The organism is Acinetobacter bohemicus ANC 3994 (genome assembly GCF_000367925.1).
In the GTDB taxonomy this organism is placed as follows: Bacteria; Pseudomonadota; Gammaproteobacteria; order Pseudomonadales; family Moraxellaceae; genus Acinetobacter; species Acinetobacter bohemicus.
Genome location: NZ_KB849164.1, coordinates 1,144,898 through 1,202,568 on the forward strand (window position 1 = coordinate 1,144,898; position 57,671 = coordinate 1,202,568).

The 57,671-nt window shown below is 35.1% G+C and carries 53 protein-coding genes and 2 pseudogenes (1 of these 55 cut by a window edge); 23 read left to right on the forward strand and 32 right to left on the reverse strand.

Going from position 1 to position 57,671, the window contains the following annotated elements; all coding sequences use genetic code 11:
* Both F994_RS05280 and pcaD read left to right on the forward strand, forming a co-directional pair.
* On the forward strand, window positions 1-720 hold a 720-nt coding region (locus tag F994_RS05280; RefSeq protein ID WP_004649116.1), incomplete at its 5' end, for an acetyl-CoA C-acyltransferase.
* Between the two features lie 76 nt (window positions 721-796).
* Window positions 797-1,573: a 3-oxoadipate enol-lactonase gene (gene pcaD / locus F994_RS05285; protein WP_004649117.1), complete on the forward strand. Its 777-nt coding sequence runs from the start codon at window positions 797-799 to the stop codon at window positions 1,571-1,573.
* Between the two features lie 706 nt (window positions 1,574-2,279).
* Here the strand turns inward: pcaD and F994_RS05290 are convergent.
* A complete protein-coding gene (locus tag F994_RS05290) occupies window positions 2,280-2,897 on the reverse strand; it encodes a TetR/AcrR family transcriptional regulator (protein ID WP_004649118.1) in 618 nt (205 codons plus the stop codon).
* A 132-nt stretch (window positions 2,898-3,029) separates the two neighbouring features.
* Between F994_RS05290 and F994_RS05295 the strand changes: the two genes are divergently transcribed.
* The 3 genes from F994_RS05295 to F994_RS05305 all read left to right on the forward strand — a co-directional run bounded on the left by F994_RS05295 (window position 3,030) and on the right by F994_RS05305 (window position 6,637).
* Window positions 3,030-3,869: an enoyl-CoA hydratase-related protein gene (locus F994_RS05295; RefSeq protein WP_004649119.1), complete on the forward strand. Its 840-nt coding sequence runs from the start codon at window positions 3,030-3,032 to the stop codon at window positions 3,867-3,869.
* 82 nt (window positions 3,870-3,951) lie between these two features.
* Window positions 3,952-5,478, forward strand: coding sequence for a phytoene desaturase family protein (locus tag F994_RS05300; protein ID WP_004649120.1), 1,527 nt, complete (start codon window positions 3,952-3,954; stop codon window positions 5,476-5,478).
* The gene (locus F994_RS05305; RefSeq protein ID WP_004649122.1) at window positions 5,471-6,637 is read left to right on the forward strand and encodes an FAD-binding oxidoreductase; all 1,167 of its coding nucleotides are present in this window, start codon (window positions 5,471-5,473) and stop codon (window positions 6,635-6,637) included. The genes F994_RS05300 and F994_RS05305 overlap by 8 nt, the downstream gene beginning before the upstream one ends.
* A 130-nt stretch (window positions 6,638-6,767) precedes the next feature.
* Here F994_RS05305 and F994_RS05310 read toward each other — a convergent pair whose 3' ends face one another.
* Window positions 6,768-7,937 (reverse strand): thiolase family protein, encoded by a 1,170-nt coding sequence (locus F994_RS05310; protein ID WP_004649123.1) that lies wholly within the window; start codon window positions 7,935-7,937, stop codon window positions 6,768-6,770.
* Between the two features lie 480 nt (window positions 7,938-8,417).
* Between F994_RS05310 and F994_RS05315 the strand changes: the two genes are divergently transcribed.
* Window positions 8,418-9,026: a TetR/AcrR family transcriptional regulator gene (locus tag F994_RS05315; RefSeq protein ID WP_004649124.1), complete on the forward strand. Its 609-nt coding sequence runs from the start codon at window positions 8,418-8,420 to the stop codon at window positions 9,024-9,026.
* A 110-nt stretch (window positions 9,027-9,136) separates the two neighbouring features.
* Here F994_RS05315 and F994_RS05320 read toward each other — a convergent pair whose 3' ends face one another.
* Both F994_RS05320 and cysK read right to left on the reverse strand, forming a co-directional pair.
* On the reverse strand, window positions 9,137-10,072 hold the full coding sequence (locus F994_RS05320) for a LysR family transcriptional regulator (protein ID WP_004649125.1): 936 nt from the start codon (window positions 10,070-10,072) through the stop codon (window positions 9,137-9,139).
* Between the two features lie 362 nt (window positions 10,073-10,434).
* Window positions 10,435-11,433 (reverse strand): cysteine synthase A, encoded by a 999-nt coding sequence (gene cysK / locus F994_RS05325; RefSeq protein ID WP_004649126.1) that lies wholly within the window; start codon window positions 11,431-11,433, stop codon window positions 10,435-10,437.
* Window positions 11,434-11,699: 266 nt separating this feature from the next.
* Here cysK and plsB point away from each other — a divergent pair, with 266 nt between their 5' ends.
* The 7 genes from plsB to F994_RS05360 all read left to right on the forward strand — a co-directional run bounded on the left by plsB (window position 11,700) and on the right by F994_RS05360 (window position 20,832).
* The gene (gene plsB, locus F994_RS05330; RefSeq protein WP_004649127.1) at window positions 11,700-14,198 is read left to right on the forward strand and encodes a glycerol-3-phosphate 1-O-acyltransferase PlsB; all 2,499 of its coding nucleotides are present in this window, start codon (window positions 11,700-11,702) and stop codon (window positions 14,196-14,198) included.
* A gap of 189 nt (window positions 14,199-14,387) precedes the next feature.
* The gene (locus F994_RS05335) at window positions 14,388-14,705 is read left to right on the forward strand and encodes an ArsR/SmtB family transcription factor (RefSeq protein ID WP_004649128.1); all 318 of its coding nucleotides are present in this window, start codon (window positions 14,388-14,390) and stop codon (window positions 14,703-14,705) included.
* A gap of 101 nt (window positions 14,706-14,806) precedes the next feature.
* The gene (locus tag F994_RS05340; RefSeq protein ID WP_004649129.1) at window positions 14,807-16,534 is read left to right on the forward strand and encodes a SulP family inorganic anion transporter; all 1,728 of its coding nucleotides are present in this window, start codon (window positions 14,807-14,809) and stop codon (window positions 16,532-16,534) included.
* A gap of 366 nt (window positions 16,535-16,900) precedes the next feature.
* Window positions 16,901-18,094 carry a serine/threonine transporter SstT gene (gene sstT, locus F994_RS05345; protein WP_004649130.1) on the forward strand — a complete coding sequence of 398 codons (1,194 nt, stop codon included), beginning with the start codon at window positions 16,901-16,903 and terminating at the stop codon, window positions 18,092-18,094.
* A 32-nt stretch (window positions 18,095-18,126) separates the two neighbouring features.
* Complete coding sequence (locus tag F994_RS05350) at window positions 18,127-18,801, forward strand: YoaK family protein (RefSeq protein WP_004649132.1); 675 nt, start codon at window positions 18,127-18,129, stop codon at window positions 18,799-18,801.
* A 14-nt stretch (window positions 18,802-18,815) separates the two neighbouring features.
* Window positions 18,816-19,352 carry a DUF2058 domain-containing protein gene (locus tag F994_RS05355; protein ID WP_004649133.1) on the forward strand — a complete coding sequence of 179 codons (537 nt, stop codon included), beginning with the start codon at window positions 18,816-18,818 and terminating at the stop codon, window positions 19,350-19,352.
* A gap of 208 nt (window positions 19,353-19,560) precedes the next feature.
* On the forward strand, window positions 19,561-20,832 hold the full coding sequence (locus F994_RS05360; RefSeq protein WP_004649134.1) for a mechanosensitive ion channel family protein: 1,272 nt from the start codon (window positions 19,561-19,563) through the stop codon (window positions 20,830-20,832).
* A 380-nt stretch (window positions 20,833-21,212) separates the two neighbouring features.
* Here the strand turns inward: F994_RS05360 and F994_RS05365 are convergent, their stop codons facing one another.
* From F994_RS05365 to F994_RS05385, 5 genes are all read right to left on the reverse strand, one after another.
* The gene (locus tag F994_RS05365; RefSeq protein ID WP_004649135.1) at window positions 21,213-21,524 is read right to left on the reverse strand and encodes a hypothetical protein; all 312 of its coding nucleotides are present in this window, start codon (window positions 21,522-21,524) and stop codon (window positions 21,213-21,215) included.
* 307 nt (window positions 21,525-21,831) lie between these two features.
* Window positions 21,832-22,104 carry a hypothetical protein gene (locus tag F994_RS05370; protein WP_004649136.1) on the reverse strand — a complete coding sequence of 91 codons (273 nt, stop codon included), beginning with the start codon at window positions 22,102-22,104 and terminating at the stop codon, window positions 21,832-21,834.
* Window positions 22,105-22,521: 417 nt separating this feature from the next.
* Window positions 22,522-23,568 carry a linear amide C-N hydrolase gene (locus F994_RS05375; protein ID WP_004649137.1) on the reverse strand — a complete coding sequence of 349 codons (1,047 nt, stop codon included), beginning with the start codon at window positions 23,566-23,568 and terminating at the stop codon, window positions 22,522-22,524.
* Window positions 23,569-23,976: 408 nt separating this feature from the next.
* The gene (locus tag F994_RS05380; protein WP_004649138.1) at window positions 23,977-24,156 is read right to left on the reverse strand and encodes a hypothetical protein; all 180 of its coding nucleotides are present in this window, start codon (window positions 24,154-24,156) and stop codon (window positions 23,977-23,979) included.
* A 218-nt stretch (window positions 24,157-24,374) separates the two neighbouring features.
* Window positions 24,375-25,076 carry a DUF1003 domain-containing protein gene (locus F994_RS05385; RefSeq protein WP_004649139.1) on the reverse strand — a complete coding sequence of 234 codons (702 nt, stop codon included), beginning with the start codon at window positions 25,074-25,076 and terminating at the stop codon, window positions 24,375-24,377.
* Between the two features lie 447 nt (window positions 25,077-25,523).
* Between F994_RS05385 and F994_RS05390 the strand changes: the two genes are divergently transcribed.
* Window positions 25,524-27,077 (forward strand): sensor domain-containing diguanylate cyclase, encoded by a 1,554-nt coding sequence (locus tag F994_RS05390; RefSeq protein WP_004649140.1) that lies wholly within the window; start codon window positions 25,524-25,526, stop codon window positions 27,075-27,077.
* Between the two features lie 367 nt (window positions 27,078-27,444).
* Here the strand turns inward: F994_RS05390 and F994_RS05395 are convergent, their stop codons facing one another.
* The gene (locus F994_RS05395) at window positions 27,445-27,717 is read right to left on the reverse strand and encodes a hypothetical protein (RefSeq protein WP_004649142.1); all 273 of its coding nucleotides are present in this window, start codon (window positions 27,715-27,717) and stop codon (window positions 27,445-27,447) included.
* A 1,064-nt stretch (window positions 27,718-28,781) separates the two neighbouring features.
* Window positions 28,782-28,988 (reverse strand): hypothetical protein, encoded by a 207-nt coding sequence (locus F994_RS05400; RefSeq protein WP_004649143.1) that lies wholly within the window; start codon window positions 28,986-28,988, stop codon window positions 28,782-28,784.
* Between the two features lie 768 nt (window positions 28,989-29,756).
* Here F994_RS05400 and F994_RS05405 point away from each other — a divergent pair.
* Complete coding sequence (locus tag F994_RS05405; RefSeq protein WP_004649144.1) at window positions 29,757-30,077, forward strand: hypothetical protein; 321 nt, start codon at window positions 29,757-29,759, stop codon at window positions 30,075-30,077.
* Between the two features lie 84 nt (window positions 30,078-30,161).
* Complete coding sequence (locus tag F994_RS05410) at window positions 30,162-30,587, forward strand: hypothetical protein (protein WP_004649145.1); 426 nt, start codon at window positions 30,162-30,164, stop codon at window positions 30,585-30,587.
* On the opposite strand, the gene F994_RS05415 is transcribed toward F994_RS05410, so the two are convergent.
* The 4 genes from F994_RS05415 to F994_RS05430 form a co-directional block, all read right to left on the reverse strand.
* Entirely contained in the window at window positions 30,584-31,936 is a 1,353-nt protein-coding gene (locus F994_RS05415; RefSeq protein WP_004649146.1) for a PQQ-dependent sugar dehydrogenase, read from the reverse strand. The genes F994_RS05410 and F994_RS05415 overlap by 4 nt on opposite strands.
* Before the next feature lie 322 nt (window positions 31,937-32,258).
* Window positions 32,259-32,861: a hypothetical protein gene (locus tag F994_RS05420; protein WP_004649147.1), complete on the reverse strand. Its 603-nt coding sequence runs from the start codon at window positions 32,859-32,861 to the stop codon at window positions 32,259-32,261.
* Window positions 32,862-32,959: 98 nt separating this feature from the next.
* Window positions 32,960-34,138 (reverse strand): CsgG/HfaB family protein, encoded by a 1,179-nt coding sequence (locus F994_RS05425; RefSeq protein ID WP_034696567.1) that lies wholly within the window; start codon window positions 34,136-34,138, stop codon window positions 32,960-32,962.
* On the reverse strand, window positions 34,132-34,512 hold the full coding sequence (locus F994_RS05430; protein ID WP_004649150.1) for a hypothetical protein: 381 nt from the start codon (window positions 34,510-34,512) through the stop codon (window positions 34,132-34,134). Before F994_RS05430 ends, F994_RS05425 begins: the two co-directional genes overlap by 7 nt.
* 790 nt (window positions 34,513-35,302) lie before the next feature.
* Between F994_RS05430 and F994_RS05435 the strand changes: the two genes are divergently transcribed.
* The 3 genes from F994_RS05435 to F994_RS05445 all read left to right on the forward strand — a co-directional run bounded on the left by F994_RS05435 (window position 35,303) and on the right by F994_RS05445 (window position 39,028).
* On the forward strand, window positions 35,303-35,896 hold the full coding sequence (locus F994_RS05435; protein WP_004649151.1) for a LysE family translocator: 594 nt from the start codon (window positions 35,303-35,305) through the stop codon (window positions 35,894-35,896).
* 360 nt (window positions 35,897-36,256) lie between these two features.
* A complete protein-coding gene (locus F994_RS05440; RefSeq protein ID WP_004649152.1) occupies window positions 36,257-36,742 on the forward strand; it encodes a DUF2867 domain-containing protein in 486 nt (161 codons plus the stop codon).
* Window positions 36,743-37,408: 666 nt separating this feature from the next.
* Window positions 37,409-39,028, forward strand: coding sequence for an oleate hydratase (locus F994_RS05445; RefSeq protein ID WP_004649153.1), 1,620 nt, complete (start codon window positions 37,409-37,411; stop codon window positions 39,026-39,028).
* 250 nt (window positions 39,029-39,278) lie between these two features.
* Here the strand turns inward: F994_RS05445 and F994_RS05450 are convergent, their stop codons facing one another.
* From F994_RS05450 to F994_RS05460, 3 genes are all read right to left on the reverse strand, one after another.
* Window positions 39,279-39,983: a transglutaminase-like domain-containing protein gene (locus tag F994_RS05450; protein ID WP_004649154.1), complete on the reverse strand. Its 705-nt coding sequence runs from the start codon at window positions 39,981-39,983 to the stop codon at window positions 39,279-39,281.
* Between the two features lie 368 nt (window positions 39,984-40,351).
* Window positions 40,352-41,212 (reverse strand): Vmh family MBL fold metallo-hydrolase, encoded by an 861-nt coding sequence (locus F994_RS05455; protein WP_004649155.1) that lies wholly within the window; start codon window positions 41,210-41,212, stop codon window positions 40,352-40,354.
* 25 nt (window positions 41,213-41,237) lie between these two features.
* Window positions 41,238-41,894, reverse strand: coding sequence for a DsbA family protein (locus F994_RS05460; protein ID WP_004649156.1), 657 nt, complete (start codon window positions 41,892-41,894; stop codon window positions 41,238-41,240).
* 140 nt (window positions 41,895-42,034) lie between these two features.
* Here F994_RS05460 and F994_RS05465 point away from each other — a divergent pair, with 140 nt between their 5' ends.
* Complete coding sequence (locus F994_RS05465; RefSeq protein WP_004649157.1) at window positions 42,035-42,376, forward strand: winged helix-turn-helix transcriptional regulator; 342 nt, start codon at window positions 42,035-42,037, stop codon at window positions 42,374-42,376.
* Between the two features lie 592 nt (window positions 42,377-42,968).
* Here F994_RS05465 and F994_RS05470 read toward each other — a convergent pair.
* On the reverse strand, window positions 42,969-44,384 hold the full coding sequence (locus tag F994_RS05470) for an aspartate ammonia-lyase (RefSeq protein ID WP_004649158.1): 1,416 nt from the start codon (window positions 44,382-44,384) through the stop codon (window positions 42,969-42,971).
* A gap of 134 nt (window positions 44,385-44,518) precedes the next feature.
* On the opposite strand from F994_RS05470, the gene F994_RS05475 reads away from it, so the two are divergent.
* A complete protein-coding gene (locus F994_RS05475) occupies window positions 44,519-45,409 on the forward strand; it encodes a LysR substrate-binding domain-containing protein (RefSeq protein WP_004649159.1) in 891 nt (296 codons plus the stop codon).
* Between the two features lie 327 nt (window positions 45,410-45,736).
* Here F994_RS05475 and F994_RS05480 read toward each other — a convergent pair whose 3' ends face one another.
* From F994_RS05480 to F994_RS05495, 4 genes are all read right to left on the reverse strand, one after another.
* Window positions 45,737-47,035, reverse strand: a complete 1,299-nt coding sequence (locus tag F994_RS05480; RefSeq protein ID WP_004649161.1) for a dicarboxylate/amino acid:cation symporter — start codon at window positions 47,033-47,035, stop codon at window positions 45,737-45,739.
* 666 nt (window positions 47,036-47,701) lie between these two features.
* On the reverse strand, window positions 47,702-48,136 hold the full coding sequence (locus F994_RS05485; protein ID WP_034696681.1) for an I78 family peptidase inhibitor: 435 nt from the start codon (window positions 48,134-48,136) through the stop codon (window positions 47,702-47,704).
* A 178-nt stretch (window positions 48,137-48,314) separates the two neighbouring features.
* On the reverse strand, window positions 48,315-48,506 hold the full coding sequence (locus F994_RS05490; RefSeq protein ID WP_004649163.1) for a hypothetical protein: 192 nt from the start codon (window positions 48,504-48,506) through the stop codon (window positions 48,315-48,317).
* 679 nt (window positions 48,507-49,185) lie between these two features.
* Entirely contained in the window at window positions 49,186-49,653 is a 468-nt protein-coding gene (locus F994_RS05495) for a hypothetical protein (RefSeq protein ID WP_004649164.1), read from the reverse strand.
* 140 nt (window positions 49,654-49,793) lie between these two features.
* On the opposite strand from F994_RS05495, the pseudogene F994_RS17755 reads away from it, so the two are divergent.
* A pseudogene (locus tag F994_RS17755) lies at window positions 49,794-50,056 on the forward strand (IS982 family transposase); the annotation flags it as partial.
* Between the two features lie 13 nt (window positions 50,057-50,069).
* Here F994_RS17755 and F994_RS17760 read toward each other — a convergent pair.
* From F994_RS17760 to F994_RS05505, 4 genes are all read right to left on the reverse strand, one after another.
* A complete protein-coding gene (locus F994_RS17760; protein WP_228128027.1) occupies window positions 50,070-50,198 on the reverse strand; it encodes a hypothetical protein in 129 nt (42 codons plus the stop codon).
* Window positions 50,199-50,682: 484 nt separating this feature from the next.
* A complete protein-coding gene (locus F994_RS05500) occupies window positions 50,683-50,910 on the reverse strand; it encodes a hypothetical protein (RefSeq protein ID WP_004649165.1) in 228 nt (75 codons plus the stop codon).
* Between the two features lie 470 nt (window positions 50,911-51,380).
* Window positions 51,381-51,539 (reverse strand): hypothetical protein, encoded by a 159-nt coding sequence (locus F994_RS17555; protein ID WP_004649167.1) that lies wholly within the window; start codon window positions 51,537-51,539, stop codon window positions 51,381-51,383.
* 221 nt (window positions 51,540-51,760) lie between these two features.
* A complete protein-coding gene (locus tag F994_RS05505; RefSeq protein WP_004649168.1) occupies window positions 51,761-52,219 on the reverse strand; it encodes a DUF2147 domain-containing protein in 459 nt (152 codons plus the stop codon).
* Between the two features lie 901 nt (window positions 52,220-53,120).
* Here F994_RS05505 and F994_RS05510 point away from each other — a divergent pair.
* A complete protein-coding gene (locus F994_RS05510; protein ID WP_004649169.1) occupies window positions 53,121-54,056 on the forward strand; it encodes a sensor domain-containing diguanylate cyclase in 936 nt (311 codons plus the stop codon).
* Window positions 54,057-54,196: 140 nt separating this feature from the next.
* Here F994_RS05510 and F994_RS17765 read toward each other — a convergent pair.
* The 5 genes and pseudogenes from F994_RS17765 to F994_RS05530 all read right to left on the reverse strand — a co-directional run.
* Window positions 54,197-54,286: pseudogene (locus tag F994_RS17765) on the reverse strand (IS982 family transposase); the annotation flags it as partial.
* Between the two features lie 1,053 nt (window positions 54,287-55,339).
* Window positions 55,340-55,768: an MAPEG family protein gene (locus F994_RS05515; RefSeq protein ID WP_004649171.1), complete on the reverse strand. Its 429-nt coding sequence runs from the start codon at window positions 55,766-55,768 to the stop codon at window positions 55,340-55,342.
* 470 nt (window positions 55,769-56,238) lie between these two features.
* Window positions 56,239-57,036, reverse strand: a complete 798-nt coding sequence (locus F994_RS05520; RefSeq protein WP_004649172.1) for an SDR family NAD(P)-dependent oxidoreductase — start codon at window positions 57,034-57,036, stop codon at window positions 56,239-56,241.
* Between the two features lie 86 nt (window positions 57,037-57,122).
* Window positions 57,123-57,494, reverse strand: coding sequence for a MerR family transcriptional regulator (locus tag F994_RS05525; RefSeq protein WP_004649173.1), 372 nt, complete (start codon window positions 57,492-57,494; stop codon window positions 57,123-57,125).
* 65 nt (window positions 57,495-57,559) lie between these two features.
* Window positions 57,560-57,671, reverse strand: partial view of a MerR family DNA-binding protein gene (locus tag F994_RS05530; protein WP_004649174.1) — the end only. The gene runs 302 nt beyond the window's last position; the window shows 112 of its 414 coding nt (coding positions 303-414); the start codon falls outside the window, past its right edge — the gene reads right to left on this strand; it ends in the stop codon at window positions 57,560-57,562.

Here is a 57,671-nt window from a genome sequence, read left to right on the forward strand (position 1 = left end):
ACCATGCCGCAAACTGCTGAAAATGTGGCAGCACAGTTCAATGTTAACCGTGCCGATCAAGATCAGTTTGCGCTTACTAGCCAACAACGCACCGCAGATGCCCAAGCACGTGGTTTCTTCGAACAAGAAATCATTCCGGTCACTATTCCGCAGCGTAAAGGCGAGCCTGTGGTCATCGCTCAGGATGAACATCCACGTGCCACCACGCTTGAAGCCTTAACCAAGCTAAAACCTGTGGTAAAAGCTGACGGTACGGTAACGGCGGGTAATGCCTCAGGGATTAATGATGGTGCAGCAGCGCTACTGATTGCATCGGATGATGCGATTGTACAATACGGTTTAAAAGCCCGTGCCAAAATTATTGGCGCAACCACAGTCGGGGTTGAACCGCGCATTATGGGCTTCGGTCCTGCACCTGCAATCAAAAAACTCTTAGCTCAAACCGGTTTAACCCTTGAGCAAATGGATGTGATTGAACTCAATGAAGCCTTTGCAGCTCAAGCGTTGGCTGTCACACGTGACCTAGGTCTTGCTGATGGTTCAGACAAAGTCAATCCAAATGGGGGTGCGATTGCTTTGGGTCATCCACTCGGTGCATCGGGTGCACGTTTGGTCACCACAGCACTGAACCAACTTGAAGCCACAGGCGGAACATACGCTTTGTGTTCAATGTGTATTGGTGTCGGGCAAGGCATCGCGCTCATTATTCAACGGGTTTAACACATCATAACTATATTAAGATATTTCCCCTCCCTTTTTAAAGGGTGAGAAGTATTGCTTCGCAAGGAGGAATTTTATGCCAACATTTATTTCAAATGATGCAACCATCAATTACGCAACTTTTGGTGATGCAAATAAACCTGCGGTTATTTTTTCAAATTCGCTCGGGACTAATTATGGGATGTGGCAACAGCAATTTAATCATTTTAAAAATGATTACTTTGTTATTTGCTATGACACGCGTGGTCATGGTGCATCTACTGCACCTCAAGGGCCTTATAGCATCGAGCAATTAGGGCAAGATGTTATCCATTTATTGGATCACTTAAATATTAATAAGGCTACATTCTGTGGAATTTCCATGGGTGGTCTAACAGGTCAATGGCTCGCTATCCATCAACCTGAACGTTTTAACCATGTGATTGTCTGCAATACCGCTGCTAAGATTGGTCAAGAACAAGCTTGGCTAGATCGTGCAACTTTGGTTCGTGAGCAGGGCCTCAGCCCGATTGCCGCGACTGCAGCATCACGTTGGTTTACCGATCCCTTTATCCAAAGCCAAGCAACAATTGTGGAAACGCTGAGTAACGACCTCGCAGCTAGCAGCGCAGAAGGTTATGCAAATTGTTGTGAAGCTTTGGCTAAAGCGGACCTGCGTGAACAACTCAAAGACATCACTGTTCCAGTCTTGATTGTTGCGGGTATGCAAGACCCTGTAACTACGGTGACAGATGGTCAATTTATGTTGGATCGTATTCCGAATGCTCAAATGTTTGAAATTAATGCCTCGCATATTTCAAACATTGAATGTCCAAATGAGTTTAATCAAGCAGTTCAACGCTTTATTGCTTAACATAAAAATCAAATGCTTAAGCCTCACTTATTTGTAGTAATACTTTTCACTTAAGAGTAATTCAATGATTACTCATTTAAAAATCTCCCCTAACCCCTCTTTGAAAAAGAGGGGAACTATCTAGAATTTAAAATAATTTTATATTCTTGAAACTCCCTCCTTTGAAAAAGGATGAGAAACACTGTTTCGCAAGGGGAGGATTTAAAAATGCTTCAGTGAACAGGATTGCACTTATCTGTGGTAATGCTGATCAGTTAAGCTGTTTGGTAATAGACTCCTTAACTTTTTAATTCTTTACAACGGAGTCTTATATTTTTAAATCAAATACTTGGAACTCATCTATTACTTTGGATAAGCCCAAATGAGAAACTCAAAATATATTTTGAGTTCGCAAGAAAGGCATCTTGCGGCGCAGTGCGCCTCACCGCAAAACTCGTCAAATCCCTTTTATTAATTAATAAATCGCAGAAACTATACTTTTCCAAAGTAGTCTTGCCTCGAACAGTTGCGGATGACATTTCCGTGTATCGAATAACATCATGAATTTAAAAAATAAAATGCCAGTCAATTTCTTAACTGACTGGCATTACACTTATTTGTGGGGCTTTTGCATTATCACTATTCAAAAGTCACAGTGCTTAATATACAAAAACAAAACCTTGTGAATCCGACACCATGAATTTCATTATTAGAAAAGGTGACTAATTTAAGTATTCATATGAACTTTAACCAATTGATTAAAGCCCAATAATGCTTTTTCAATCACAGCATCTTTTGAAATTTGTTCAGATACTTCAAAAACATTGTGAATAATCAAAGATGCTAAACCATGTGCAAAAGACCATGCCGCTAAAGCAGCTGATCGCACTTCTTTAGATTGAATATCTTGCCCCAAAACATCAGCCACGCATTGTTCTACCACAGCATAGGCTTGCTTACGTGCTGTTAGTAGCTTGCCATTCATTTCACTGTGCGCCAACTGTGAACCAAACATCAGTTGATACATTGCAGGATGATCAAACGCAAATAACATGTAAGTCCTGCTCAAAATCTGCATTTTATTTTGATTTTCAACATTGACCTGACATTGAACCAATACTTTTTCGAGTTGATTGAACCCTTCTGCTGCCAAGTGACTAATTAGTTCATCTTTATTGGCAAAGTGATGATAAACAGCCGTTGCACTCACGCCTAGCTGTTCCGCAATTGCTCGAATTGACAATTTATCCGGCCCCACTTCTTCAAGCATTTTCTTTGCTTGATCAATAAGTTGAGACTCAAGATTACCGACATGGTAATGCTTCCGATTCGCTATTTTGCTCATGAGTTATATATTTCAAATCATTTTTTCTTCATGCATTTATCCTAGCATAAATTTAAAAATGCTGCTTGCTGCATCTTTACAGTGTTAAGATTTAGCAGTAGAGTAATTTTTAAACATCACACGGATAAAATAATGACTCAAATTTATGAATGTTTTCAGATCACAGTGGCCGATCAAATCGCCCATTTACAACTCTCTCGACCAGAAAAAGCCAATAGCTTAAATCTTTCATTTTGGAGAGAATTTCCACAAGCGATTCAACAGTTAAATAAAACTGGGCAAATTCGAGCACTGATCATTTCGGGTCAAGGCAAAGTCTTTTGCGGTGGTTTAGATTTAGACATGTTTAGCAATCAAATTGAATTTCATGCAGCCAATGCCATCGATCGTGAAGGAACTATGCAGAGCCTTGGCTTAATGCAGGAAACTTTGACCTGCCTTGAAAAGGTGCGGTTTCCTGTGATTGCTGCAGTGCATGGCAGTTGTGTCGGTGCTGGCTTTGATTTAATTGCTGCGTGTGATTTTTGTTTTGTTTCCAATCAAGCCAAATTTCGAATCGAAGAAACCAATATCGGTATGATGGCGGATATCGGCGTTTTACAACGCTTGCCGCATCAAATTCCTTTTAATGTTGCACGTTACTTGGCTTTAACTGGAGATACTTTAACTGCGGAAGATGCTTATCGCTTAGGTTTAGCAGTTAAAGTTTTAGAAACACCAGAAGCTTTATTGGAACATGCTTTTGCAGTGGCTAAAAATATTGCTTCAAAACCACCGATTGCAATTCAAGGCATTAAACGAAGCTTGATTTACAGTCGTGATCATTCAGTTACCCAAGCCTTAGACCATACGGTGATGCTGCAATCTGCCATATTAAACGGACAAGATATTTTAAAAATGGTGCAAAGCCGTATGTCTGGTCAAACTGCACAATTTGATGACTTAAAACCGATTCATTTTGCTGAAGCATAGTATTTGATTTAAATCTTTAAAAAACCGTAACGCAATCATATTTTTTTAACCAAATCTTAACACTGATAAGTTGGAGATCAAGATGCAAACATTTGATGTCGTGGTGATTGGATCAGGAAATGCTGGACTCACAGCAGCCGTCACTGCACAAAAAGCAGGTAAAAAGACCTTATTGGTCGAACGCCATAATATTCCTGGTGGATGTGCCACCTCTTTTGTTCGAGGCGATTTTGAATTTGAAGTTGCACTACATCAGCTCAGTGGTCTAGGCACAGAACAAAGCCCTTTTATCATGCGACATATCTTTGAACAACTTGGTGTAATGGATAAAGTTGAGTTTGTTCAGGAACATGCGTTATACCGCTTAGCCATTCCAAATCAAATTGATATTACCCTGCCTGCAAGTTGGTCAGGCATCCGTAAAATACTACAAGAGCACTTTCCTTTAGAAAGTGAAAATATCGATCAATTTATGCTGGCATGTGAAAAAGTTTCTGTTGAAAGTTTTACTACATTGCCACAAGCGCAAAAAAATAACAGTACCGAACTTCTAGAGCAGTTCTGCCCTTATTTTAAGCGCTACGGTTTACGAACAGCACATGATGTTTTGAATGAATTTTTTACTGATCAAACGCTGATTAGTATTGTCGCAGCCTATTGGTTTTATTCAGGTGTACCACCTAAAGAACTCTTGTTTTCAGATCTCGCCGTCATGATTTATGCCTACGCTATTTTTAAACCTTGGCATATCAAAGGTGGTTCACAAGCCATGTCCAATGCGCTGCTTGAATCCTTTTTAGAATCAGGGGGTGAAGTCCGATTTAATTGCAGTGTCGATAAAATCATAACAGAGCATCAAGCAGTCAAGTCGGTCAAACTTGAAGATGGCTCTGAAATTCAGTGCAAAGCCGTTATTTCTAATGCCAGTCCAATTTTGGTTTTTAATGAAATGTTGGATCAACCTTCACCATTACAAGTACAACAAGATTTTAAGTCGCGTCGTATGGGGACTTCTGCATTTGTGATTTATTTGGGTCTAGATTGTACTCCTGAACAACTCAATATCAATGCACCATCCACCTTCATTTCGTCCACCATGGATTGGTCTGAAACCTATGCCAACATGCAAAGTTTTGACAGTCCAATTTCAGGCATGCTGACGTGTTATAACTTTGATGATCCTGATGCAGCACCACAAGGCAAAAGCCAAGTCGTACTTGTCTGTTTGCAATATGCAGATGTTTGGGAAAAAGTAAAAGCTGAGGATTATGCAAAAACCAAATACCGCTTTGCAGATGAGTTGATCAATTTAATTGAGCAGGTTTATCCTAATCTTCGTCAGCATATTCAAGAAGTTGAAGTTGCAACACCGCTGACTATGATGCGCTATTTAAATACGCCAGGCGGTGCAATTTATGGATTTAGACAAACCCCAGAAGATTCCAGTTTAATTCGAGAACGCTTAAATCACATACAAGGACTTTATTTTGCAGGTGCGTGGACATCGATGGGCGGTTTCCAACCCACCTATATGGCAGGTGTAGCCACGGCAAAAGCCGCTGCTCAACAGCTCGATAAAAGATCAGAACAGGAGTTCAGTTATGTCTAATATTCAAGTCCTCAATGCCGTGACCGGTTATCAAGAGATTATTCAGGCCAAAAATGCATTAGAACAAAGTGGTACAGATTTTTCTGAATATACAGGTCAAATTGCCAACATCATGCAGACCTTACATCCGAAACGTTTGAATTTAGTTGTAGTTGAGATTATTCAAGAAACAGTAACAACCACAACCATTCGTTTGGCGTCTAAGCATAAAAATCCCCTGCCTGCTTTTCAGGCTGGACAATACATCAACTTATTTTTGACGATTCAAGGCACTTATACTGCACGACCTTATGCGATTGCATCGTCTCCTTCAGAAAACCAATATTATGATTTGACCATTAAAAAAGCAGACGGTGGGTTTGTCTCTCATTATTTGGTCGATCAAGTCGTGATTGGACAGGAGTTTCAAAGCAGTGGCCCAATGGGGAATTTTCATCATAACCCACTCTTTCATGGCAATGATTTAGTCTTTTTAGCGGGTGGTTCAGGCAGTGTGCCTGCACGCAGTATGCTTCTCAATATCTTAGATCAAAATTTACAACAACGCTTTCATCTTATTTATCTCAATAGCTTTGAAAATGATGTCATTTATGCAGAAGAACTGCGTGAACTGGCACGCCAGTATGATCATTTTACTTTGACAGAAATCATTACTCGTCCGACTGCCCAGTATCAGGGCGAAACTGGCCGTTTAAGCAAAGAGCGCTTAACCAGCTTATTGGGTACTTCACTTGAAAATAAAATGTTTTATATTTGTGGGCCAACGCCTTTTAATCAAAGCTGTCAGCAATTATTAGCTGATTTGGCTGTCCCAGCGAAAAGAATTCGTGTTGAAGCAAATGGGGCACCTAAAACACCCCATCAACAACAGCACTGGCCAACTGAGATTTGCTTAACGCAAGAAGTAACGGTTACTGTAAAAGGCAAAGGACAGTTTAAAACCACAGTTGGTGAGCCACTATTAAACAGCTTAGAACGTAATGGTTATTTTGTAGAAAATGCATGTCGCTCAGGTGAATGCAGCCTATGTCGTGTCAAATTGATCTCTGGTCAAGTGTTTAATCCCGAAGAGGCACATCTGCGTAAATCAGATCGTAATTTTGGCTGGATTTACAGTTGTGTTGCATTCCCACTGACTGATATTGAAGTATTAATCTAATCCAACCGAGGCTGAAATTAAGTGTGTTAATTTCAGCCTTTAATTGCTGTTTTTTATGTATAAGAGACCTCTTTCACAAGTCATCTTTTGATCAAATATATTGCTTATTTACATGATAAATAGAAATTTTTTAGATCAGTTCAACTGCAATTGCGGTTGCTTCACCACCGCCAATACATAATGCTGCAATACCTTTTTGACCACCAGTACGTTTTAACGCATGAATTAATGTCACAATAATACGCGAACCGGATGAACCTAATGGATGTCCTAGTGAGCAAGCGCCACCATTCACATTGACTTTGCTTTGATCTAAATTAAAGGCATCAATAGCTGCCATAGTGACCATTGCAAAAGCTTCATTAATTTCCCAAAGATCAACTTCCGTAGCAGTCCAACCCGTTTGCTTTAAGACTTTCTCAATCGCACCCACTGGAGCAATGGTGAATTCAGAAGGATGCTGGGAGTTGCTTGCATAAGCTACAACTTTCGCAATCGGTTCAAGACCGCGTTCAGCTGCAATGTCACCTGAAGTTACAACAAGTGCAGATGCACCATCACTGATTGAACTGGCATTTGCAGCAGTAATCGTACCATCTTTTTTGAATGCTGGGCGTAAAGTTGGAATTTTATCTGCTTTGGCATTAAGAGGCTGTTCATCTTGCTCAACAATGACATCACCTTTACGACCAGATACCGTTACAGGGACAATTTCAGCTTTGAAATAACCATTATTAATTGCAGTCACCGCTTTATTTAAAGAGCTGATCGCAAAAGTATCTTGTTGTTCGCGGGTATACCCTTTTTGATCTGCCATGTCTTGTGCAAGTACGCCCATAGAAAGACCTGTTTCAGCATCTTCTAAACCTTCTTGGAACATATGATCTATGATTTTACCATGCCCCATACGGTAACCTGCACGTGCTTTTTCAAGTAAATATGGTGCATTGCTCATAGACTCCATGCCCCCTGCAACGACAATTTGTGCAGAACCGGCTTTAATTGCATCAGCAGCTTGCATAACCGCTTTCATACCTGAACCACAAATTTTATTGATGGTAGTTGCGCCAGTAGAATCTGGTAAACCTGCCTGACGCATGGCTTGACGTGCTGGACCTTGTTTTAAACCCGCAGGCAGAACACAACCAAAAATCACTTCATCAATATCTGATGGCTGTAAGCCTGAACGTGCAACCACTTCTTTAATGGCAACAGCACCTAAATCGGGTGCTGTACATGAAGATAGTGATCCTTGGAAACCACCCATTGCGGTACGAACAGCATTTACAATAACAATCATTTTCTCATCCTAATTTCTAAATTTTGTTGTTTAACATGAACCCTAAATTTGAAAGACATAACCCTATGTGTTCAAAATTAAGAATATGTCCATTCGAATCATGGTTGAATACAATATCTTTTCTATAAATTACTTTGAATTGAATGATTCATCATAAAACCTCACCGTTAAATAGACGACTGGAAGACCGCCTGATCAGAATATTCTTCTCTTTGCATTTGCTCAGTGAGTCTATTTTTTAGTGTAAAAAGACAATAAAATAATTATTCCTCAATTGGAATTTTATTGATGATTCTTGACCTCTAAGGTTCTCATTGATTGACTTTTAATTATGGCTATGCAGTTGATAGAACTTGTCAAAATAAAATATTTATTTAAAATATTAATTGCCAGTCATACTCGACAATGGTGGAATACTCATTGCTATTTTATATAGTATATAGTCACTTCGCTTTTTAATGTCTTTTTGGGACAATTGCAATGAATACAGTACGCCAACAAAATTTTCTATTACGTAAAGAGAAAATTTTAGCCATGGCAGAAACGCTGTTGCTAGATAACAATCAGGATATTACGCTTGGAGAACTCGCCTCTGAACTTGATATTGCCAAGGGTACAATTTATAAGCATTTTAAAAGTAAAAATCAGCTTTATTTAGAACTGATTATTTTAAATGAAAGAAAACTATTAGAAATTTCAAAGAAATATAAAAATAATATTAAAACCTATGTTTCTCAATACATGCTTTACAACATGCTCAATTCTAACCGCACAATTTTATTGCATGTCATTGAAGACCGCTTGACCAATAACGAAAAAAAATTAAAAGAATTATTTGAGGAATTATATCAAGTACGGGAAGAACGGATTATTGAAATCAAGGACATGACGGATGAATATCTAAAATCTTTAGATAGCGCGATGTCTATTCGCGATTATTTATCTTATGTCTGGACAGTGACTTATGGTGCGTCTTTATTACTCAATTCAACGCATTATCAAAAATCAATTGGTTCACGAGAACGCTTAATCAAACTTTATATTAATCAAGCACTCATGACACCAGATAAAATATCTTCCGTGGGTTAAGCCTTGTTTCAATCAAGAAGTGATTGGCATTTATGCCAATCACTTTCCCATCCTTATAAATTTAAGTGATGCAAGTAATCGAAAACTCTAAACCCTATCTTATGCTTTGATTATTGCTGAATAATGCCATAGCTTGAACCATCTAAATCATTCATTTGACTAAATAATTCATAACACATCTGACGCAACCATTGATGGCTGGTTTTATGATGACAGGACATATGCCAATATTGTTTTACGGCATAGGTTGGAAAGGTAATTGGGGCATCAAAAATTTGTAAATTACCACGTGACAATAAAACTTCACTTAAATAATAAGGCACCGTCGCAATTGCATCGGTTTCCTGAACCACCAGCCCGACCCCTAAATAACTCGGGAGTCGCATTAAAATATTCCGTTTTAATTCTAAATTTAACAGTTCATTTTCAATATGGTAATGCCCCATTCCTGCATCAATATCAATATGTGACTCACTTAAATATTGTTCAATCGTCAAATTATTACTATTAAGTCGAGGGTGGTTTTTTGAAGCAATCACCACATAATATTGTTCAAATAATTTTTGTTGATAAAAACCATTTTCCAGATTTGGCAAAAAACCAATGGCTAAATCAATTTCACCATTGGCCATTTGATAACTGGTTTCAGAGGTAATACCGCGAACATTTAAACGAATATGTGAAGCGTGTTTTTTTAAATACTGGGAAATTTTAGGCAATAAAACCAAATGTGAAACATCGGTCATGGCAATGGTAAATTTCTGCTGTGAAGTCGATTGGTCAAAATTAATGGTAAAATTATTAATAATCTCAACCTTACTCAGCGCCTCACTAACCAAAGGAAAAAGTTGTTTAGAAAGTTCGGTTGGAACCATCTCATTACCGATCCTTAAAAAAAGAGGATCGTTATAATGTTGTCTGATTTTATTCAGAATGTTACTGACTGTCGGTTGACTCATCGACAGATATTCGGCTGCAAGCGAAACACTTTTATATTTATAAATATACAGAAAAACACTGAGTAATTTACAGTCAAGCTCAAACACTAATCGAAGTCCTACTATTTTCTATATGTAACGGTGATACATCATCGACTTTTTTAGACAAATTTCCAATGTCCATTTATTCCGAATATGCTGTGTCAGCAAAATTAAATGATGATTCATATTATAAATGAATAACGATAGACAAAAATAGACTTTTACATACCAGATTTTTCGATTACTAGATAAAATTTATAAAGGCTTACTTAACAATTGAACGTTTAGAACAGCGTGGATTTGGAAATACAGGATATCTATTACACATTTCTGAATACTATAAAAATAATGATGCAATCTGTTTGACTTAAAGCTGATTTTTTCAGATTTAAGTCAAACATTGAAACGATGAGCTAAAAAACTAAAAACTATTCAGCAGAAATATCTTCAAATAATACAGAAGACAAATAACGCTCACCGGCATCAGGGAAAATCACCACAATGGTTTTTCCCGCATTTTCAGGGCGTGCTGCCAATTCAGCTGCGGCTGCCATTGCTGCACCACTTGAAATTCCTACCAAAATGCCTTCCTGTGTTGCTGTTTTACGTGCCCATTCAATCGCTTTAGCACCTTCAATAGCAATCACTTCATCGACTAAATCTAAATCTAGATTTTTAGGAATAAAATTCGCACCAATGCCTTGGATTTTATGTGGTCCAGGGGTCAATGCCTCACCACGTTTGCTTTGCCCAATAATTGGCGATTCAGCTGGTTCAACTGCAACTGAATAAAGCGGTTGATTTTTAACTTGCTCAAAATAGCGAGAAATACCCGTAATCGTACCACCCGTACCTACGCCAGCAACTAAAATATCAACCTTACCCCCTGTCGCTTCCCAAATTTCTGGGCCAGTGGTCTGCTCATGAATTTTAGGATTGGCTGGGTTTTCAAATTGTTGTGGTAAATAATATAACTCAGGTTGTTCAGTGGCTAAACGAACTGCTTCATCAACGGCACCTTTCATCCCTTTTGCAGGTTCAGTCAGCACCAAGTTCGCACCAAAGGCTTTTAACACTTTACGGCGTTCAATACTCATACTTGCAGGCATAGTTAAAGTAATCGCATAGCCTTTTGCAGCAGCAACAAATGCAAGCGCAATCCCCGTATTACCACTGGTGGGTTCTACAATATGCATGCCCGGTTTCAGTAAACCTTTTTCTTCAGCATCTGCAATTAAAGCTGCACCGATACGGCATTTCACAGAAAAAGCAGGATTACGGCTTTCAATTTTAGCCAATACTGTAGCAGGTGACGAAATTGAACGATTAATACGAATCAATGGCGTGTTGCCAATCGCTTCAGCATTATTGCTATAAACCGCGATACCTAAATTTTTTGGTGTTGGAAAAGCAGAATCTGTACTCATTTTAACTCCTTGAGCGATTTTTGATTTTAAAGTCATGGCGTCATCATAAGCCATTTATACATTGAAGATAAGCTTTTCTAATTCAATTTTTATGCAACTTTACTGGCTTATTTAAAGCTAAAAAATAGAAATTTTGTTGATCATCAACATTCAAATTTTCTTACCTAGTTACAACTTAAATGACTTATTTGTCATCAATAAAGTTTGTATTTATTCATGTTATTGCACACAATATCATTCAAATGAAAACTAATTTAGGGAATACGATGTCTAATAAGGGTTATAGCCGATTCTATCGCCAATTTACGCAAAAACTCCTAGATAAGATCGTCACTCCTCAAGTCTTAGGCAACACCACCGAATTAGAAAAAAATATAGAAAACCAATTCGAGAACAAATTAATCTGTTATGTGTTGCAAGATTCATCGCTAAGTAACACGGTATTAATCGACACTGAAGCCAAAGCGCGTAAACTGCCTTCTGTTTTTGCCCCTTTAATGATTCAAGAATTTCAAGAAGAAGATTCAATATTGGCATTGAATATGCCCAGCTCAAAAAGTGAGGCTTATCATTATTCGGCAAAATTGATTCGAATGATTGAAGTGTTAGAAAAATACCCTGAATACGATATTGAACTTGTGCCTGTGACTGTTTTATGGGGACGCTCACCTGAATATGAAGATTCTTGGTTTAAGGCTTTATTTTCTGATGCTTGGTCTACCCCATCCAAATTAAAACAAGCCTTGAATATTTCCTTATATGGGCGTGAAAACTACATTGAGTTTCACAAACCTATTTCACTGAAAGCTGCAATTGAAAAAGCCAAAGTTGAACGTCCAAACTTTTCTCCTGCGCATTCTATTGTCAAAGAACTCAATTCAAATTTTAATAAATACAAAGAAGCCATTTTAGGCCCCGATTTATCAGATCGTCGTAATCTGATTAATAAATTAATGAAAACTGAAACAGTTCAAGACGCGATTCGCAAAGAAAGTATTGATCATAAAATTAGTATGTTTGAAGCCGAAAATCGTGCCAAAGGTTATTTAACCGAAGTGGTTTCTGATTTTTCATATTCAACTTTGCGTTTTGCTGAAATTGCGCTCACCAAGTTATGGACGCAGCTATATGATGGTATTGAAGTGCATAATTTCGATACCGTCCGCGAGTTAGCCAAAGATTATGAAATTGTCTATACGCCTTGTCATCGCAGTCATATCGACTACTTGCTGCTCTCTTATGTGATTTTCAATCGCGGCTTAATGGTTCCGCATATTGCAGCCGGTATTAACTTAAATTTACCTGTAGTCGGGCAAATCATGCGTGGTGCTGGCGCTTATTTTATTCGTCGAACCTTTAGTGGAAATGAATTATATACTTCTGTTTTTAAAGAATATTTACACAGTCTTTTATCACGAAATACACCGTTAGAATACTTTATTGAAGGTGGACGTTCACGTACAGGTCTGCTGTTACCACCGAAAAAAGGCATGCTTTCGATGACCGTGCAAAGCCATTTACGTGGTGCAACCAAACCGATTGCTTTTATTCCAACCTATTTTGGCTATGAAAAGTTAATAGAAGGTACATCTTACTTAAATGAATTAAATGGCAAACCCAAGGAAGCCGAATCGATTTGGGGCATTTTAAGTTCAGCACGAAAAATTGAAAAAATCTTTGGTCAAGTGCATGTCAATTTTGGTGAGCCTATTTTTCTCGATCAAGTTTTAACAGCCAATCATGCAGATCAGATCAAATTAAATATTCATGATGAATTACCACAACCTGTCATTCAAACTGTAGACCAAGTGGCAAATTCAATTTTAGAAAACATTAATAAAGCGGTTGTGGTCAATCCTATTTCATTGATCTCACTTATTTTATTAAATACAGAAAATCATGCTTTAAATGAAAATGATTTAATCTCGCAAATTGAACAGTATCGTTATTTACTCAATAACGTAAAATACGATCCAAGAATGATGATGACTGAGTTATCTACTGTTGATATTATTCAATATGCCATCAAGTTAAAACAAGTTGAATCTTTTAGCCAAAATAATGAAACCTGGATTCGTGTTGCCGAAAGTCAAAGAATTTTACTCAGTTATTTTAGTAACAATATCTTGCACTGTTTTATTCTTCCGGCATTAGTTGCCATGCTGATTCAGTCTTATAAAAAAGTCTCATGTCATTATTTAATCGACACCATCAAAAATATGTATCCTTATTTTAAAGAAGAGTTCTTCTTAAAATGGAATTTAGATGAATTAGAAAATGAAATTAGTTCAATTATAAATAGTTTAGACCATTTAGGCTGGATTATTCTTCAAGATAATACGGTTTCAATGACATTAGATGAGCACATGCAAAGTAAGCTTTTATCACTCGCACATTTATCCAGTGCTAGCCTGAATAATATGCTGATCATTTCAGCATTACTGCAACAATATGCTCCAACTCAGTCGTTGACGCTCAAAGAGTTAGAAAACATGAGCAAAGCTGTATTACAAAAACTTTCTCAAACGCAAAAAATTCAGTCTGGTTATTATTTTGATAGTGCGACCTTAAAAAGCTTTATTTCAATCCTTAAACAAAATGCTGCATTGAGTGTTAAAGATGATTGCCTTGTGATCAGTGATGATTTTGAAGAAAAAATATCAGCTATTTTTAGTTGGTATGATTCTGAAATGCAGCAAGCAATAATTACAGCACTTCATTTTACTGAAAAAGAATTAAAAGGATTTAAACAATCTAGTAAATAATCATCAGCTCATGATATTTTGCACCAGCATAAGGCATTTATCTTAAATTAAGTGCCTTATTTTAATTTATATAAGAATATTTGATATTAATGTTCATTAAAAAGAATTGAAAATATAACTTTTTCTTAATGTATTCAATTATTGAAGCATTATACTGCATGTATTAGTGTCAAGTAACATGAGAAATATATGAACACCGATCTTGAAATTGCATCTATGCATGATTCTGTGGATATTGTCGTCACCATATTAAAATCATTAGCCAATACAGATCGTTTACTTATTTTATGTCACCTTGCTAAACAAGAGTTAAATGTTTCACAAATAGAAGAAATAACACAAATTAATCAGCCGACTTTATCGCAACAATTGATGATGTTACGCAAAAGTGATGTGGTTTCTACTCGCCGTGATGGTAAGCAAATTTTTTATTCCATTAAAGATGAAAAGTTAGTGCACGTATTAAATACGCTATATCAATTATATTGCCCTAAAAATATAATTTAATCAGATAAATAGCATAAAATTAAATAAAGAACTTTATTCGGTTAAGACTTCTTAGCATTTTTTGTGCATAATATATCTAAAATAATGATTTAGATTTAGGTATGTCAGATTTAAATTCTCGCTTCATGACATTATTGCCTGCTTGGCAATGGCTTCGTAAATATAACCAAGCTAAATTTAAATCGGATCTTCTTTCTGCATTTATTGTGATTGCGATGCTGGTTCCACAAGGCATGGCTTATGCCATGCTTGCAGGTTTACCGCCTATAATGGGGCTGTATGCCAGTATCCTCCCGATGATGATCTATGCTATGGTCGGTGGTAGCCCTACGCTTTCTATTGGTCCTGTTGCAATTATTTCCATGATGACCTTTGCGACTTTAAATCCATTGTTTGAAGTCGGCTCCCCAGTCTATATACAAGCGGCTTGTTTACTGGCTTTTATGGTTGGCGTCATTTCATTATTGTTAGGTCTGTTAAAATTTGGCTTTCTCATTCAACTCATTAGCCATCCTGTCATTAAGAGTTTTATTATTGCTTCGGCATTACTTATCGCTTTAGGACAATTCAAATTTCTGGTCGATGTGCCATTAGCAGCCAATAATATTCCTGAATTTTTACTCAGTTTTTGGCAGTACATCCGTTATAGCAATATTGAAACCTTCATTTTTGGCATGTTGTCTTTGTGCTTTCTCATCTACATGCCAAAAATATTAAGCTCCAATGCCATTCAAAGCCGAATAGGTTCTACCGCTTTTATTTCAAAAGCCTTGCCTTTAGTCCTCGTGGTCGTTTCAATTGCTGCTGTCTATTTTCTGAACTTAAAGGAAATTGGCATTAAAACCGTCGGGGAAATCCCTTCAGGGTTTCCGCCCCTTAGCATGCCCTACTGGAATATGGATTTGGTCATCACTTTGCTACCCGGTGCGGCCATGATTGCCATGATTAGCTTTGTCGAATCACTATCCATTGCTCAGGCGACAGCTTTACAACAACGCAGTGACTTAAATAGCAATCAAGAGTTGGTCGCTTTAGGTTTGGCCAATTTAAGTGCCGGTTTAAGCTCTGCATTTCCAGTCACAGGAAGCTTATCTCGAACCGTTGTTAATGCAGACTCTGGGGCTAAAACTCCAATGGCCGGTGTTTTTTCATCCCTTCTAATTGTGTTGGTCAGCCTTTATTTCACAGGTTTTTTTCGTGATTTGCCTTTAGCCATTCTGGCGGCCACGATTATTGTTTCCATTTGGAAGTTAGTCGATTTCAAACCTTTTATCGAAACGTGGCGTTATTCAAAAGCAGATGGAATTGCCATGTGGATTACCTTTTTTGGGGTGGTCTGTATTGATATTTCTACAGGTTTAATTATCGGTATTGTCTCGACCTTTATACTTTTATTGTGGCGCATTAGTCGCCCGCATATTGCGGTTATTGGCCTAATTGAAGGTACGCAACATTTTAGAAATATCCAACGTCATCATGTACTGACTTCATCTAAATTACTTTCAATGCGCATTGATGAAAATTTAAACTTTTTAAATGCTCATATTTTTAAAGGTTTTTTAATTAATGCTGTCAGTCAGCATATTGATTTAGAACATGTGGTGATTAATTGCTCAAGTATCAGTTCAATTGATCTAAGTGCGGTAGAAATGTTGGAGGACGTAAATGCTGAATTAAATAAATTGAATATTAAATTACATTTATCGGAAATTAAGGGCCCTGTTATGGATAAATTACAGCATTCCAAATTATTAAAGCATTTAAGTGGGAAAATTTATCTCACTCATTTCCAAGCGATGCAGCAACTTTCACCCGAGGTTTTTAAATAACCAAAGCATGCTTCAATAATAAAATATGGTCAATGACTAAAAAATCAGCATATGAGAGAAATTGGCTTTGCGAAGCAATAGCCCCTCATTCAGCTTAAAACTAAGCTCATTGCCTACTCATTTTTGAAGTTGAAATCTATTTTACGTTTTATCAAAATGAATTTAATGCTGTCCATTTAACACATTTATATTCTATAATTTTTTGAAATTTGAATTAAAAAATCTTTAAAAATCGAAATATCAACTTTAAAAATAAACAGTTAGTTTTTATATAAAAATTAATTTTTAGCAGTTCCCCTTTTCGGTATAAAATGCTGCGCATATTTGTAAATTTTTTAGTCTTCGTATGTCTAACAAGGCACCCTTATGTTTTATGCTTTAATGCGTTTGAGTTTAGTCTCCCGAATTATTATCGCCATTATTTTAGGTATTGGCGTTGCTGTTGTGTTCCCGAATGTTGCTCCATATTTAAGCTTATTGGGTGACTTGTTCATTAAAGCACTTAAATCTGTTGCGCCTATTTTGGTTTTTGTCCTTGTTTTATCATCGATTGCTAATTTTAAAGTCGGACATGGTACTAACATCAAACCGATTATACTGATGTATGCTATTGGGATGCTTTTAGCAGCGTTTACCTCAGTCATTGTCAGTATTGTATTTCCAAGTACGTTGTTTCTGGACATCTCTACACAAGCCGATTTACAACCACCCGGTAGCTTAAGTGAAATTTTCAAAAATCTACTTTTAAGCTTTGTGGCGAATCCTGTGACTGCCATTAGTGAAGCAAACTTCATTGGTATTTTGGCGTGGGCTGTTGCTTTGGGTGCTGCATTTCGTCACGCAAGTGAAACCACCAAAGTGGTGTTGACGGATGCTGCAACAGCAGTCAACCATGTCATCCGTTTAGTGATTAATTTTGCTCCTGTGGGTATTTTTGGTCTGGTTGCTGTTACATTTGCTGAAGCAGGCTTAAGTACACTAGAAAGCTACGCTCACTTATTGGCTGTGCTGATTGGCACGATGTTTTTTGTTGCATTGGTCATCAACCCAATTATGGTGGCATTTGTTACACGTAAAAACCCATACCCTTTAGTGTTTCAATGTCTACGTGAAAGTGGTATCACTGCCTTTTTTACCCGTAGTTCGGCTGCAAATATTCCAGTCAACTTGGATTTAGCCAAGCGTTTAGGGGTCAATGAATCCACTGCAAATGTGGCTATTCCATTAGGTGCAACCATTAATATGGCTGGTGCAGCTGTCACCATCACCGTACTGACCTTAGCAACTGTCAACACTTTGGGAATTGCGACTGATTTCACCACGATGTTGATTTTATCTGTGATCGCAACTGTTTCAGCATGTGGCGCATCTGGTGTTGCAGGTGGTTCTTTACTGCTTATTCCTGTGGCTTGTGGCTTATTTGGGATTAGTTCTGATATTGCCATGCAAGTGGTTGCCATTGGTATGGTGATTAGTGTGTTACAGGATTCAACTGAAACTGCATTAAATTCTTCTACAGATGTGCTTTTTACTGCTGCTGTTGACCGCGGTTTAGATTAAGATAGTCATTATTAAGTATTTTTTATGACGTTATGCCTTTTCAAACTTTACCGCCTTGGGTGCAATTAGGTACTTTTTTTCTTGCAGTAAATGCAGGAATGATTAACGTCCTTGGACTGGTGACGGTATTGCATCAGTCCGTTTCACATATGACAGGCAATGTCAGCATGTTGACGATGGCTTTGCTACATGGGCAACCAAACACCATCATCTACTTAGCCTTAGTTGTTCTATGTTATGTGGTCGGTTCATTTTATAGCGGATTTATTCTTGGAAATAGCCACTTTAGTTTAGGGCGCCGTTATGGTTTACCTTTAAACTTGGTGGCTTTTTTTATTGTCCTATGTTGGGCTTTTTTGCCCTATTTTCCGCGTTATGCCTTACTTTGGGCATGTGTAGCGATGGGCGTACAAAATGCGATGATCAGCCACTACAAAGGCACAATTATTCGCACCACCCATTTGTCTGGTGTTTTGACTGATTTAGGTTTAGCGTTAGGTTATCGCTTACGTGGCTTAAATGTAGATCGAAGACGAATTATTCTACATCTAGTCATCTTATTTGGGTTTTTCTTGGGTGGCTTGGTTGCCAGTATGATTTATCCTTATTTAAAATTAAATTCATTCCTTGTCCCTGCGTTGTTAAGTTGGATACTGAGCATCGTATATTGGGTTATTTATTTTCGTTATCGACGTATTCAAGAGTAGTTTCGGAATTTATTATGGTCAAAAATGCATTACAGGCTCAATTACTAAAAGCAGGTTTAGTCGATAATAAAAAGGCTAAAAAACTGTCTAAACAGGCAGTTCATGAGCAACGTACTGGGCAAAGCGATGAAGCTGAATTAAAAGCGAAAATTGCACAAGATCAACAAGAGAAACTTGAAAAAGACCAAGCTTTAGACTTAGAGAAAAAACGTCTATTGCAAGGTAAAGAGCTGAAAGCTGCCATTGTTCAAATGATCAATCAGCATAAAATTCGTGATATCGATGGCGAAGTGTCCTATCAATTTATTGATGAGAGTAAAGTCAAAAAGATTTATCTCAATCAACAAATTTATAATGCCCTTGTTTCTGGTTCATTGGTGGTTGCTAAAGAAAGTGATAGCTATGCCATTTTACCAAAAGCCTTAGCAGATCGTATCAATGACAAAATGGAAGGCTTCATTATTGTCAATAATTCTGAAAAGAATGAACAAATCACAGATGAAGAAGATCCATACGCAGCATATGTTATTCCTGATGATTTAATGTGGTAAGTTCAGCGCATTTATAATTAAAAAGAGTGCAACTTATGTTCATATAAGCTGCACTCCAACCAATATCCAAAAAATTAGCTCAATTTCGATACTCATGTCGTTAATTCAGTTTGAGTTCATGTATATAAAACGTTACCTTTAACTCTAATTAAAATATAACTATATAAACTATAAAGAATTTTTAAATAACGATGCTAAAGGTGTACTTTTGGAGCATTTTGCTTTTATACAGAATATTCAAGATTGGTCAGATCAATTTCCATGGTTAGAAATGCTGAGCTCGCTAAGCCTGTTAATCTTGCTGGCAGCCCTCGCCAACTTTATTGCCAAACAAGTGGTGGTTCGAGGTATTCGTAAACTCATTTCCAAAATGAAATTTGCCAATAATGAAGTTTTATCCCAACACAGTGTGATCAGCCGCGTTGCAAATGTTGTCCCCGCTATTGTGATTATGAATGGAATCGTGACTGTTCCATATCTTTCAGAAAAAATCATCACATTTGTTCAAATGGCCGCACAAGCATTTATTTTCCTCACCATTGCACTGGCAATTAGTGAGTTCTTAAGTATTTTTAATCTGCTTTATCAACGTAATCCAAAATCCAGAAATAAACCCATTAAAGGCTATTTACAACTGGTTAAGCTGATTATTTTTATTGTCTGTGGCTTAATGATTTTAGGTACGTTCCTTAAAAAAGATGTTTTTACCTTACTTGCAGGCTTCGGAGCCATGGCTGCGGTACTTATGCTCGTGTTCCAAAATACTATTTTATCTTTGGTTGCATCAGTTCAAATTTCATCTTATGACATGGTTCGGATTGGCGACTGGATTGAAATGCCAACCTTAAATGCAGATGGCGATGTCATTGATATGTCATTACATACCATTACCGTGCAAAATTTTGATAAGACCTTTACCACCATTCCAACCAATAAATTAGTCACTGATACATTTAAAAACTGGCGTGGTATGGCACATGCTGGGGTTCGTCGCATCAAACGATCTATTTTTATAGATCAAAGTAGTGTGCATTTCATGAGTCTAGATGAACAGAAAAAACTGAAAGCATTTTTATTGTTAGATCAATATTTAGATACAAAGCAAGATGAGTTAGAAAATTTCAATCAACAATTGTCTAACCAGTCTTTATACAACCAACGCCGTTTAACTAATTTAGGTACATTTCGGGCCTATGTCGAATTTTATCTTAAACAGCATTCAGGCATTGCACAAAATCAATCATTGATCATTCGCCAATTACAACCAACCAGTGAAGGCTTACCCCTTGAAATTTATGCTTTTACCAATACCACGGTATGGAAGGATTATGAAGCAATACAATCCGATATCTTTGATCATCTGATTGCAATTATTCCAGAATTTGGGTTGAAAATTTATCAGGCACCTTCTGGTTCCGACTTTAAACAGTTCGCTGCGGTGTCAACGCCTGCCGTAAAATCCAATAATCTATTGGTTTAAAATGTTTTAATTCTTAAAAACACGGTAAAACAATTACTGATATTGAAATTGTTTTACCGTGAATGATATAAAGATGGCTCATTTTTATTGGTTACAACAAAATTTCAAAATCGTCTATTCATTTTGCATTAAACTTTAGCCCTGCATAAACAAGAAACTACTCTTTCTGACAGTTTTTCTATTTATTTCAATAAATTGTATCTCTCAGCTGGCAATGTCTTAGCTCAAATATTTGTCTATAATCGTAGTGAGGCAGATCTATGCTGCATGGCAGTATGTTAAAAAATGCAGTATTTATTTAATGTGGTCAATGAACACCATTCCCCTTTTTGGACAATAAAAAACTGCAATCAAGCATGACTAATTAAAAATATAAATACCTACTTTTCTTCCCCCATACAAAGTTCAAAATAATGCTTACGGAAATTATCTACGATTTGCTGTTTGCCCAAATCAGTATTGAGTAATAATTGGTCATATGCATCCTCAACTATAAGCTCATATACATCCTTAGAATCACCTTCAAACTCTAATGCTATTCTTTCTTGGGTTTCAATCGGCACGCCATCCTGTCTTTGCTGCATGACTGTTGCAGCAAGATCTGCTATTTCACTGCATATTTGAGCTTCATTGCCTGAAGCAAATACAGCACTTGAAATAAATAAACAGCTTAATAAAATTAATCTTTTCATAAGTAAATTCTATTTTTTTGTTCTTTATAGATTAGCAGATCACTCCCCATCTGAATCACATTGCCTCAATTTAATTAGAGAATGTGCCATTTCAGCCATACAACATTTTCACTAAACAACACAAACAAGGCATAAAATGCAGGTAATAGCCTCTCAAATTTTATAACAATGTTTGGTCGGATTTCGGGTAATCCTACATATGCTGCTTTATCTTGCTCGACTCAATCTAATGATAGGTATGATGATGCTATTCATCAATTTTGACCATTCAAAAACCACTCGAAGGTGGTTCATTTTAGATTGCTTTTTATTGCTCTAATTGATTGCTCATCCAATGTAAAAATTCATTTTTTTGCAGAAAACTTGGCGCTGCATGAGCCAATATGGTTTGCTGTTTACCATTAAATACACCCTTATAGTTATAAGGTTTTACAGCTTCAAATGTAGACTTATCGCTCTCATGTAATGCACTCAAAAAAGTCTTCAATTGCATAAATTGACTTTGAGAATCGATTGTTGGTTTTTCTACAATGAAATTATAAATTTGTTCTAATATAAATTTAGGATTATTTTGCGGCACTCTTATGTTCCATACTTCATAGTCAATTTGCAATATTTTAAAGTATATTTCATACAATGCATCATGATGTTTTTATATTAAATTTATATAAACTTATTGGAAAATAAAATAGTTAAAACAGTATCTTAAATTTAAAAAAATAGAGTATCAGTTAATTTTTTTGTACACACTTCTTATGATTATTCTTTAAAATTTACTATCTTCTGAAAGCGACATAACCACAATGCTGAAAGATTATTGGCTTACTTTGCACCCTGCACCTTTTGAAATAATCAAAGCACAAGACATTCCCCATAAAGAAGAACGCTAAGCAATAATCAAATATTTCATACACACCATCAATGAGAAAATGGTATTTAAAAACCCATCCAGAGATGGGTTTACATGTATATCAGACCAGCTCAATCATTTTTTGCATTATTTAGTACCTAGAAACTCGAAGGGTTGAGTGACCTTAAATGATGAATTGGTTTTCCCCGCATAGGTTTTTGCCTGATCTTGACCTAATTCCAGTTTTTTAGCCTGCCCATCATTAAAATTAATGTCTTTTAAATCTACCCAGAACACATTTGGTGATACCGCAGACTCAAAGAAATACAATCCTCTCTTATGATCGACAACAGTACGCCAGCGCGTAGAGGAAATGTTTGGCTCTTCTTCTGTATTTAAACCAAATGGTACTGAAGCATTACGGATCACGCTAAATACACTTGCCAAAGAATGTTCTGGCGTTGCATTTTTTGGAATAGCGTTAATATAGAATGACGCTCTTGCAAATCGGTCTGCAGCACGGTTCGTTCCAGGCAACATGGTTGTACCGCCTATCTGTTTCCAATAACTATTTAACGCAAGTTGTTGTTCAAATATAGGAGAATTGGTCATCACCTGATAAGCACGATTATGATGAATTACCTGCTTTCCATTAATATATTCAATAATTGCGCTATCGCCTGTTGCGTCTGAAATAGACAAATGCAATGTGGCAAGACGTTTTTCACCAGGCACAGCATCTGTCACCACTACAAATGGTTCTTTTTCTAATGCTGCAATTGCTTCATTCACTGTTGCAAAATTATCTAAGACATATTGTGCCCATAATGAAATGCTTAATGACGGCTTAGTCTTATTTTTAATATCAGGATATTCAGACTCAACCAACCAAAGTAAGTTTGCATTCAAGCCTTTCTCATTTACGCCATCCGTCGTGGAAATATCGTAACCTGTTGCAACAACACTGCCATATTTGGCAGTCCACTTTATCGAATTCGGTCCCGCCATACCATTACGCTTCACCTTGTTTGGTAAAATCCATAGATTTGTACCAATATCACTTTTCCAGTCCATAGAACGCGCGGTCATTACATCATTATCGCCGAGATAAACCACACGAGTACATGCCATGGTTAGCTCTGCAACAATTAAAAGACCCGCAGCAAATAATCCTTTTTTTAGCATTTTAGTCATTATGTTATCCTTTTAAAAATAGATAAATTTAGTCCAACGACAGGGCCATATTGGCAAATAGCCCAGTTAAAATTATTAGAATGGATAACATGTATATTTTATAAAGTTCATAAACACTCTCTTTATTATCATGAATTTTCTATCATACGCTTATTGATTAATATATGACCAAGCATTCCATTTGTCATCTATTCTTGTTGTTTTTAGAAAAATGATAAACCGCCCTTTCAAGCGGTCTTTCATGATTTAAGCAAAGCCTACCTTTGATATGACAATATTTTCAGTGCAAAAATAGGTTTGGTTTAGAGTCATATTTGCAGATAGCTTTTCGTTAGAAAAAATGGCAATTGCAGCAACAACTCAACACTCAAATGTATCTGCCAGTCTTTATATTCTTTCAGCCAAAGATTAATCTTTAAAAGGGTTCGTCAGGTTATTTTTAAACATCATAAATACCAGTAATGCACTTACCAATAGTAAAATCCCCACCATCACAAATAAAGGGTCACTTCTCGTTAAACCTAAAACAATCGCTAAAATAGCAAGAATAGATAAAATAGCGACCAGTCCCATTCCTAAAATAAGCATAAAAATTCCAAGATATTATGTAATTATGGTTTATATTTTTGGTTATAAAAATTTCAAATTGATGTCATTTTTATTAAATCACTGTTCTATTATGTAACAGTCCTCACTTAGATGGTTTTTTATATAAAAACCCAATAAGATTGTATTTTTTAATCATGAATTAAAAAGTTAAATTAATCCAATTGTCTTAGATCTTCAATAAAAATACCCATAAATTGTTAATACTTTTTGCTCATTTCAGATAATAAATCCAGTTGAATTTCTTGTATTTGAGCAAGTCTATCCCACTGATGCATTAAAAGATGATCGAGTTTTTCATGTAAATGCTGGATTTCAAGCTCGGCTTTTAAGTTAATTTGATAATCATTCTGCGAACGCAATCTATCTTTTGCTTCTTGTCTATTTTGGCTCATCATAATAACCGGCGCTTGAATGGCGGCTATACAAGATAGGATTAAGTTTAATAAAATAAAGGGATAAGGATCGGCAGGATGAACCACCACAACGACCGTATTCACAGTAATCCACACGGCTAAAAATATGGCAAAACAAATTAGAAATGCCCAGCTTCCGCCAAACGTCGCTATTCTATCAGCAAGCCGTTCTCCTAAAGTCCAGTGTTGATCCAGTTTATTCTCAACATTTTTTGTGATGAGCTCGTGCTGCTGCATACTTTTAATCACTTCATATTCAAGATCAGTGACTTCCCCTTTCTCCGATTTTAATAAGGAATGAACATACTGAATTCGATACTTGGTCAAATCTGCTTGGCAAATATAGTCTTGAGGCGACCACTCTGGAAAATTATGTGAAATTTCTTCTGTAATCACTTTTCGTATCATCCCCATTGGAATGAGGCTTTTAATTGGGAAAGTTTTTCCACACACTAAACATTCATGACATTCTTTTTTTTCATTCATGACCGCCCTCTTTTATCATCATTGTAGAATTAATGGATAAATATACCTAAGTACATTTTACTCATATTCAAACTTTTTGATTGTCTATATTGTTAATTTTTTCAACTGTAGATAGCACCAGCAAAATGATCAAAAACAATCATTTCCAATACTCTTCAATGCCTAAGAACCAGTTTTTGGCCGGCCTAATGCACTATCAAAATCTTTTTTTCCATCATCTTTATTGAAACAAAATTCACACAGTAAAACAGGAAAAAATGCAGTAGTTCCAATTTAAAATTTGGTAGGTCTAATTAAACATAAAAGTTTATAGCAATATACCTGATTAAATATCTAACAGTTAAATCATAAAAATTAAACTATTCTTTTGATTTATGCTGTAAAACAACATACTATTAAACGGGAAAATAATAATCAAATTAATATATTGTTATGTTATTTAAGTACATGATTTATCCACTAAAGCTCAATCTTAGAAAGTTAATTTTATTATTATCAGTTTTTAGTGTTTCAAGCTTATTTATTGTTTCAGTTGTTGTAAGTTACTACATACAAAAACAACAACTTATCAGTAATTCTTTGTCAGTTAATCTTGAATATGCCTCAAAAATTGCTATAGGCACTGACAACCATTTTCAAACAATATTAAAAGAATTAGAATATAGTGCTTATGTCCTTGGTAATAACTTTGAAAACAATCAAATAACTCATTCCGAGGTTGAACGCCTAAAAAATCAGTCTGATTACTTTAATAGTATTGTAATAGTGAATTCTAAAGGTGATTTTATAGATTATGCTCCGTCTCAACTTCATTTGAAAAAAGATGCAGCCAATACAACTTTAGGGCTGCGAGAGTCTTTAGAGGCAAAAAGTACTTATATTTCAGCTCCATATTACTCTATTAGAAAAAATTTAATTATTTTCATTTCTCAACCAATTTTTAATAACAAAAAAGAATTCATTGGCTATATTGGAGGTGCTATTTATCTAAAAGATAAAAATATTATTAGTGACTTACTTACAATAAAATACGGTTACAAGAATAGCTACATGTACGTAGTTGATAAATCTAATAAAATAGTTTTTCATCCTGATGCTCGTAAAATTGGTAAGCAAATTTTAAATAACTCAGGCTTAGCCTATATGAGAGAGAAAAAATCAGGAAGTCTTGAATTAATCAATTCTGACGGGATTAAAAATTTAGCAGGCTTTGCCCATATTCCGACAACAGACTGGATTATTGTTTCTCAACAACCTACGAAAGAACTACTTCAACAAGCAACAACCATCATTTATAAAGTTGCACTGGTTATGCTTATTTTTTATGCCTTTATATTTTTTATTGTATGGCAAGTTTCTTTACTTATTTCCTCACCCTTGAATAGCTTAGCAAAAATGGCTAGCCGACTTAATCAGCCCAACATTGATTTAAATATTGCTAAAATTGAACCGTGGTATTTTGAAGTAAGAAGATTCAAGATTTCTTTATTAATGAGTGTACGTAATTTTTCTGAAAAAATATCAGAATTAAACAATAGGGTTAATACTGACCCACTCACAGGTTTCTATAATCGACGAGGAATGGATCTATTCGTTGATAGTTTTATCAAGACTGAAACTAAATTTTCAGTTATTTACATCGATATCGATTTCTTTAAAAAAATTAATGATACATATGGTCATGATCAAGGTGATGTCGTATTAAACCAGATTGCGAGTTACATCCGTGAAAACTTTAGAAGTAATGATATTTGTTGTCGTGTTGGAGGCGAGGAATTTATCATCCTTACGCCGACAACTAATATCGACATTGGCTACACAATTGCTGAAAGACTGAGAAAACGACTAGAATCTACCATGATTGGTTCAATAGGCCCTGTCACAGTCTCTATCGGAATAGCTCATTGGCCTAATGATGCTTTTGATGTTCAAGAGGTATTTAAAAAAGCCGATAATAACCTATATAAAGCCAAAGCCGCTGGCCGAAATTGTATTCGATAATAATTCATTATTTTTAACATTCTGCCCAACCTAAAGCATGAAGCGTTATGCTGCTCTGAATGAGTAAGTTTACGTGATGCATCAATTAGCTACTTGCGCCAAAGCACTTCATTTCAGCGGAGATAGTACATTTTAAGTTTGTAATTTTCTCTTTCTTGCAATGCCCGTTCAAGCATCGTCATATTAAAGCTAAACTCTCTGTTTCCCACTTTCGGGTTGAGTCATGACCCAATCACCCTATTTTTTACATAGCGTAATTGTCGAAGCTTCTTTATTAAGATTTATCCATCAGTTCCAATAACATAAACAATGAGTGAAATATTGCTAGCAAAAAACCACTCGAAGGTGGTTCATTTTAAACTGCTTTTTATTGCTCTAATTGATGACTCATCCAATGTAAAAATTCATTTTTTTGCAGAAAGCTTGGCGCTGCATGAGCCAGTATGGTTTGCTGTTTACCATTGAACACACCTTTATAATTATAAGGTTTTATAGCTTCAAATGTAGACTTATCACACTCATGTAATTCACTCAAAAAAGTCTTCAATTGCATAAATTGACTTTGAGAATCGATTGTTGGTTTTTCTACAATAAAATTATAAATTTGTTCTAATATAAATTTAGGATTATTTTGAGGCATTATTATGTTCCATAATTCGTAGTAAATTCGCAATAATTTTAAGGTATATTCTACATAGCGCATTGTCATATTATTACATTTTCATATTTCAGTAACATAAATTTTTAATAAAAAATTAGAAAAACAGTGTTTTAAGTTTAACTAAACAAAAATATAATTAAACGAATTTAAAATATCTCCCCCCTCTTTCTCTCGCTCAATCATATCAAAATGCTCACCGGTACACGTTTCCAAAACAATATTTTAATATTATTTGGCTTAAACTTAATTGAATATTGGGATTGGTTGATAATATCAATTTTATAATTTTTGCGATAAGTTTTATTGTCAAGCAGCCTAGACTCCCCCCCAATAATAAAAAGAGAAACCCCATCAACATCTCGAATGTAACAGGGTTTGATGTGCCCTAATATGCTTAACAATGTGCAGTATTAATTATCTTTACCACATTTTCGGCATTCACGATATTGACCATCATCGATGATTGAAACTATAGGCATGAATGCCAAATAATGTACGCAAAGAAATAAAGCATGGTCTGCTCCATGCAAAAAAAAGCCCACACATGGAAGTATGGGCTAAAACTTAAAATACCTTAAAGGTATTGGAAACCACAGCTAGTTTCTGCTGGCCATTCTCCACACTAATCGAGTCAGTTACAGTGGCGAAAAGTAACAATAATTAAAAATAATGCAAACAATATCACACTACTAACTATGATCAGTTTCCACGAGAAACGAATAATAAGTACATCAATCAATGAACTTTCATTGCTAGAATTATCCCCACTGAGGTTAAGTGAAGGTTTTATTATTAAAATTAAAATCTCAATAAAAATATAAGCATAAAAAAACCCTAATATGAATGAAGCAAATCAGGGTATAAACTTTAAATCTTTTCGTTGGTAGCGGGAGCTGGATTTGAACCGACGAGCTACCAGACTGCTCCATCCCGCATCAACGAAGTGACTTTATATGCCTTAATAGTCAATAATACAAACATTATTCAATATAAATAAAATATTGATCCATATTGCCTAAATAGACATATATTTTTTATGTCATTTAAGGTTTAATAATTTTAAATATTTTTCCGCTTGTTGTACTTTGAAAAAGCATTTCAAAGCTAGGTCGAATAACCTCATTATCTACAATAATATATTTGATTCGTTCATACGTTTTAACAGTACTTGATATAACCTCGTCTAAAGTTGCTTCAATAGCATAATGCACACCAAATTGATCCTTTACACTAATATTAAGTTTATTCATAAATACACCTTAAAAAGAAAATAATAAACAGCCTGAGACTGCAAAAATAGCATTCAATGATTATTAAATTTTGTAGTTATATACATTGAACGCTAGTCAATATACGTTAAAAAGTCTTCTTTAAGGAATATATTTCTAGCTATTCATATTGATGTGCCTACGCACAAGACTTAGTTTTGAATCAGTGCATTTTCTTAAGGCTGCATAATCCGATAAATCCACACTCTTTATTTTCATGATCGACTTCATCAAAATGGGAAATTTTTTGACTAACTTGAGCGTATTCATTTTAGATTTGCTATATACCACCTCACTGACCTAATTTAAGTAGAGATCAAACATCTTTAGCTCTCTTGGCTTAAAGTTTAGTGATAGTCCAGATCATCCGCAACATCGGTATCACCTCTTCAAATTTAAAAATTACACGCCAATTGGAAAAAAATTTGAAAACCTTTATATTTAAAATGCTTAATCAAGCCTTATCTTCCATGCTTATAACGTATACACGCTATACAACGTATCAAAATTTATTACAAAGAAAAGTTAATACAATGTTTGCTGACTTTAGCTCACAAAAGGTTGGAAAATTTTAAGTGGAGATGCTCAAGCATGTGAATTCCTTCTAGATGAGCATGGGAAAAAGTGCCCGAAGAAGAAAATGTGAGTATAAAATTGAATAAACTGTTTTAAGTATTGTAAATTAAGTCTTAAAAATTGCATTACTTCTGTATTATTCAATTTAATATTTAAAGTAAGGTCATAAGAAGAATGAAAACGATAGGTTTTATTTTATTAAGTTTAATGTGTACATCTTATACCGTTCAAGCCAGTTCAACGGAGGCATGGAAAAAATATGATCAAAATCTTAAAGCAGCTTGTATAAAAGCAAGTCAGTTAAAAAATACAAAGGTCGTGAGTGACATTATGTCCTTTGATGATCGTGTTGGGTATTCTGCTGTAGTTTTAGAGGGTCGCTATCCTCAAGCACATATGAAGAATCAGCTTGGACGTGAATTATGTCTATGGCAGAGGTCTAAACAAAAAGCTTCAATCGTTGAAGCAGATACACTCTTAAAATCGAAGAAATAAACTTATTATCTAATCGCATAATTAAAGTCAGACCGACAGAAAATGATATGCTAAATCCATAATTTTATCATTTGGGACCATAAAATGAAAAAGAGTTTAGGCATCGCTATTTTAGCTGCTTCAGTTGCATTAGGTTCTGCTCCTGTCTTTGCAAAGTCATTAGAAACAGCTGTGACTTTCAAGAAAGGAACTTATAGCACAAGCTTAAAAGGTATGTTCAAAGGCTATGATGACGCCCGTTATACACTGCATGCCAAAGCTGGCCAACGATTAAAATTTAAAACAACCAGCACAGGTGACTTAGCCTATATCAATATTTATGCGCCAGGAGATAAACCAGGTAAAGCTGAAGCCTTATGGATTGGTTCTACAGCAGGCTCGGCTGGAGAAGTTGTTCTACCATCCACTGGTCAATATACACTTCAGGTTTATCAAATGCGGAATACTGCACGGCGTGGCAAAACCGTAAATTTCAATGTCGATATCCAAATTTTAAATCAAGCACCTTAGGGTGCTTGATTTATTGGAGTCTCATAAGTCGTTGCACCAACGGGTGATACGCGCCAAATCATATCCCCCACATCATCGGCGACCAAAATAGCCCCTGAAAAATCAACCACTACACCAACAGGCCGCCCAAACGCATCGCCCTTATCGCTTAAAAAACCAGTCAATACATCTTGAGGTTTACCAGAAGGCTGGCCATTTTGGAACGGCACAAAAATGACTTTATAACCACTATGCGGTTTACGATTCCATGAGCCATGCTGACCAATTAGCGCACCACCACGGTATTGTGGCATTAATTCGGCAGCATAAAATGCTAAGCCTAATGATGCTGTATGGTTGCCTAATGCATAATCAGGCTTAATCGCGCGTGCGACCAACTCAGGGTTTTGTGGTTTCACCCGCGTATCCACATGCTGACCATAATAACTATACGGCCAGCCATAAAAAGCACCATCTTTAACTGAAGTCATGTAATCAGGCACTAAGTCATTGCCAAGTTCATCGCGCTCATTCACCACTGTCCATAATTTGCCACTCTGAGGTTGCCAGTCCATGCCATTTGGATTGCGTAGCCCTGTCGCAAATGGTCGTGCCTTGCCACTGGCAATATCAAACTCCATAATCAGTGCACGGCCAACTTCTTGGTCAAAGCCATTTTCAGCCACGTTACTGTTTGAGCCCACAGTAATATAAAGTTTGGTGCCCGCAGGGTTGGCAATTACATTTTTGGTCCAATGATGGTTTAACGTGCCACCCGGTAAATCCAATACTTTGGTTCCGCTTGCTGTAATTTGAGTTGCACCTTCTTGGTAAGCAAAGCGCATTAAGGCGTCAGTATTGGCTACGTACAACATATTACCGACCAGTGCCATGCCAAATGGAGAGTTTAAATTCTGTAGAAACACGGTTTTTTGGTCAGCAATGCCATCGCCATTGGAATCACGCAGTAAGCTAATGCGGTTGGCACTCGGATGTGATGACCCTGCTCGCTTCATCACCAGTTTCGCTATTTTTCCTTTAAGTCCCTTGCCATCATCAGGCTTAAATGGCGCATCCGTTTCAGCCACCAGTACATCACCATTCGGCAATACATGCAGCCAGCGCGGGTGTTCAAGTTCTCCTGCAAATGCTTGTACTTTTAGACCTGCAGCAGGAGTTGGCATCATACCCGCAGGCCAACCTTTGGCAGGAGCAATATTAACTGTAGGTAGCAAACTTGATTTAGGTTCAGGCAAATTAGGTTGGGGGCCATAGCTGTCTGTGATTGGGGAGTTAGATGGTGAAGCGCATCCAGTTAGTGCCAATACAATAGCAAAGCTCACAATGGGCAGTAAAAATCGAGCAGACATTTTATCTCCAATTTATTTTTCTGTCTTAATAGCTAGAGAATAATTCTTTGTATGATACAGATATAGACTTTTTATTTAACATATTTGTGGCTATCCCAAGTTGAAAAATGCAGATTCAATATCTCCTGTTCTGTTATCCCCAAGTAAAAATATCCGCTTCTATAAGCCCCACATCTGGGACAGAGTTAAGTTAGCAGCCTATTTACTGTGTAATATCGGTAAATAAAAAAAATAGTTGCATTCAAATGCAAACTTATTCCAAAATGAAAAAGGCCTAACTATCCGCTAATAGTTAGACCCAGAATCATGTTGAAGGGTTGATTTACTTTACGGTCACTGTAATGCTACCTGTGTTTATAGCACCGATTGCTGAAGTTTTGATGCCGTCAATATGATTCACTTTTCCATCTACATTTACAGATGCATCAATAGCGCCAGAATTAAAGGCTAAATTTGCTGCGCTGTAATTGCTCAGAGTTTTAGAGAATTGATCATAATAGCTGGTATTAAGTGTTGAACTGACAGAACTTTCGAGTTCAGATGACTTTTCATTATGCCATCCTTCCACCTCATGCCATGCATTTTTGTCAGCGTCAAAAGTTTTACTGAATGTACCCGCAGTAACAGCACTGAAGTTACCTTGCTGTAAGTTAATGCTACCCGTGTTCACGGCACCAATTGCTGAAGTTTCTGCCGAGACTTTGTCTCCAACATTATTGAGTGAATTATAACGACCATCTATGTTGACAGTTGCATCAATATTATTGGTATTGATTGCAAGGTTAAGTGCACTACCATTTTTGGCATGTTGAGTTAAAAGGGCTAGGGTTCCTTGTAGACCGGTATCTACATGTACATTATTTGCCATAGCTGCACTGGACAGGAAGGCGACGGATAAGGCGATTGTTGTGATAGTCTTATTCATGGTTAATTTCCTTTTCTAGTTTTCTTTTCTAATTTTGAAGTACTTCTCGCTAAGCACCTCTTTTTATAATGGGAGCGAGCCCATTTTTATATATCTTTTTAATCGCGCTGAGTTGTTGACCAGTAATTTTCGATCACCGCTGGATTTACATCCCACAACATCTGAGCCTTCTCATCTTCTTTTTTGTCCTCATTTACTTTGCTTGAAGATGAGTGCTGTTTCATGCTGATATATTTAATCAGATCCTTTTTGCTCATTTCAGAATCACCTTCAGGATTTTTAATCAGGTCAGATTCTTTATGCTTAGGCGGCTGCGTATCTTTGCTTGGTGAGTTTGTCGATTTATTTTTTTCATTGGATGAACTTGTTTTATCCGATGAGGATTCCAAAAGCGCTTCCGCTGAACTTGCAGTGTTTTGCTGTTGGCTTTCCTTATACTTATACAAGGCCACAGAACTTCGCGTTAAATCTAAGCGACCAAATTCAGGTGGTATTGCAGCGCGGCAACTTTCAAATGTTACGGGCGGAATGACCTGACTGAGCAATTCAAAAGTGGCTAAATTCAACATTTGGCGTAAGGCAAAGTTGGTCGCCTCGCGCTCTCCTTTTCCGACTTGAATGTTCAATAAAGTATGGCCAGCAAATCTACCTGCATTTATGCCGTAATCCTGTGCCGCAATTTGCTTCTGTAGCGAAACATTGGCAACGACTTTACTACTGCGTGTATCTGTCAAAGATAAATCTAAACCGACCATAATTCGAGTTTGACTGTAATTGGGGCCAACACCGCCAATCTGCATATCAAAACCACCACCAGGTATAAAATCTAAACTGTTAATGCTGCCTGTTACATAGTAATCAGAAGCCTTAATTTGCCTTGGGTCACGAATTCCCCATTTGGCTTCGCTTTCTATAATACGAGGATCACGCCGGTTCAATAAACTGACACCTGCCTGAAACAATGCAGACTGCACCATATCTCCAGCACCTTGCGTCACCATTTTGCCACTACCGCCATTCGTCACAACATCTTTACCAGTTTGGTCTAGAATCGCGCCAACAGAGAAACTAACATCATTGCGCAGTTGCCCTTTTAGACAAGATAAAGCGACATCAAAAGGCGTAAAAATATCAGTAATCGGTGGCCCTTGTACAAGGCTGACAGGCTCCTTGTTTGAAAGGGCCATACCAGTACATCCTGTCAGAAGATGGCTAAAAAGGATCGTGATGCTTACAGAAGATATTTTTCTTCTATTCAACCAAGGAAAATTCAACATAGTGATTCTCCCCCCGGTTGGGTACTTAAGTTAGGGCATTGCTGATTATTTTGAGTGGTGGTTGAATTTACAGACCCGTCATTTGCAGTATCATTCGAAATGTCTACACCATTGTTTGAACCATTTACATTCACATTGCTGGTAGATGAATTAAGTGTCCCGATAGAACTTGTTGATGTACTGTTTATTGTGGTTTTTCCTAGTCCAGAATAATAATCTGAATCCTTGAGTTCAATCAGATTTGCTTGGACTAAATTATCATTGGTACGGGTACTTGATGCTTTCCAACGCTGACTCCATTCATCAGACGTTGCATAAGAATTACTTAGGAAACATAAACAAAACAAACCGACATTGATCACTGATATTTTCATAATCTTTACCGTCCTTATAATCTAAGATGTTTTTATGTTCAGTTATTTTTCATTTAATAGCGTTTAATTTTTCTAATTAATATTATTTCATACACAAAAAATAAAGGGAAAAAATTATCTAAATAAAGCTCTTTTTTATTTTAAGTTAATACTATAGTATTGTTTTTTATTTATTTTTAAAATGTAATAAATTATTATATGGAAAAAATTTTAATTTAAAATTCACATGATATTTTAATTAAATTAATATATTTTTTAGATCAAAAATAATCAATTTTTTATTTAAGAAAATATAAAATTATGCAGCTAATAGGATTTCATCGAGTTATAAGCCTATATTTTATCAGACCTTCTTAAAAATGTGACTTTAATCACACTTTCCAGTTAATTTTAAATATATGTCACAATTAAAGTTATTTATAAAAGATTTTTTTTATACGTCTATGAATTTTCTAGAATCATAAGCCTAATGTGATTTAGCCGTGTTTACACCCTACATTTTCACCTTCATAGTTGTACTGTGCAGCCTGAGCACCGAATGTATACCGCCTCGATTGTATGACCATCCGCTGTTTCGACCATAGTTTGATACGCTCTATATGCGATGTTTGTTAAAAAATAATGCTACATTCATCACATTATATTTTTTTAACGCCAACCAAATAATAATCATAAGTATCTGTATATAAATAAATTTACCTAAAATACATGTTTTCTTACATGTTAATTATCGACAAAACATCGTCTATCTATAATGATCTGCGCAATTCTACCAAAAGAAGAAATTTGAATGATTTCATGGTTATTTATTAGTTTAGTAATAACAATTTTACTAACACCAGGGCCGACCAATACTCTTTTAGCTTCATCTGGAATTGAATCTGGAGTCAAAAAATCAATCAAACTTATTCCAGCAGAAGCTATGGGTTACTTTATTGCTATTTCACTTTGGGGCATATTAATTAATTCTGTGGCAGCCTCTTATCCAATCTTACCCCCAGTCCTTAAGCTCATAAGTGCTTCATATATTTTATATTTGGCTATTAAACTTTGGAAAACATCAACTGTTAATGCGAATCTAGCCCAACCATTAATTACAGCTAAAGCACTTTTCTGCGCAACGCTGCTTAATCCCAAAGCATTACTCTTTGCCTCAGCTGTTTTTCCGATAAGTACATGGTCTAACGCGAGTCATTATTTTGCTCATATGGGAATCTTTTTAGCATTAATTACGCCTATTGCTTTATTTTGGGTATTAATTGGCTCAATTTTGGTTTCCAACCGTATTTCTTGGCTTAATCAGAAAAATTTAAAACGTACTGCTTCGTGCGTATTAATAAGTTTTTCAATTCCCTTAAGTTATTCCGCTATATTATCTTTATAAAAAATGTTAGATCAACTTAGTGGGCTTTTACATATCTCCCAACATTCACATTCATACTGATCGAATGTGCTGTGCAGCCTAATCTAGGGATGCACAGTAATATATGACGAAACATGCTTGTCATAATCAATCCACAATTGAGCCAAAATCTCAGCTGCCAACCAATACTTTTAATTGAATATTTACCAGCTCAGTGTCATTGAAAATAAAGCTAGCTCCACAATCTATTTGCTATTACTCACCAATATAAGCGTTCACATGTTGAAGAATAAAAAATAAAAATTGACAATATTTACTGATAAATATTAAAAATAAATCAATAGATTAAATAAAAAATTAATTTCTAAAAGAGTATTTTCATTGAATATAGAAAACAGTACATCTCGATTGGTTGCGCCTGTTAAGGCGTTAAATTTCCTGCATGAGGATACGCAAATTATTAACAAGAATATGAGTGCAATCCAAGCCTATAACATGATGACGCATCAATCATCTCCTTGGCTCAATACTGCTTTTAAAATTAGAGATTTCCTAAGCTATAAATTAGCGGGTGTAAAACCAATTAAAGGATTTGGCTCATCCACAATTCATCCGCCAAAATTAAATGATAAATTAGATTTCTTTGACGTGGTCAAAATTTCAGATAATGAATTGTTTCTACAGTCAACGGATAAGCACTTAAGTGTGTTAGTTGCCATGCAAATTAATGCATGTACTGAGTACAAGAATGAAATTAAGATCACAACAAGTGTCGTAACCTACAATTTTTTTGGAAAAATTTATATGCTTCCAGTATCCATTGCACATGGGCGGATTATAAGGAATATGCTTAAAAAATTAGCATAATTTATAAACGAAACCCTTACTTAATCTGTACCCCAAAAGTTGGACATACCGTCTAATTTGAAGGCTGTATTTTATGTCAAAATAAAGAATCTGAATTCTGCCCAAGCCAATGCTTCGCTTATTTGAAGCGTTGGCTTATTTTTCTGGTAGAGCTAATAAACACACAAAATTGCATAAATACCTGCGAAGCAACTTAAGAGACTCCGAAACTTACTCGTCACCAGATTATATGCTCTTTGGGCAAACTGAATAATGACAAGAAGAAAGCTTTGAAATTATTGAAATGCCAGTATTTATATCAAATGGCAATGAACACGATTTAGGTCAGGTAAGTTATCTATTCTTTTTTAAACAGCTCCTCATCACCCATAGATTTTTCTTATAAATAAAAATACAGTTGTGTATTATTAAAACTCTTGGATGGGCTTTTAAAACAAAATAGAGCAAAGACTCAGTAATTTTTATAATTCAATTATTTAATAATATATCAAAACTCAATAATGTTCACTAGATATCCAAAAAAACCATAAAATCTAAATTATTGATTACAAAAAACCGTATAAAATTACTTTAACTTTCATACATTTTTCATATATAAAAAGACATACTAATTTTATGGTTTTAAACCATTTAACACATAATTTTTAAATCAATGAGGGGCTAACAATGCAAAATAAGAAACGTAATCCTTTAGATGCGCAGCAATCCCATCTTTGGATTATCGGTGGCGGTATTGCTGGCATGGCGGCAGCAGCTTTTGCAATTCGTGATGCTAAAGTGCCTGCAAAAAATATTCATATTTTAGAAGAGCTGGATATATCGGGCGGTTCAATGGATGGCGGCCCTACCCCGCATGCCGCACAAGCATGGGTAACGCGTGGCGGGCGTATGTTGACCGATGAGACCTATTTATGTCTATGGGACTTATTTTCCAGCATTCCCTCTTTAGAGAATCCTGAAATTTCTGTCCGTGAAGAATGCCGTGAATTTAACGAACAGGTAAAAACCCATGCACAAGCGCGTTTAATTGATGCACAGCATGTGATTGCAGATGCAGAAAAACTCGGACTAAATACATTGCACCGCGCACAAATGTTGCGCTTATTGGCATCGAGAGAAGAAAAAATCGGTAGCCGCCGCATTGATGAGTTTTTTGATGAATCTTTTTTTGCAACCAATTTTTGGCGCATGTGGCGCACAACATTTGCTTTTCAAAAGTGGCATAGCGCAGCGGAACTACGCCGCTACTTCCTGCGTTTCATTCAGGAACTACCACGCATTCATACGCTCGCAGGCGTTAAGCGCACCAAGTACAATCAATACGACTCCATGATTTTGCCGCTACAGCGCTGGCTGGTGGCACAAGGTGTAGATGTACGCTTTGGCAATTATGTAACCGATGCAGACTTCACTACCAATGAAGAAACTCAGGAACGTCGTGCTACGCGCCTATACGTCAAATTGCCTGAAGGTACAGAGCAGATTGAGCTAAAAGCGCACGACTTAGCCATTTTCACCTTAGGCTCAATTACTGCCGATTCTCGTTATGGCGGCAATGACGATGTACCGGCTTTAATCCGCGACCGTTTGGATCATGGTTGGACACTTTGGGATACATTGGCGAAGAAAGCACCTGACTTTGGCCGTCCAATGACTTTTTATGGCAATGTCGATGAACATAAGTGGGAGTCATTCACCCTGACCATGAAAGATGATGTGCTCTTAAAGCGCATCATTGATTACACAGGCAATGAACCAGGCACTGGCGCATTAATGACTTGGTTTGAGTCCGGTTGGCATTTATCCATTGTCGTTCCAGCACAGCCTCATTTTACCGATTTGCCTGAAGGCATGTACACCCTATGGGGCTACGGTTTCCAAATTGACCATATCGGCGATTACATCAAAAAACCGATGAGCGAAGCCACTGGTAAAGAAATTTTAACCGAACTCATCAAACAGCTGGGCTTTGATGACATTTTAGAGCATGTGTTGCAAACAACCGATGTGACAACAGCAATGATGCCGTATGCATCCGCCCTGTTCGCATGCCGAAAACCGGGTGACCGCCCTTTGGTGATTCCTCAGGGTTCGCAAAACTTTGCCTTTTTAGGTCAGTTTGTTGAAATTGAAGATGATGTGGTCTTCACAGTAGAATATTCTGTACGTGGCGCTATGATTGCCATTTATGACTTCTTTGGCGTAGAGCGTGAAATTCCAGATATTTATAATGGCCTGCTCGACCCGAAAGTCGGCTTGAAGGCACTGGAAACCGTTTTCCATTAAACATGAATTGACGTTAGATAAAATAAGAGCACACAAATGTGCTCTTATTTTTTTAACTTAGCTTATTTTTATCTTAATGCATTACAAAACCTACTTTCTCAACTTAATTAATTGAAGCAGACCGTCCTATTTTAAAAAATAATAGACTTCAATTTTATTAACTTAGATCATCACCAACTTCCACCGCCTCAATAATTTCAAACTTACGCTGGAATTTTATTTAGCTTTTACCAGTTATCTTAAATAAATTTTAACCATGATTATTCCGAATTGTATTTACATTCTTGTTCATTAAATGTCTTATAAAGTACTTAAAAAAGAGACTTTGAATATAACTAAGTTCTTGTTGATGATTTCTATAAAAATCATCAGGACTATCAAATAGACCGAAGTCCTGATTAATCCCTTTATCCTGAATAAAAGTATCACTTAGATTCCAATCTATAGGTGGATTATCAAAATTATCAGTGAAAACCCCAAAACCGCAGAATGTCTTAGTCATGTTTTTATTAATATTTTTTAGTTCTTGAAGATACTGCCTATCAAGAATAACCCCTTCCAAGATATACCAATGTTCATTCACATAAACCTCTACCCAGCTATGCAAAATGTTTTTAGGTGAAAGCTTGTACCAGATACCGTCAATAGCACCTTTTTGTAACTCTTTATCAATAGTAAAACCGTGTAACCGAGTAGGTATCTTGGTTGCTCTTAACAGTGCCATCAATAAAGTCGCTTTTGTATTACATTGGCCATAGCCATCTTTTAAAATATCAGAAGCCTGTATCATGTCACTGGTGTTATAGCCAAACTTTATTTCGTCTCGAACAAAGTTATAAATATTTTTTACTTTATCTACATCAGCTAACTCATTCCATTTTCTTTGATCTATTAAGTTTTTTATTAAAAGATGGTTATAGTTTAATATAGGTGTTTCTTTCAGTAATCTTTCCATCATGACCTCTCTCGTTTTTAATTATCCTTATTCAAAACTATGGAGTTAGACCAAGGTCAATAGGTCATGACTTTTAATAATTTATAATATTTTTACTTATTTTTATTTTGGGGCTTTTCTCTATCTAAAACTATGCCAAAAATGTGCAGACTTTCGCTCATAAAAATAAGTTCAAGCTTGGTATCAACAATGCAAATAATCAGGACAAATCCTCTTAATTTAAATTTTGGGTTTAATTCATAGATAAACAAATGGATTAACGCATGCAACTTAATCCATTTTGTAGATTAAGTTGCATGTAAATAAAAGCTTAACAGTTACCAATGATTTTAGAAAATGTGAGTTTAAGAGCATGAAGTACGCTTAAATTATTTCCACTCCATTTCACCAGTCAGTACTTTAGAGCTTAATTCTAACGAGCTTTCTTCTGCTAAATTTGGATACTTGTCTTTTAATGCAGCAATCACAGATGCAGAGTTTTTATGCTCTTTCAAAACCTTATCGACATCCACAAGATACTGATAAGTAAAGTCAATGGCTTTTGTTGCAGAAGGAATTTCACCCATATAATGCCCAGGAATTACAGCATGTGGGTGTAATCGATTCATTTGTTTGACAGTTCTACGCCATTCATCACGTGCTTCTGTTGTTTGTGTATCAGCAGTCCACAAATGAATACCTGAAGACAAACCTACACCGCCCAGAATTGTACGATTGCTTGGAACCCAAAGATAAGAAGCATATTTACCTGGCGCCTTAATCTCAATTTTTTCACCTTCTAGCTTAATCGTTTTATCTTCAATTGCACGAGGAACAACAATTTGAGACGGTGCACCAGCTTTTAAAATTGGCCCCCAATAGGCAAACTTACCCTCTTTAGTTGCTTCAATATGTTTAATAACTTCAGGCGTTGCAATCACTTTTGCATTTGGAAATGCTTGTACAAGTGGTTCTAAGCCAAAATAATAATCTGGGTCACCTGATGTAATTATAATATATTTAAGGTTTTTACCACTGTCCTGAACGAGTTTAACCAAGTTCTTTGCATCATTAACACTAAATTGTGCATCCACAAGCACCGCATCTTTTTCACCTGAAATCAAAGTCGATGTAACAGGGAAAATGCCTTGTGCTTGAGGGTTATAAACTTTATAGGTTAACTCCGTTGCAAAAGCTGAAGCACTCAATGCCATTGAACTCACAAGAAGTGATTTAAGAAGTAATTTCATATTATTGTCTCTCTTTAAAATTAAATTACGCTTTAAGCAATTGCTGATCTATAAACTGAACGAAATCCTGTGGTTTATTGTAAAACCTATGTATTGATATCTTATTCATTTCACCAGATTGATTTTCAAACACCAATGTTGGAAAGCCCTGTCCACGCACATGCGCTAACAATTGACGTGCATGATGAATACTTTGATGCATAAGATTCTGATCCACTGCACCTAAATATTTTGACCATTGCTCGTCATCAATCCCTAACTCGAAAGCAAGTTGAGCAAGCACACCGTATTGGGTGACATTTAAACCTTTCTGATAGTAGTCCTGTTGTATTAAATTTAAGAGCGATAACATTGAGCCATGCCCTAAACCTTGATGAATACTCAGTAAAGCATGAGTTGCAGGGATAGAGTTCATGATTAATGTCGTATCTTTAAGCAAACCATTTTTATAATCATCTCCAAAATCTACACCTGTGAGTCGATGTATCTGTTCATCATAATGAATGATTTGTGCACGCATTACTGCTGTCATTTGCGGTTGGTGATTTTCACTATAAAGCCCACCCAAATGTAGACGTTGTAGATTTGGAAATTTTTCTTCGGCTGCATTAATTAAAGGTAATACCCCATAGCTCCAGCCACAGATAGGATCGATAATCCAATGTAAAATTGGAGAAGCCATAAACTACTCTCATCAATAAAAATATGATTTGAAATATACGAAAACAATATATTTCAAGCGATATTTGCTATAGTAAATAAGCGAGTTACTTTTTGTAAGTACTTACAAAAAAGTAAGTGTTTTTTTATCTTGGAAAGTTTATGAATATTGATGAATCCTGTTTAGCCGCAAATGTACTGTCAAAAAATTGCCCTTCTAGAGTTACGCTTATGCATTTAACCAATCGTTGGGGGGTACTCGTTATGTTTAGTCTAAGAAAAGGCACCCATCGATTTAGTGAATTAAGACGAAGAATTGATGGGATTAGTGAGAAAATGTTAACTCAAACTTTACGTGATTTAGAAAATGATGGTTTTATCGTTCGTAAGGAATATGCCGTTATTCCTCCACATGTAGAATATTCATTATCTGCCAAAAAAGGCATTGAAGTTGCTGAAAAAATTTATGACTTAGTTGATTGGATTGAAAAAAATACAAATTAAGTGAGTAAGCCACCCACGTCCGACCATTAATCAAAATTCGTATTTAGAGTCAGTCAAAGCTGTAAGAAAGACACCCAGATTACGCTATTTGGGTGCATACTTAGCACACTCAAGATCAATATTATCTTTGGGTCGTGTAAAGCGAATGAATAGAAAATACTTCAGGATCATCTGATGAAAGAAATATCCATGAAAGGATCAGTTCAATAACATAAGAAATGTGCGGTTGCCCTGTTTTCATTGAGCAGTTTAATCGTAAGCTTTTTAAAGTAGACTCTAATCCTAAGGATTACAGCATTCTATTATTGTCCTCTCTTAATAATTAAATGGTATTTTAATTGGTCAATATTCTCTGTAAGGCATAATTTAATCTTCACCCCGAAAGTTGGACACACAGTCTAATTTAAAGGCTGCATTTTTATGCAAAACCAAGAAGAACACTCAGGGGATTCTTTCAACTGATTACATGGGAATTCGATTTACTTCTAATTTAGCGCTTTATTCATAATCAATAAAATACATTCAGAGATAAAAAAAGGAACCTAATAATAGGTTCCTTTTAATTTATGCAGCAATTAATTTAAACTGCTGATTAAGCACATTGCTTAGGCTGTACCATATTATTCACAGCTAAAACATCTGCCAAAATTTGATCCGAAAGTAAATTTTCAGCTTTAATTAAAGCTAAAACACTTTGACCTGACTCATTGGCTTGTTTAGCAATACGTGTAGTCGTTTCATACCCTAAGTATGGATTCAATGCGGTAATAATACCAATTGAATTTTCGACCAATGCCTGACAGTGTTCAGCATTTGCACGTATATTTTCAATACATTTATGTTGGAACATTTGCATCGCTTTGCCTAATAAATCAATAGATTCGAACAGTTTGAAAGCAATCAAAGGCTCCATAGCATTCAACTGTAATTGGCCTGCTTCTGCTGCCAAAGTAATTGCCAAATCGTTAGCAATAATTTGGAAACAGACTAAATTCATTGCTTCTGGAATAACCGGATTAACTTTACCTGGCATAATTGAACTACCTGGTTGACGTGGTTCTAAATGAATTTCATTTAAACCTGCACGAGGACCACTCGATAATAAACGTAAGTCATTCGCGATTTTTGACAGTTTAGTCGCTGTACGTTTTAACAAGCTAGATAATAAAACAAAATCACCCATATCTGAAGTCGCTTCAATTAAATCAGGTGCGCTGCTAATATTTCGCTGCGTAATTTCTGATAATGAAGCAATCGCATACTCACGGTATTTAACTTCGGTATTGATGCCTGTTCCAATTGCAGTACCGCCCAAATTCACCACACTTAAAGCATCTGGCATGATTTGATTAAGTCTGTTCAAATCGCTTTGTAACGTATTTCCAAAAGCACCAAATTCTTGACCTAAAGTCATCGGCACAGCATCTTGTAACTGAGTACGACCCATTTTTAAAATATCAGAAAACTCATCTGACTTATGTTTAAAGCTTTGAATTAAATTTTCAAATGGAGTATTTAATTGAGCTATTGCAGAGATTAATCCAACTTTAATTGCTGTTGGATAAACATCATTTGTAGACTGTGACATATTAACATCATTGTTTGGATGTAAATACTGATACTCACCTTTTGAATGCTCTAAATATTCCAAACCAATATTAGCAAGTACTTCATTAATATTCATATTGGTTGAAGTACCAGCGCCACCTTGAATCATATCGATTGGAAATTGATCATGATATTGATTATTCAAAATCTGTTGGCAAGCATATTGAATTGCATTATTTTTATTTTCTTCAATTTTATTAAGTTTAAAATTTGCATGTGCACATGCAGATTTAACCATTGCAAGTGCTTTAATAAAAACAGGAAATTGACTTAATTTATTTTGACTTAAATTAAAATTTTCTAGTGCTCTTAAAGTTTGTACACCATAATAGCAATGAGCAGGAACTTCTTTATAACCTAATAAATCTTTTTCAGTTCGTGTATTAATCTTAATGTTCATTTAAATAGACTCTGAGTAACAATAAATTAATATTAGAGCGCAAGCTGTTTTTTTTCTAATGTAAAAAGATATTACTGCATGCATTTTTTGCATAATAGATTATAATTTATAAAAGTATGCGTGAAGGATTAATTATGACCTTAGAAATTAGATGGATTGAAGATTTGCTTGCACTAGAGCAAGAAAAATCTATTTCCCAAGCAGCGGAAATACGACACGTCACACAATCTGCATTTACGCGTAGAATTCAGAACATTGAAAATGCGTTGGGTTTCCAAATTTTAAAACGATATAGCAAAAATATTGATTTCACAGAAGCTGGTCAAGTCTTACTAGCATCTTCAAAAAACATACAAAATCAACTCACTACAACCATTAAGTATCTAGAAAAGAATGTTAAGAATAATGAATTAACGGTCAAATTTTCAGTATCGCACTCCTTAATCACGCAGTTTTTTCCTCGCTTTATTCATGAGTTATCAACCAACATGGAGGATTTAAAATTAGAAATTATTGCCGCTAATCTCAAACAAGGGATGCGTTTACTTAAAGATGGTTCGTGTGATTTTTTAATTGGTTATTGTGATCAAAAAACGCTACAACAACTCGATCTTTCTTTTTTCGTATGCCATAAAATTGTTGAAATGGAAATATTACCAGTGACCACATTAAATAATGATGGCACTCCTAAATATTCATTAGATCAGCCCTTTCCTTTATTGGCTTATAGTAAACAAGCCTATTTAAGAAACTGTGTTGATGAAGTGATTGAAAATAAATTAGATTATCGAACTTTATACGAAACAGATAATGCTGGTGATTTAAAAGAGTTGGTTTTACAAGGTTTAGGTATTGCATGGTTACCTAAATTATTAGTTGAAAAAGAGATTGCTGAGAATAAATTAAAAGTAGTTGATTGTAATCAATATAATTTATTTCAAGATATCTATATTATTAGGCGTGAAATGGCATTCTCAAATAGAATTAACTATATTTGGAATACATTAACAAAACAGACTGAATAAATTTACATTTTGTTTATTTAATCAATCATTAACTATATGTTATATACACATTTCTGTGTGTTTAATATGCAGCACAAAATTAATACTATTTTTTAAATGATCTAAATTTAAGTGACCTAAATGATTTTAGGTGTTTATTTTTCTATTTATGAATCGTTAACTTAAAATATATTAAGTTTAGTTTTTACATAGTAAATACAAAAATAATAAAAGGTGATCTTTAGAAACGTCTAGCAATATAACTCTATGCTAATCGTTTTAAAAATCACCTTTTAAATTATTTAAGTGGTTACTTCATTGATTTTATATAAGCCTTGCTGAAGCAGCTTAACTATTATCAGCTAATCGATTCACAGGAATAATTGTATCAACAACAACGCCTTCCTCTTCAGGAAGATCATGCTTGTTGCCTTCAGTACGGGCAATCACCGCTGTGGCAATACTATTTCCAATCACATTGGTCGCAGTACGTCCCATATCTAGAAATTGATCAACAGCCAAAATTAATAAAATACCCGCTTCAGGAAGTTTAAACATGGCAAGCGTTGATGCAATCACCACGATAGATGCACGAGAAACCCCTGCAATGCCTTTACTGGTGATCATCAATGTAAGTAGGATTAAAGCCTGCTGAGTAAAACTCAAATCAATGTTATAGGCTTGTGCAATAAATAACACGGCAAATGCCATATACATCATAGAGCCATCAAGATTGAATGAATAACCCAATGGAAGAACAAAGCTGGTAATACGTTTTGGCACACCAAATTTATCTAAAGCATCCATGGTTTTTGGGTAAGCCGATTCGCTACTGGCAGTGGCAAATGCCAACATGGTCGGTTCACGCACTACTTTCATCAATCTGAAAACATCTTTTTTCAAGAAGATATAACCGAAAGAAATTAAAATTGTCCAAAGGATGAGCAATCCAACATAGAACTGTCCAATGAAAATACTGTAATCAAGAATTAACTTAGGCCCTTGAATGGTAATGGCAGACGCAATTGCGGCAAAAACTGCGATAGGTGCAAAGGCCATCACATAATCAGTGATACGGAACATGACTTTACAAAGTTCGTCAATAATTCGGCCAATCACAGTCGCTTCACTGTGATGCTGAACATAAGCCAGTGCGAAACCAAAGAAAATTGAAAAAACGAGGATTTGTAATATTTCATTATTTGCCATCGCTTCTGCAAAACTACGCGGGAAAATATGCGTAATAAATGTCTGTAAGCTTAGACTGGTGGCACTTACACCCACATCTACAGCTTCTTTCGGGATACTCAGGTCCATTCCAGAGCCTGGCTGGAATAAATTTGCTAAGCCCATCCCAAGCAAAAGGGAGATAAATGATGCACCAATAAACCAACTCATCGCCTTTAAGGTAATCGATCCCAAAGAAGATGATTTACCCATTGAGATTAAACCAGAAACAATCGTCGCAAACACCAACGGTGCAACAATCATTTTAATTAATCTTAAGAATACATCTGTAACGATCTTGAAATATGCTGCGATTTCCGTTGTTTGTGCAGTGGTTAAAATACTATGAAAGGCCCAACCAACGAGTATTCCCGATATCATCGCGATCAGAATATATTTGAGCAATTTTTTCTGGTTCATAAAAACAGTTCCTTCTTTAATCTTCTTTGCATCAAGTTTATTGCTTTTATAGCAAGGCATTGATGACATTCCATGTTGATCAATTTACGTAGGCTTGTTCTAGGAGCTGGGTGCAAAATCACCGATTAAGCAATTCACTGCGGCAAGTGTTACTTTTTTTTGGAAAAAACGATAATGCAAAAATTAATTATGGCATGCAAAAAATGCATAAAATTATTCTTTAGACTTACTTTATAACTCAATCCTAAAAAATATAGGCGATAAATAAATGGAATATTCAACAGATTTTAAAGAAAATTTCTAGGCATTATGGTTCGGGGCAAGATCCCCGTTCGGAAAGTAATCTTACATTTCGAGCTGTACATTCCCTCGATTCAACAATCGAAAAGGTCTACTGGGGCTAAGCAAATTCCTGATCGTCATCATCCCTAAAATTTTTATAGCTAAAATAAAGGCTAACAATAGAAAGTCATCAATTTGATTGGTTTTCTTAAAAAAGAAATGAACTTTTCTAGCCTCAAATCATTTCAATAAAAGTCTTTTTATTTTTTTCATATTGTAGGTTTGATCTAACATCTCTATTTTCAATCAAGCTAAAGCCCAACCGAGGTTGAGCTTTAAAGTTCTATATTCTTAGTTTTATCTTTCAATCATGATAATCAAAAATTAACCACAATTTGCCTGTGTAATTTTCTTAGAAACAGGATCAATCGTTACTGTAATACGATTTGAACGATAGTCCATCGTCACTGGCTGACCGGGTGCAACACGGCGAATAATTTCAGATTGAGTTTTTTGTTTAATTTGATCATCCGTAAGCGTGGATTGACCTATTAATTCCTGAGCCTTTTCAGGTAAACATTCTTTTTGACTGTCTCTGAAAAATTTCCATTCTTCGATAACTTGACCATTTGATAAGTGACAATAACCCACTTGACCATTCGCTTCATCTTTAGTTTCTAGTTTTCCACCTTGGCTAATACAATACTCACTCGCAGGATTTGCTATACCGATCTTTGGTGTATCCGTGTTTTTGTTTTGCATAGCTGAACATGCTGTAAGAGAAGAAATCATCAATCCCAAAAATACAATTTTTTTCATCATTTAAAAGTTCTTAGCAAAATATAAAGATATCAAAAATATATAAATTATCAATTTCTTATTGTTTAGAATAAAAATCCGTTTGGATTCATGAATCTGATAAGAATGTCAGGTATTGCAAATAACACACGTTTTTCTTCCGAACTCAAAAGCCGCTTATTACCAGCATGAATTTTTTTTAAGCTATCGTCCATAGATGATAAAACTCTTGAATATCGGTATCGAGGAACTCATCCGTCGTACTATCGTAATTAAATTTTTTGTTATCTAACAAGTATTCATAATTCAATTTAGCCAAGTAATTTTTTAAATATTTTTTGAAATTCCCAGCCTGCTCAGGAAGTGCCTTTTCTCCATCCCAAAAAATCATAGTCGTCTCTAATGTAAAAGAAATTAATATTAAAATTCTACACAAATATGCAATTAATATCAATTTATTGAATAAAAATGAGATATAAATCACAAAATAGTTAATATTTTATAACTTAATTTTTTATATTTTCTAATATATTATTAAGAATTTCTGCTACTTCTGTCGTGATTTCTTTAAAAATGAGTGGCTTCCAGAAAAACCATTCTTTCAAATGAATGCCAGTCAGTTCAGAAATTGATTGGCATTTTTCTTTTTAAATTCTAGATATTATGTGATTCATGAAAGCCTCATCCGCGACCTGAGTAATAAAGAAAGTACGACTTTATGTTGCAGCTTAATGCAAAACGACTTTGAAAAAATATGGTTTCTGCGATTAATGACGCAATATGAAGGCACTGAATGAATTTTTATGGAAAGATTTTTTTTAATCATTGATTTAAAACTATTTGCAAGATGCCTTTTTATGAACTCAAAATATATTTTGAGGCTTCTCATTTGAGCTAATGAGAAACATTGTTTCGCAAGGAACCCAATAAGCTTCAGATATATGATTTAAGAATATGGGACTGCGTCATGAATAATAAAAGTTAAGGAATTTATTGCTAAAATCCTTAACTGATAGGCATTAAGTCTTTCGAATAGCTTTATGTACTGACTTACGCTTAAGGCTCAACGGCTACTTATAAACACTTTTAAATTCTTTATAAATTAGTGCTTCCTGACCATCTTTATAGACATAACGTGAAATAACGCCTTTATCTGTATAAATATTCATTAAAATTTGATCTGAGCCACGTAAATTATTCATGAGGTTAATAGGTGTAATAATACTGTTACGTGAACGATAATTTCCAAGAACAAAGTCCTGCTCTGTCTTGCCTACAGGGCTAAATGAATAAGATTGCTGCCCATTATCAAAAATAACTTTCTGAATATCATATTGAGTTTTCGTACTATTTAAACTCACTCTTAATTTAAGTAAATCTTTATGTGATTCATTCCAGCTAACCGTTACGATAGGACACAATTCATTGGGTTTGCAAATTAACAGCCCTACTGTACTAACATTTTCAACATTCTGCGTTGTTGCACAGCCAGTCATAAGTACAGAGCCAAAGATCAAGGCAGCTAGTTTTTTCATCATATAGAAAATTCCTGTTGTTTTAACATTATTTAACCCGAATCGCGGATAAGAAAAATTTGAAAAAGATGGTTCCTATAGTTATCTAGTTGAGTTACCACACCAAACTCACAACTCTAGTCACTATAATACTTGCGCCATATATGGCTCATACTCACTTATTTTGTGTTATTGATGACTTTTTTCAGAAGTTTAAGTCAATTTATTGGAAAAGCTTAGCACAATAGGATAAACGCTTGAGATTTCGATCATCTCAGCTTTCTGGTTCTAAAATTAGTTTATCTCTATTTGGTATAAATACTCACAATTCAACAACTTTAAAGCTTTCTTTACCTCATTAACACAGTATAGAACTAAGCTATTTAAAACTTTACCATGTTACCAACGAATGATCTATCTGCTTAATGAGCAGGTTCCATTTATGACTTGTCTTTATCTATTGAGTGAGGACTTGTAGTCTTATCTTGCTCTGGAGTATCAGTATCTCGTTTTTGGCATGCGGTCAGCCCAAGTGAGAGAGTTAAACAAAAAATAGCTAAATATTTCATAATATTTCTTACCTATAAAATTGTTCAAAGTATTGTGGATTTCTGGAAATAGCATCCATATCTGCAACTTTCAAAATCAATTAAAAAGACTTTTGATATATTAAGCAATGTTATGTATGTAAGCATCTCAGCAAATCCATCCTAAAAAGCAGTACTATCCGATCAACATCGTCTTCGTCCTACACTCTATTTAATGTTACTGCATATATAAAAGCAATTTTATGACTTGCCCATATCACCAGCAGTGCTACAATGACCGATTATCCAGCAAACTGCTGTCAAATTCCTGCTGCACCACTTCTTGTTAATCTTATGCACCTACTGCTTAATTTTGCAAAAGTGATTGTTGAAAGGCCCAAACCTAGAATAAAACCCAGAAATAACTTTTTCATTACTTTTCCTTTCCTAATTTTATAAATTAAAACAAAATGCTGATCTTTATAATAGAAAACCACCCGAAGGTGGTTTGAACTAGATTTACAGATTAAATTGAGTATATTTTTCTATTTTTGGGATGGTGAAAACAGCTATCTAAAGTGAGTTTGATTACCTGCCCATCAATAACGATTCTATTTGATGGTTGATAGATATTTCCACCAATATTTGAACCCAACCCACGATTAGGTTTTGGTTCATAAATTCTCTTAATTGTAACAGTATCTCCCTCATCATTAGATGCGGTAACTTCTTCAAGCTTGTAGTGATTAGACATAAATCTCCCCTCTTCAAAATACTACAATTATTAAATCAAAACTAAATGAATTTATTATGAAACTCATCACAGTCCATTTTTAATATTTTTACCGAATCTTTATGACAATAAATCTTGCAATCACTTTACTTCTTTTAAATTTCACACAATATTTTATAGAGCTTTTTAGCTTATTTTTATGCAAAAAAAACCCACACATGGAAGAGTGGGCTAAAACTAAGAACGCCTTGGAGGGCGTTAGAAACCACAGCTAGTTTCTGATTATCATTATCATTTATGTAAAGTAACTTTACAGTGGCTAAATATACCAAAAATACAAATAATGCCAACCAAATCATATGATTACCTATACTTAACTCATTATTTAGAATAATTAAAAAGCTCGATCTACTGACCGAGCTTTTGTTGTTATATAAATTGTAAAGTAGCTCATTAAAATCACGCTTATTTGTGAGGTTAATTTAAAGAAATTACACGGTAGTATTTTCAACTTTAACATTTTCATCTAACTGAGAATTTTTAGTGCTTTCATCAAACTGAGCGTTTTTTGGATTTTGCTTCTTATTCTTCATCTTCTTATAGCAATATCCCGCTGCCACACCTGCACCAATGAGAGCTAACAATTTCATCACTCACCTCAAAACAAAAAACATGGGAATACAAACCCTATCACCCATTCTTATAGCTTTACATATTCAATTGGATTATTTTTTATACAAAATGTAATTTATATACAAAAAACAAAGAATGCTCTTGTATCCTATAAAAATAAAGCCACCCAATAATGAAATTAGATGGCTTTTTATTTAGATGACTTTCATTTTTGAATCATTGATTAATGAAAATAATATTAGAGTTTCTTCCAGATCATGTTGCTTACAGTATTGCCATTTTTAGCTTTACCTTGGACTTTCATTTGATCTCCTGAAGTATTTAGACGGGCATCAATATTATATACTCGTCCATCCTGTGGGTTGACCCACACGCCTTTGCTGAATTGTTGATTGCTAGCATCCGCAACAAGCCCGTTTAGCGCCTCCATTCCAAAAATCGGCTGATTCTTTAATGTACCCTGACATTTGGTGCACACTTCAGTCTTGGGTGTACCTGGTAAAGGATAATTTTTAGTAATGACAGCACTATATTGCTGTGTTTTTGAATTCTTACGGATCACAATATCTGAAATATAATAGCCAGTATAGTCATCTATAACCTTCCATGTACCAATTAACGGATCAACAGGCATAGCAGCTAATGGATTGATGAGTCCAAACAGTAGTGCAGCAGCACCAATAAATTTACGGTTCATAAAAAAGATATTTACAATTCAGCGGGAAAAAAAGCACGGTTGTGCGTAAAGTGCGCGAGATTATAACAATTATTTTTTCTAAAAAAATAATATTTTCATTAAAATTAAATATATAGTTGATAACTAGCTTAAGAAATTAAATCAGAATATGACTTCTTTAAGTCAAAATTGGAATTTCTTTTGATTGTCACACTGTTTAATTACGATTAGATTAAGAGAAGACAGCGCACGGTACACAATAACCAATTAATTTATTTAAAATAAATAACTTACAAATATTTATACAACATAAAAAGCCGATAACAACCCGTTACTTTAATACGATGGATGTTATTAACTCGCACAAGACTTACTTCGGTGGATTTTGAATATCTTCCACTATCCTTTTCAAACCTGATAAAATTTATACACAGCATAAAAACGTGGTGGACATATGCAAATGGAAACAGCTGTCATCTCACTAATCATCGCTATCATCATTATTATTCTTGTCACTATGTACAATAAAAAGCGCTGATTTTCAAAATGAAATTTTCAAATTTACTTTGATGTGGATTTTCTTTTATCAATTTTTCTTTATAATTCTCAATTTAATAAAATCAGAATGATTAGAGTCAAATACGGCCTACTCTACTTCTTGCACTTCTTATCACAAACTGCTAAAAGCAATTAGAGGAAGTAACGCCATCAGAAGCAGTCAAAGTATATGAATTTGCTAAAATTCAATATTAAGCTATTATTTTTAGAATCTTATCCATTTTAATTGCACTATTTTCTTTAATAATATTTGATAAAATAAATCTGGACTCAATTTTTTGTTTAAAACATGAAAAGTATTGCTGGGAAAATACTCAATCGTTTTTTTGATATTAATTTTTACTATTAATGGCAGGATAATTAAATGAATAGTGCTGAATTTAAAAACTTCGAAGAAGCTGGTCAGGCTGTTTTAAAATTTTTATATCAAAAATTTGGTTTTAATTTATGGATGATTACTCGTACTGAGGGTGATGATTGGATTGTGCTTCAAAGTGAAGATAATGGATATAATGTTCAACCCGGTCAAGTATTTCGTTGGGCTGACTCTTTCTGTTCTCATATGGTACAAGGCAAAGCCCCCAGAATTGCTCCCCGATCAGAAGATATTCCACTTTATGTGAATGCACCCATAGCTAAGCAGGTAGAGATCAAAGCATATATTGGCCAACCACTCACAAAAGAAGATGGTTCTCTTTTTGGTACGCTCTGCGCGATTGATCCCAAGCCTCAATCAGATGCAATAACGAAAGAAGCTGGACTAATTGATCTATTAGGTCAAATGCTAAGTTATATTTTACAAGGAGAATTACGAGAAGTTGAACAAATACGCCAACGTGAACGCTTTAAAGAAGAAGCTCTAAATGATTCATTGACTGGATTATTCAACCGTAGGGCATGGGATAACTTAATTAGTTTAGAGGAAGAACGTTGTAAACGTTATGGGCACCCTACTGCCATTTTAATGATTGATCTTAATAATTTGAAGACTGTAAACGATAGTTTGGGACATACCGCGGGTGATGAACTCATTCAAAAGGCAGCAACGGCTTTAAAAGGTTGTGTACGCAGTAATGATATTGTAGCTCGTTTGGGTGGAGATGAATTTGCGATTCTGAGTATTGAAAATAATCAAATAAATGCAGAAAACTTAGTAAACAGAGTACTTCAAGTTTTTGCAGAAGCTAATATCAGTGCTGCTATTGGTCTTGCTATGCGCAATCCTCTTAATGGATTATTAAAAGCACTACAAGAAGCAGATGAGAAAATGTACGCGCATAAGAAAAAGATTAAGTCTTAAAGTTTTTGAAAAGATTAATTTTTTTAAGTAACCCCAATCCTGTTTAAGCGGATGCTTCCATCGTTTGAATCATCGGCTTATTTTGATGATAAAACTGATGGTCATATAACAAAGAATCATCCGATTAAACTTTTACCTCATGTTGCAATTACTGCTATAGGTTTATACAGTTGAATACGCTGATTTTTACATACAGGCAACGTGGTTGAATCAATCCATAAATGACTACTTTGGCATAATACTTACAGCTAGTTACCTTGTTTTACAAAGCTGTACCATTGTATGGTCAAATGCGTTCAACGCTATTGATGTTTCCACACCACAGAAGCATGATTCAATACACTTCTTTGCAGCAATTCATAAAAATAACACTTGGTAGTACTGGACTAACCCGCACTTTCGGACAGTACGTTTTCCTTAACGCAAAGGGCATCAAAAAGTCGCTTTACTAAAAACAGATGATCATAAAAGTTTTGATATACTGAACATTTATTACCGAAGATCTATCAGATATCACACTTTTCAAACATGTAATTTCTAAAACCAAGAATCAATCAATACAGCTATATTTTTCTAAACTCTGCCTATTAATCACTTAAAGAATATCTAATTTATAGATGTCAATATATTTTATATTAGACATAATAACTACTCTATAAAGTATAAATACCAATTTTTAGCGATATTCAAATCATATTAATTTTTATTAAATTAAATGGCTATTTAATAGCTAGATTCATTTTTTTATTTTATTTTTAAGGCAATCTTATGTTCTGTTCAAAACACAGTATTTTAGCAATATTAGTTGTACTATCTTCATTTATATCTGTTTCAACTTCAGCATCAATGCAAATTATTCATAGTCTAGATTTTCCATCTCAGCCTCAAAAAATAACAAGTCAAACAAAAAATTGTAAAAATAATGAGCAATGCAAAATACTTGCAGTTAAAAACACTTCTAAATAACTAGGCTATACTAAATAATGTGTGAAAATTTATTTTTTCAATAATCAACTTGTTCATTTTTGCAAGTTGGTTAAAATTTTTATACAGATTTTCCGACTAATTTAAATTCGGTGATGTTTGTAATAAAATATTATATTTTTGGCAAAAACCGATTTTATATACATGATATGCACGTTATATATCGGTTTTCACCAAAGCATTATTACGCTATTTTCCATCGTGCATAGGTCATCATACTTTTTCTTACCCCACCCTTATTGTATTTTTGGAAATTATTACAAAGCTGTTATAAATCAGCTAGCATGAATGGTAATAACTCAAAAATTAAAAATAACAATTACTACTTTAATTGCCATAATCAATAAGCAAATCACACCAATCATATAAGAAATAGTACGCCAAGGTTGAATACCGCCAAGATAAGTAATTGTATGAGCAACTCTGGCGATAGTGAAAATGTAAAATAACCACATAGTAAACTCATAGCTTGTATTCAGGATGATACATAATCCACCTAACACCCAGAATACAGGAATATTTTCTAAGTCATTTAGCCATGCTTGATTGGCTCTGATTACTTGCGGAAGCTCTTGATAATGCGCTGCGACTTTAACAAAATGAGCATCTTCAATATTTTTAAAAGCTTTATTTTTTATTCGATAAAATCCTTGATAGCAAGATATTACAAACATTTTAATAAAAAGTAATACAGAGCATAGGGCGTATACATATAAAAGATTATCCATACAATCATGATCCATATAATTTATTAAAAGCTTTAGTTTTTCATCCTAACATTATTAATATTTTTTTATTACATTTTTTAGAAAACACGTTGCTTGAATGAATTAGAAATTCACACAATGAACACGGACTGCGGCATACATTTTTTAAATCGAATGAGCTGTGCAGCCAGCATTCACATAAAAACCGTTCCAGTGTACTGAACTATGGAATTATTTGAGTAAGACATTGATGCTTATATGAAATGCACTTTAAATCATTTATCAGCAAAAAATTTCTTAGACTGAAAACAGTATTTTATATAGTGAATAATCATTTACTTTTTTTAAATAGCAATAGCAAATGATTATTCGTTTTGTGAGTTATCTATTCGTAGAATAAAATATTTGCGGTCAATTATTTCAAATGATCTGGAATAGAATTAAACAAAATATCTGCTTATTAAATACATCAAGGGCATACAATAGAAAAGCTATTTAACAACTCTTTTTCTGAACATATTTTCTACTATTTTTAGCATTATAAACCTAGGAATAATACGAGCAAACTGAGCTGAAAAATAGTTTCTTTTTCCTGGAATACAATATAGCTGATTACGGCCTAAAGCCCATATAGCGGCATCAACAACTGTTTCTACTGTTGAAACTGGCATTCCATCTGTATCAGCATTTGCAACTTGAGCAAAATTTGTTGCAGTATTGCCAGGACATAATGCCAAAAACCTTACTCCTGAATCAAGATTTTCTCCTGCAATTGCTTCTGTAAAATTAAGCACAAAAGTTTTAGATGCTCCATATATAGCAATATAAGGAAGAGGTTGAAATGCGGCTGTTGATGCAACATTAATGATCAATCCTTGTTTTTTTTCAAGCATAGCTGGCAAAAGTAAATAGGTTAATGTGACTAAGCTATTGATATTTAATGCCAGCATTTGATGATAACTAGTTAAAGGTTCATCTAAAAATTTTGCCCATTTTCCAAAACCAGCATTATTAATTAGAATATCAACTGTTATACGATTTTCTCTTAAATATTCTGTTAATTTATAAACTGCATTAGCTTCGGCTAAATCTAAAATAATTACATATATATTAATGCCGTAAGCAGTTTTTAACTCTTGTGCTAGATCTTGCAGTTTCATTTCAGAGCGCGCAGTAATAACTAAGTCAATTCCATTTGCCGCAAGAGTTCTCGCAAACCCCATTCCTATACCAGATGATGCCCCTGTAACTAAAGCCGTCTTACCCTTAAATGATGTCAATATATTCATGTTTTGCCGTCTCTGTTTGTTCTGGCAAGTAATATAAACCTTTACCCTAAGGTGAGAGTCAAGCGTATTTTTTAAAAAATCTCCTGTTATCCATGAATCTTTTCAACATCGTACATTTCTGTAAGCTCTTGCTCCAAGTCAAGTAAATCTTCTTCTATTCTTTCTAACTCAGCCTTTTTCTGCAAAATTTGCAGATGTTTATCTTTAAAAAGCTGTTGAGCTATTTCTAGCGGAAACCGCTTTTCTTGCGCTTTAACTTCTGCCAGTGCAGCAATTTCAGAAAGACTAAAACCTACGGTCTGCGCCCGCTTAATCATTTTAATTAACTGAATATCTAATTGTTTATAAAAACGGTATTTACCCTTACGCTCTGGTGCTGGGATTAAACCTAAGTTCTCATAATGTCGAATCGCTTTTTGTGTTACACCTGTTACCAGAGCTAATTTTCCGATATACATCTATCTATCTCTTCTTCAATTTGTAGGTGATAAATATCATTAGGTCATTCATTCTTTCAAGCTTCTCAACTGCTTTCAATTTTTCTTAATACTGTGTCCCCAATGGATATTTTCACCACATCACAGTCTTTTCTTAATGGGCAAGGCTCACCTTTTATTAGATTTTCCAGCATCGCC

Excerpts from the sequence above, each read along its gene's own strand:
- F994_RS05485 (WP_034696681.1), bottom strand. The coding sequence starts at position 48,136 with ATGAAAAAAATTGTATTTTTGGGATTGATGATTTCTTCTCTTACAGCA.
- F994_RS05505 (WP_004649168.1), bottom strand. The coding sequence starts at position 52,219 with ATGAACCGTAAATTTATTGGTGCTGCTGCACTACTGTTTGGACTCATC.
- F994_RS05395 (WP_004649142.1), bottom strand. The coding sequence starts at position 27,717 with ATGCCTCAAAATAATCCTAAATTTATATTAGAACAAATTTATAATTTT.
- F994_RS05450 (WP_004649154.1), bottom strand. The coding sequence starts at position 39,983 with ATGGAAAGATTACTGAAAGAAACACCTATATTAAACTATAACCATCTT.
- cysK (WP_004649126.1), bottom strand. The coding sequence starts at position 11,433 with ATGAGTACAGATTCTGCTTTTCCAACACCAAAAAATTTAGGTATCGCG.
- F994_RS05465 (WP_004649157.1), top strand. The coding sequence starts at position 42,035 with ATGAATATTGATGAATCCTGTTTAGCCGCAAATGTACTGTCAAAAAAT.
- F994_RS05365 (WP_004649135.1), bottom strand. The coding sequence starts at position 21,524 with ATGAAAAGATTAATTTTATTAAGCTGTTTATTTATTTCAAGTGCTGTA.
- F994_RS05425 (WP_034696567.1), bottom strand. The coding sequence starts at position 34,138 with ATGTTGAATTTTCCTTGGTTGAATAGAAGAAAAATATCTTCTGTAAGC.
- F994_RS05430 (WP_004649150.1), bottom strand. The coding sequence starts at position 34,512 with ATGAAAATATCAGTGATCAATGTCGGTTTGTTTTGTTTATGTTTCCTA.
- plsB (WP_004649127.1), top strand. The coding sequence starts at position 11,700 with ATGTCTAATAAGGGTTATAGCCGATTCTATCGCCAATTTACGCAAAAA.
- F994_RS05515 (WP_004649171.1), bottom strand. The coding sequence starts at position 55,768 with ATGGATAATCTTTTATATGTATACGCCCTATGCTCTGTATTACTTTTT.
- F994_RS05405 (WP_004649144.1), top strand. The coding sequence starts at position 29,757 with ATGAAAACGATAGGTTTTATTTTATTAAGTTTAATGTGTACATCTTAT.
- F994_RS05415 (WP_004649146.1), bottom strand. The coding sequence starts at position 31,936 with ATGTCTGCTCGATTTTTACTGCCCATTGTGAGCTTTGCTATTGTATTG.
- F994_RS05420 (WP_004649147.1), bottom strand. The coding sequence starts at position 32,861 with ATGAATAAGACTATCACAACAATCGCCTTATCCGTCGCCTTCCTGTCC.
- F994_RS05480 (WP_004649161.1), bottom strand. The coding sequence starts at position 47,035 with ATGAACCAGAAAAAATTGCTCAAATATATTCTGATCGCGATGATATCG.
- F994_RS05460 (WP_004649156.1), bottom strand. The coding sequence starts at position 41,894 with ATGGCTTCTCCAATTTTACATTGGATTATCGATCCTATCTGTGGCTGG.
- F994_RS05470 (WP_004649158.1), bottom strand. The coding sequence starts at position 44,384 with ATGAACATTAAGATTAATACACGAACTGAAAAAGATTTATTAGGTTAT.
- F994_RS05390 (WP_004649140.1), top strand. The coding sequence starts at position 25,524 with ATGATTTATCCACTAAAGCTCAATCTTAGAAAGTTAATTTTATTATTA.
- pcaD (WP_004649117.1), top strand. The coding sequence starts at position 797 with ATGCCAACATTTATTTCAAATGATGCAACCATCAATTACGCAACTTTT.
- F994_RS05400 (WP_004649143.1), bottom strand. The coding sequence starts at position 28,988 with ATGAATAAACTTAATATTAGTGTAAAGGATCAATTTGGTGTGCATTAT.
- F994_RS05335 (WP_004649128.1), top strand. The coding sequence starts at position 14,388 with ATGAACACCGATCTTGAAATTGCATCTATGCATGATTCTGTGGATATT.
- F994_RS05290 (WP_004649118.1), bottom strand. The coding sequence starts at position 2,897 with ATGAGCAAAATAGCGAATCGGAAGCATTACCATGTCGGTAATCTTGAG.
- F994_RS05410 (WP_004649145.1), top strand. The coding sequence starts at position 30,162 with ATGAAAAAGAGTTTAGGCATCGCTATTTTAGCTGCTTCAGTTGCATTA.
- F994_RS05295 (WP_004649119.1), top strand. The coding sequence starts at position 3,030 with ATGACTCAAATTTATGAATGTTTTCAGATCACAGTGGCCGATCAAATC.
- F994_RS05315 (WP_004649124.1), top strand. The coding sequence starts at position 8,418 with ATGAATACAGTACGCCAACAAAATTTTCTATTACGTAAAGAGAAAATT.
- F994_RS05525 (WP_004649173.1), bottom strand. The coding sequence starts at position 57,494 with ATGTATATCGGAAAATTAGCTCTGGTAACAGGTGTAACACAAAAAGCG.
- F994_RS05355 (WP_004649133.1), top strand. The coding sequence starts at position 18,816 with ATGGTCAAAAATGCATTACAGGCTCAATTACTAAAAGCAGGTTTAGTC.
- F994_RS05385 (WP_004649139.1), bottom strand. The coding sequence starts at position 25,076 with ATGAATGAAAAAAAAGAATGTCATGAATGTTTAGTGTGTGGAAAAACT.
- F994_RS05300 (WP_004649120.1), top strand. The coding sequence starts at position 3,952 with ATGCAAACATTTGATGTCGTGGTGATTGGATCAGGAAATGCTGGACTC.
- F994_RS17760 (WP_228128027.1), bottom strand. The coding sequence starts at position 50,198 with ATGAAATATTTAGCTATTTTTTGTTTAACTCTCTCACTTGGGCTGACC.
- F994_RS05305 (WP_004649122.1), top strand. The coding sequence starts at position 5,471 with ATGTCTAATATTCAAGTCCTCAATGCCGTGACCGGTTATCAAGAGATT.
- F994_RS05510 (WP_004649169.1), top strand. The coding sequence starts at position 53,121 with ATGAATAGTGCTGAATTTAAAAACTTCGAAGAAGCTGGTCAGGCTGTT.
- F994_RS05500 (WP_004649165.1), bottom strand. The coding sequence starts at position 50,910 with ATGTCTAATCACTACAAGCTTGAAGAAGTTACCGCATCTAATGATGAG.
- F994_RS17555 (WP_004649167.1), bottom strand. The coding sequence starts at position 51,539 with ATGAAATTGTTAGCTCTCATTGGTGCAGGTGTGGCAGCGGGATATTGC.
- F994_RS05310 (WP_004649123.1), bottom strand. The coding sequence starts at position 7,937 with ATGATTGTTATTGTAAATGCTGTTCGTACCGCAATGGGTGGTTTCCAA.
- F994_RS05520 (WP_004649172.1), bottom strand. The coding sequence starts at position 57,036 with ATGAATATATTGACATCATTTAAGGGTAAGACGGCTTTAGTTACAGGG.
- F994_RS05455 (WP_004649155.1), bottom strand. The coding sequence starts at position 41,212 with ATGAAATTACTTCTTAAATCACTTCTTGTGAGTTCAATGGCATTGAGT.
- F994_RS05375 (WP_004649137.1), bottom strand. The coding sequence starts at position 23,568 with ATGACTAAAATGCTAAAAAAAGGATTATTTGCTGCGGGTCTTTTAATT.
- F994_RS05445 (WP_004649153.1), top strand. The coding sequence starts at position 37,409 with ATGCAAAATAAGAAACGTAATCCTTTAGATGCGCAGCAATCCCATCTT.
- sstT (WP_004649130.1), top strand. The coding sequence starts at position 16,901 with ATGTTTTATGCTTTAATGCGTTTGAGTTTAGTCTCCCGAATTATTATC.
- F994_RS05435 (WP_004649151.1), top strand. The coding sequence starts at position 35,303 with ATGATTTCATGGTTATTTATTAGTTTAGTAATAACAATTTTACTAACA.
- F994_RS05495 (WP_004649164.1), bottom strand. The coding sequence starts at position 49,653 with ATGATGAAAAAACTAGCTGCCTTGATCTTTGGCTCTGTACTTATGACT.
- F994_RS05340 (WP_004649129.1), top strand. The coding sequence starts at position 14,807 with ATGTCAGATTTAAATTCTCGCTTCATGACATTATTGCCTGCTTGGCAA.
- F994_RS05350 (WP_004649132.1), top strand. The coding sequence starts at position 18,127 with ATGCCTTTTCAAACTTTACCGCCTTGGGTGCAATTAGGTACTTTTTTT.
- F994_RS05475 (WP_004649159.1), top strand. The coding sequence starts at position 44,519 with ATGACCTTAGAAATTAGATGGATTGAAGATTTGCTTGCACTAGAGCAA.
- F994_RS05490 (WP_004649163.1), bottom strand. The coding sequence starts at position 48,506 with ATGATTTTTTGGGATGGAGAAAAGGCACTTCCTGAGCAGGCTGGGAAT.
- F994_RS05380 (WP_004649138.1), bottom strand. The coding sequence starts at position 24,156 with ATGCTTATTTTAGGAATGGGACTGGTCGCTATTTTATCTATTCTTGCT.